Origin of the sequence: Massilia litorea, from assembly GCF_015101885.1 — a bacterium.
GTDB lineage: Bacteria > Pseudomonadota > Gammaproteobacteria > Burkholderiales > Burkholderiaceae_D > Telluria > Telluria litorea.
The window spans coordinates 2,849,121-2,905,878 of sequence record NZ_CP062941.1; the positions used below are offsets into that span (position 1 = coordinate 2,849,121).

At 65.4% G+C, this 56,758-nt stretch carries 51 protein-coding genes and 3 tRNA genes (2 of these 54 only partly in view); 40 read left to right on the forward strand and 14 right to left on the reverse strand.

The genetic code is table 11. From position 1 onward, the window contains the following. The 5 genes from surE to rlmD all read left to right on the forward strand — a co-directional run. Window positions 1–350 carry the 3' end of a 5'/3'-nucleotidase SurE gene (gene surE, locus LPB04_RS12695; protein WP_193684939.1) on the forward strand. The gene continues 388 nt to the left of window position 1, outside the view, so 350 of the gene's 738 nt are visible here — the last part of the coding sequence; the start codon falls outside the window, past its left edge; its stop codon occupies window positions 348–350. Continuing rightward, window positions 347–1,225, forward strand: a complete 879-nt coding sequence (locus tag LPB04_RS12700) for a protein-L-isoaspartate(D-aspartate) O-methyltransferase (RefSeq protein ID WP_193684940.1) — start codon at window positions 347–349, stop codon at window positions 1,223–1,225. Before surE ends, LPB04_RS12700 begins: the two co-directional genes overlap by 4 nt. A 40-nt stretch (window positions 1,226–1,265) precedes the next feature. Continuing rightward, the gene (locus tag LPB04_RS12705; RefSeq protein WP_193684941.1) at window positions 1,266–2,192 is read left to right on the forward strand and encodes a peptidoglycan DD-metalloendopeptidase family protein; all 927 of its coding nucleotides are present in this window, start codon (window positions 1,266–1,268) and stop codon (window positions 2,190–2,192) included. 54 nt (window positions 2,193–2,246) lie between these two features. Further along, window positions 2,247–3,272, forward strand: coding sequence for an RNA polymerase sigma factor RpoS (gene rpoS, locus LPB04_RS12710; protein WP_193684942.1), 1,026 nt, complete (start codon window positions 2,247–2,249; stop codon window positions 3,270–3,272). Between the two features lie 178 nt (window positions 3,273–3,450). Beyond that, on the forward strand, window positions 3,451–4,794 hold the full coding sequence (rlmD, locus tag LPB04_RS12715) for a 23S rRNA (uracil(1939)-C(5))-methyltransferase RlmD (RefSeq protein ID WP_193684943.1): 1,344 nt from the start codon (window positions 3,451–3,453) through the stop codon (window positions 4,792–4,794). Between the two features lie 162 nt (window positions 4,795–4,956). Here rlmD and LPB04_RS12720 read toward each other — a convergent pair whose 3' ends face one another. Beyond that, window positions 4,957–5,646 carry a Bax inhibitor-1/YccA family protein gene (locus LPB04_RS12720; protein WP_193684944.1) on the reverse strand — a complete coding sequence of 230 codons (690 nt, stop codon included), beginning with the start codon at window positions 5,644–5,646 and terminating at the stop codon, window positions 4,957–4,959. A gap of 255 nt (window positions 5,647–5,901) precedes the next feature. On the opposite strand from LPB04_RS12720, the gene ndk reads away from it, so the two are divergent. The 20 genes from ndk to LPB04_RS12820 all read left to right on the forward strand — a co-directional run bounded on the left by ndk (window position 5,902) and on the right by LPB04_RS12820 (window position 26,657). Beyond that, window positions 5,902–6,315: a nucleoside-diphosphate kinase gene (gene ndk, locus LPB04_RS12725; RefSeq protein ID WP_193684945.1), complete on the forward strand. Its 414-nt coding sequence runs from the start codon at window positions 5,902–5,904 to the stop codon at window positions 6,313–6,315. Window positions 6,316–6,400: 85 nt separating this feature from the next. Further along, window positions 6,401–7,570 (forward strand): 23S rRNA (adenine(2503)-C(2))-methyltransferase RlmN, encoded by a 1,170-nt coding sequence (gene rlmN, locus LPB04_RS12730; RefSeq protein ID WP_193684946.1) that lies wholly within the window; start codon window positions 6,401–6,403, stop codon window positions 7,568–7,570. Beyond that, window positions 7,567–8,388: a type IV pilus biogenesis/stability protein PilW gene (gene pilW, locus LPB04_RS12735; RefSeq protein ID WP_227496392.1), complete on the forward strand. Its 822-nt coding sequence runs from the start codon at window positions 7,567–7,569 to the stop codon at window positions 8,386–8,388. The genes rlmN and pilW overlap by 4 nt, the downstream gene beginning before the upstream one ends. Window positions 8,389–8,395: 7 nt before the next feature. Next, a complete protein-coding gene (locus LPB04_RS12740; protein WP_193684947.1) occupies window positions 8,396–9,403 on the forward strand; it encodes a RodZ domain-containing protein in 1,008 nt (335 codons plus the stop codon). Between the two features lie 85 nt (window positions 9,404–9,488). Next, window positions 9,489–10,751, forward strand: a complete 1,263-nt coding sequence (gene ispG, locus LPB04_RS12745) for a flavodoxin-dependent (E)-4-hydroxy-3-methylbut-2-enyl-diphosphate synthase (protein WP_193684948.1) — start codon at window positions 9,489–9,491, stop codon at window positions 10,749–10,751. Between the two features lie 109 nt (window positions 10,752–10,860). Then, complete coding sequence (gene hisS / locus LPB04_RS12750) at window positions 10,861–12,198, forward strand: histidine--tRNA ligase (RefSeq protein ID WP_193684949.1); 1,338 nt, start codon at window positions 10,861–10,863, stop codon at window positions 12,196–12,198. A 46-nt stretch (window positions 12,199–12,244) separates the two neighbouring features. Further along, the gene (locus LPB04_RS12755) at window positions 12,245–12,910 is read left to right on the forward strand and encodes a YfgM family protein (RefSeq protein WP_193684950.1); all 666 of its coding nucleotides are present in this window, start codon (window positions 12,245–12,247) and stop codon (window positions 12,908–12,910) included. 78 nt (window positions 12,911–12,988) lie between these two features. Continuing rightward, on the forward strand, window positions 12,989–14,143 hold the full coding sequence (gene bamB / locus LPB04_RS12760; RefSeq protein ID WP_193684951.1) for an outer membrane protein assembly factor BamB: 1,155 nt from the start codon (window positions 12,989–12,991) through the stop codon (window positions 14,141–14,143). Between the two features lie 9 nt (window positions 14,144–14,152). Continuing rightward, window positions 14,153–15,496: a ribosome biogenesis GTPase Der gene (gene der / locus LPB04_RS12765; protein WP_193684952.1), complete on the forward strand. Its 1,344-nt coding sequence runs from the start codon at window positions 14,153–14,155 to the stop codon at window positions 15,494–15,496. A gap of 186 nt (window positions 15,497–15,682) precedes the next feature. Continuing rightward, window positions 15,683–15,919: an RNA chaperone Hfq gene (hfq, locus tag LPB04_RS12770; RefSeq protein WP_019141241.1), complete on the forward strand. Its 237-nt coding sequence runs from the start codon at window positions 15,683–15,685 to the stop codon at window positions 15,917–15,919. A gap of 5 nt (window positions 15,920–15,924) precedes the next feature. Continuing rightward, window positions 15,925–17,154, forward strand: a complete 1,230-nt coding sequence (hflX, locus tag LPB04_RS12775) for a GTPase HflX (RefSeq protein ID WP_193684953.1) — start codon at window positions 15,925–15,927, stop codon at window positions 17,152–17,154. Window positions 17,155–17,160: 6 nt separating this feature from the next. Continuing rightward, window positions 17,161–18,468 (forward strand): FtsH protease activity modulator HflK, encoded by a 1,308-nt coding sequence (gene hflK / locus LPB04_RS12780; protein ID WP_193684954.1) that lies wholly within the window; start codon window positions 17,161–17,163, stop codon window positions 18,466–18,468. Then, entirely contained in the window at window positions 18,468–19,340 is an 873-nt protein-coding gene (gene hflC / locus LPB04_RS12785) for a protease modulator HflC (protein WP_193684955.1), read from the forward strand. The genes hflK and hflC overlap by 1 nt, the downstream gene beginning before the upstream one ends. Before the next feature lie 371 nt (window positions 19,341–19,711). Continuing rightward, window positions 19,712–20,866, forward strand: a complete 1,155-nt coding sequence (locus LPB04_RS12790; protein ID WP_193684956.1) for an ATP phosphoribosyltransferase regulatory subunit — start codon at window positions 19,712–19,714, stop codon at window positions 20,864–20,866. Between the two features lie 3 nt (window positions 20,867–20,869). Further along, a complete protein-coding gene (locus LPB04_RS12795) occupies window positions 20,870–22,186 on the forward strand; it encodes an adenylosuccinate synthase (protein ID WP_193684957.1) in 1,317 nt (438 codons plus the stop codon). Window positions 22,187–22,213: 27 nt separating this feature from the next. After that, window positions 22,214–22,753, forward strand: coding sequence for a phosphoribosyltransferase (locus tag LPB04_RS12800; RefSeq protein WP_193684958.1), 540 nt, complete (start codon window positions 22,214–22,216; stop codon window positions 22,751–22,753). Window positions 22,754–22,913: 160 nt separating this feature from the next. Further along, the gene (locus LPB04_RS12805; RefSeq protein WP_193684959.1) at window positions 22,914–23,510 is read left to right on the forward strand and encodes a MarC family protein; all 597 of its coding nucleotides are present in this window, start codon (window positions 22,914–22,916) and stop codon (window positions 23,508–23,510) included. A 1-nt stretch (window position 23,511) separates the two neighbouring features. Then, window positions 23,512–25,560 (forward strand): hybrid sensor histidine kinase/response regulator, encoded by a 2,049-nt coding sequence (locus tag LPB04_RS12810; protein WP_193684960.1) that lies wholly within the window; start codon window positions 23,512–23,514, stop codon window positions 25,558–25,560. Between the two features lie 74 nt (window positions 25,561–25,634). Then, a complete protein-coding gene (locus LPB04_RS12815) occupies window positions 25,635–26,072 on the forward strand; it encodes an FKBP-type peptidyl-prolyl cis-trans isomerase (protein ID WP_193684961.1) in 438 nt (145 codons plus the stop codon). A gap of 123 nt (window positions 26,073–26,195) precedes the next feature. Further along, window positions 26,196–26,657, forward strand: a complete 462-nt coding sequence (locus LPB04_RS12820; RefSeq protein WP_193684962.1) for an RES family NAD+ phosphorylase — start codon at window positions 26,196–26,198, stop codon at window positions 26,655–26,657. A 192-nt stretch (window positions 26,658–26,849) separates the two neighbouring features. Here the strand turns inward: LPB04_RS12820 and uvrB are convergent, their stop codons facing one another. Next, window positions 26,850–28,955: an excinuclease ABC subunit UvrB gene (gene uvrB, locus LPB04_RS12825; protein ID WP_227496393.1), complete on the reverse strand. Its 2,106-nt coding sequence runs from the start codon at window positions 28,953–28,955 to the stop codon at window positions 26,850–26,852. A gap of 115 nt (window positions 28,956–29,070) precedes the next feature. On the opposite strand from uvrB, the gene LPB04_RS12830 reads away from it, so the two are divergent. The 3 genes from LPB04_RS12830 (at window position 29,071) to LPB04_RS12840 (ending at window position 31,558) form a co-directional block, all read left to right on the forward strand. Beyond that, a complete protein-coding gene (locus LPB04_RS12830; protein WP_193684963.1) occupies window positions 29,071–30,282 on the forward strand; it encodes an amino acid aminotransferase in 1,212 nt (403 codons plus the stop codon). A gap of 53 nt (window positions 30,283–30,335) precedes the next feature. Continuing rightward, window positions 30,336–30,411 (forward strand) — tRNA-Asn (locus tag LPB04_RS12835). A 61-nt stretch (window positions 30,412–30,472) separates the two neighbouring features. Further along, complete coding sequence (locus tag LPB04_RS12840; protein ID WP_193684964.1) at window positions 30,473–31,558, forward strand: acyl-CoA dehydrogenase family protein; 1,086 nt, start codon at window positions 30,473–30,475, stop codon at window positions 31,556–31,558. A 6-nt stretch (window positions 31,559–31,564) separates the two neighbouring features. Here LPB04_RS12840 and ygiD read toward each other — a convergent pair whose 3' ends face one another. Together ygiD and LPB04_RS12850 are read right to left on the reverse strand one after the other, a co-directional pair. Continuing rightward, entirely contained in the window at window positions 31,565–32,434 is an 870-nt protein-coding gene (gene ygiD, locus LPB04_RS12845) for a 4,5-DOPA-extradiol-dioxygenase (protein ID WP_227496394.1), read from the reverse strand. Between the two features lie 99 nt (window positions 32,435–32,533). Beyond that, window positions 32,534–33,442 carry a LysR family transcriptional regulator gene (locus LPB04_RS12850; protein ID WP_193684965.1) on the reverse strand — a complete coding sequence of 303 codons (909 nt, stop codon included), beginning with the start codon at window positions 33,440–33,442 and terminating at the stop codon, window positions 32,534–32,536. 154 nt (window positions 33,443–33,596) lie between these two features. Between LPB04_RS12850 and LPB04_RS12855 the strand changes: the two genes are divergently transcribed. The 3 genes from LPB04_RS12855 (at window position 33,597) to LPB04_RS12865 (ending at window position 35,727) form a co-directional block, all read left to right on the forward strand. Next, a complete protein-coding gene (locus LPB04_RS12855) occupies window positions 33,597–34,130 on the forward strand; it encodes a 2,4'-dihydroxyacetophenone dioxygenase family protein (protein WP_193684966.1) in 534 nt (177 codons plus the stop codon). Between the two features lie 89 nt (window positions 34,131–34,219). Further along, a complete protein-coding gene (locus LPB04_RS12860) occupies window positions 34,220–35,566 on the forward strand; it encodes an MFS transporter (RefSeq protein WP_193684967.1) in 1,347 nt (448 codons plus the stop codon). Between the two features lie 85 nt (window positions 35,567–35,651). Continuing rightward, a tRNA-Asn gene (locus tag LPB04_RS12865) sits at window positions 35,652–35,727 on the forward strand. Window positions 35,728–35,768: 41 nt separating this feature from the next. Here LPB04_RS12865 and purT read toward each other — a convergent pair. Next, on the reverse strand, window positions 35,769–36,980 hold the full coding sequence (purT, locus tag LPB04_RS12870; RefSeq protein WP_193684968.1) for a formate-dependent phosphoribosylglycinamide formyltransferase: 1,212 nt from the start codon (window positions 36,978–36,980) through the stop codon (window positions 35,769–35,771). A gap of 125 nt (window positions 36,981–37,105) precedes the next feature. Between purT and LPB04_RS12875 the strand changes: the two genes are divergently transcribed. Next, window positions 37,106–37,181 (forward strand) — tRNA-Asn (locus LPB04_RS12875). A gap of 135 nt (window positions 37,182–37,316) precedes the next feature. Here the strand turns inward: LPB04_RS12875 and LPB04_RS12880 are convergent. Together LPB04_RS12880 and LPB04_RS12885 are read right to left on the reverse strand one after the other, a co-directional pair. Beyond that, on the reverse strand, window positions 37,317–38,846 hold the full coding sequence (locus LPB04_RS12880; RefSeq protein ID WP_193684969.1) for an amidase: 1,530 nt from the start codon (window positions 38,844–38,846) through the stop codon (window positions 37,317–37,319). A 72-nt stretch (window positions 38,847–38,918) separates the two neighbouring features. Next, a complete protein-coding gene (locus LPB04_RS12885) occupies window positions 38,919–39,212 on the reverse strand; it encodes a hypothetical protein (RefSeq protein WP_193684970.1) in 294 nt (97 codons plus the stop codon). A gap of 170 nt (window positions 39,213–39,382) precedes the next feature. On the opposite strand from LPB04_RS12885, the gene LPB04_RS12890 reads away from it, so the two are divergent. Continuing rightward, on the forward strand, window positions 39,383–41,056 hold the full coding sequence (locus LPB04_RS12890; RefSeq protein ID WP_193684971.1) for a response regulator: 1,674 nt from the start codon (window positions 39,383–39,385) through the stop codon (window positions 41,054–41,056). Between the two features lie 20 nt (window positions 41,057–41,076). On the opposite strand, the gene LPB04_RS12895 is transcribed toward LPB04_RS12890, so the two are convergent. Both LPB04_RS12895 and LPB04_RS12900 read right to left on the reverse strand, forming a co-directional pair. Next, a complete protein-coding gene (locus tag LPB04_RS12895) occupies window positions 41,077–41,532 on the reverse strand; it encodes a response regulator (protein ID WP_193684972.1) in 456 nt (151 codons plus the stop codon). 19 nt (window positions 41,533–41,551) lie between these two features. Beyond that, window positions 41,552–43,819, reverse strand: coding sequence for an ATP-binding protein (locus LPB04_RS12900; protein ID WP_193684973.1), 2,268 nt, complete (start codon window positions 43,817–43,819; stop codon window positions 41,552–41,554). 246 nt (window positions 43,820–44,065) lie between these two features. On the opposite strand from LPB04_RS12900, the gene LPB04_RS12905 reads away from it, so the two are divergent. Further along, complete coding sequence (locus LPB04_RS12905; RefSeq protein WP_193684974.1) at window positions 44,066–45,970, forward strand: hybrid sensor histidine kinase/response regulator; 1,905 nt, start codon at window positions 44,066–44,068, stop codon at window positions 45,968–45,970. Window positions 45,971–45,983: 13 nt separating this feature from the next. Continuing rightward, window positions 45,984–46,940, forward strand: coding sequence for a pyridoxal-phosphate dependent enzyme (locus LPB04_RS12910; RefSeq protein ID WP_193684975.1), 957 nt, complete (start codon window positions 45,984–45,986; stop codon window positions 46,938–46,940). Here the strand turns inward: LPB04_RS12910 and LPB04_RS12915 are convergent. Together LPB04_RS12915 and LPB04_RS12920 are read right to left on the reverse strand one after the other, a co-directional pair. Then, on the reverse strand, window positions 46,904–48,085 hold the full coding sequence (locus LPB04_RS12915) for an esterase/lipase family protein (protein WP_227496395.1): 1,182 nt from the start codon (window positions 48,083–48,085) through the stop codon (window positions 46,904–46,906). The two genes, LPB04_RS12910 and LPB04_RS12915, sit on opposite strands and share 37 nt — an antisense overlap. Window positions 48,086–48,217: 132 nt before the next feature. Further along, entirely contained in the window at window positions 48,218–49,486 is a 1,269-nt protein-coding gene (locus tag LPB04_RS12920; RefSeq protein ID WP_193684976.1) for a dienelactone hydrolase family protein, read from the reverse strand. Between the two features lie 51 nt (window positions 49,487–49,537). Between LPB04_RS12920 and LPB04_RS12925 the strand changes: the two genes are divergently transcribed. The 5 genes from LPB04_RS12925 to LPB04_RS12945 all read left to right on the forward strand — a co-directional run bounded on the left by LPB04_RS12925 (window position 49,538) and on the right by LPB04_RS12945 (window position 54,525). After that, window positions 49,538–49,777 (forward strand): hypothetical protein, encoded by a 240-nt coding sequence (locus tag LPB04_RS12925; RefSeq protein ID WP_193684977.1) that lies wholly within the window; start codon window positions 49,538–49,540, stop codon window positions 49,775–49,777. Then, a complete protein-coding gene (locus tag LPB04_RS12930; RefSeq protein WP_193684978.1) occupies window positions 49,777–51,990 on the forward strand; it encodes a hybrid sensor histidine kinase/response regulator in 2,214 nt (737 codons plus the stop codon). The genes LPB04_RS12925 and LPB04_RS12930 overlap by 1 nt, the downstream gene beginning before the upstream one ends. 81 nt (window positions 51,991–52,071) lie before the next feature. Then, entirely contained in the window at window positions 52,072–52,638 is a 567-nt protein-coding gene (locus tag LPB04_RS12935; RefSeq protein WP_193684979.1) for an NADPH-dependent FMN reductase, read from the forward strand. Between the two features lie 29 nt (window positions 52,639–52,667). Continuing rightward, entirely contained in the window at window positions 52,668–53,291 is a 624-nt protein-coding gene (locus tag LPB04_RS12940; RefSeq protein ID WP_193684980.1) for a tRNA-uridine aminocarboxypropyltransferase, read from the forward strand. Between the two features lie 106 nt (window positions 53,292–53,397). Further along, entirely contained in the window at window positions 53,398–54,525 is a 1,128-nt protein-coding gene (locus LPB04_RS12945) for a PA0069 family radical SAM protein (protein ID WP_193684981.1), read from the forward strand. 105 nt (window positions 54,526–54,630) lie between these two features. Here LPB04_RS12945 and LPB04_RS12950 read toward each other — a convergent pair whose 3' ends face one another. The 3 genes from LPB04_RS12950 to LPB04_RS12960 form a co-directional block, all read right to left on the reverse strand. Next, on the reverse strand, window positions 54,631–55,080 hold the full coding sequence (locus LPB04_RS12950; protein WP_193684982.1) for a hypothetical protein: 450 nt from the start codon (window positions 55,078–55,080) through the stop codon (window positions 54,631–54,633). Between the two features lie 156 nt (window positions 55,081–55,236). Then, window positions 55,237–55,806, reverse strand: a complete 570-nt coding sequence (locus tag LPB04_RS12955; RefSeq protein WP_193684983.1) for a gamma-glutamylcyclotransferase — start codon at window positions 55,804–55,806, stop codon at window positions 55,237–55,239. 89 nt (window positions 55,807–55,895) lie between these two features. Next, a protein-coding gene (locus tag LPB04_RS12960; protein ID WP_193684984.1) for a LysR family transcriptional regulator crosses the window boundary here: on the reverse strand, window positions 55,896–56,758 show its 3' portion. 58 nt of this gene lie beyond the right edge of the window; only the last 863 of its 921 coding nucleotides appear in the window; the start codon falls outside the window, past its right edge; it ends in the stop codon at window positions 55,896–55,898.

Genomic DNA, 56,758 nt, shown 5'->3' on the forward strand with positions numbered 1-56,758 from the left:
AACATCTCGATTCGGCCGCGCGCGTTGCGCGCGATGTGGTGCTGCGCAAGTTCGACATGCTGCCGTCGCCGTTCCTGCTGAATGTAAATATCCCGAACCTGCCCTACGAGGCGCTCGGCCCGCTCACCCCGACCCGCCTCGGGCGCCGCCACCAGGCCGAGCCCGTGATCCGCTCGCAGGATCCGCGCGGACGCGAGATCTTCTGGATCGGGGCGCCAGGCGCCTGCCGCGATGCGGGCGAGGGCACGGATTTCCACGCCACGTCGACCGGCCTGGTCTCGGTCACGCCGCTCCAGATCGACCTGACGCACCAATCCCAGCTCGCCTTGCTGAAACAGGGACTCGCATGAACGACCGCAGCAAAACCACGGGAGGCAGCACCTTTCCCTTGCCGCTGTCCTCGGTGACGGGCGGCGGCGCGCGCAAGCCGACGACGCCGGCGCCGGTGGCCACGCCCCAGACCGCGACCCAGAATGCGGCGCGCGCCGTCGGCGGCGCGCCGCTGCCGAAGGCGCCGCAACCGGGCCCGAAGCTGCCCGGTTATGCGCCGCCGGCTACCCGGAGCGCGCCCACCGCCCAGCGCTCGGACCTGATGGCCACCGAAGCGCTCCGCCGCGCCATGGTGGCGCGGGTCGCCGGGCAGGGCGTGCGCGACCAGCAGGTGCTGGCTGCCCTGGAGGCCGTGCCGCGCCACCTGTTCATCGAGCCGGCGCTCTCCAGCCAGGCGTATATCGACGCCTCGCTGCCGATCGGCCACCACCAGACGATTTCCCAGCCGTATATCGTGGCGCGCATGATCGAAGCCATGCGCGACGGTAAACAAATGAACCGCGTCCTCGAGATCGGCACCGGCTGCGGCTACCAGGCGGCGGTGCTGGCGCGGGTCGCCGGCGAGGTGTATTCGATCGAGCGCATCAAGCCTTTGCACGAGCTCGCCAAGGCCAATTTGCGCACCCTGCGCCTGTCCAATCTGCGCTTGCACTACGGAGATGGTATGCTCGGGCTCGCGCAAGTTGCGCCATTCGACGGTATCATCCTCGCCGCGGCCGGGATGGAAGTACCGCGCGCCCTGCTCGAACAGCTCGCCATCGGCGCGCGCCTGGTGGCCCCGGTCGGCGGCCAGGTTCAACACCTGCAGCGGATCACCCGTACCGGCAAGTCGGAGTGGACCAGCGAAACCCTGGAAGCCTGCCATTTCGTGCCGCTTCGCCCGGGCACCGCTTGATCGCCGCCGCTGCCACGTACGTAACAAATATTAGATGAGAATGAAACAAACACCCCGTTTAGTCCTGCTGACTCTCACGCTCGGCCTGGTTGCCGGCTGTACCACCACCTCGCGCCAGGCGCCGATCATCGAGCGTCCCGTCGGTTCCTCCACCGCCAAGCCGCGCCCGGCGCCGGTCCGCACCGAAGAAGCGCGCCCGGACGCGAAGGGCACCTATACCGTGCGCCGTGGCGACACGCTGCTGCGCATCGCCTTCGACCACGGCCAGAGCTACCGCGACCTGGTCACCTGGAACAACCTCAGCGACCCGGACGACATCAAGGTCGGGCAGGTGCTGCGTGTCGCGCCCGAGCGCCAGGCCAGCACGGCGGTCGTGACCCAGCCGGTGCCGATGCCGCCGGAAAGCCGTCCGGCGGTGCCGCGCAAGACCACGCCGCGCGCCGACAAGAAGGCGTATGAAGATACCGCCGAGGCGCCGCGCAGCGACAAGGCCGGCGAGCGCGCCGAGACCGTGGCCGCCGCCGCGGCTCCGTCGCCTGCCGCCGCCGCGGCCGTCACCGGTTCGCGCGTCGGCAGCACCGTCACCGCGACCGACGACGAGAAGCTGAGCTGGATGTGGCCGTCGGACGGCCGCATCATCGCCACCTTCGACGAAGGCAAGAGCAAGGGCATCGACATCGCGGGCCGCGCGGGACAGCAAGTCATGGCGGCGGGCGCCGGTAAAGTAATGTACGCTGGTAGCGGTATCCGAGGTTATGGTAACCTCGTCATCGTCAAACACAGCAACAGCTTGCTGTCGGCCTATGCCCATAACCGCGCCATCGTCGTGAAGGAAGGCGACAACGTGGCCAAGGGACAGGTAATCGCCGAGATGGGCGATTCAGACGCCGAGACGGTGAAGCTGCATTTCGAGATTCGCCAGCAGGGTAAACCGGTCGATCCGTCGAGGTTCCTGCCCAGCCGTTAGGGCGTGTGAAAAAAGCGCCAGGGCGATTTTTTCATATGCTCGTAGAGAGGGTTAATGACGCTGCCGCCGCACTCTCAGGAAAGAGACGCTTCAGACGAACTGCCTGACGAACTGGAGGGGGAGGGCGCGTCGAGTTTCGCTGCCGAAGCAGTCACTGACGGTGCCGATGCCGACGCACTGCTGCCCGGCGCGGCCGCCGAGGTCGACAGCGTCGACGAACTCAAGAAAGTGCTTGCGGCCGAGCTCTCGACCGACACCACCCAGCATTACCTGAACCAGATCGGTACCCGGCCGCTCCTGTCGGCCCAGCAGGAATCGCATTACGCGACCCTGGCCAAGGCGGGCGACTTCGAAGCCCGCCAGAAGATGATCGAGCATAACCTGCGGCTCGTCGTCTCGATCGCCAAGCACTACATCAACCGCGGCGTCGTCCTGCTCGACCTGATCGAGGAGGGCAACATCGGCTTGATGCGCGCCATCGACAAGTTCGAGCCCGAGCGCGGCTTCCGCTTCTCTACCTACGCCACCTGGTGGATCCGCCAGAGCATCGAACGCGCGATCATGAACCAGGCGCGCACGGTGCGCCTGCCGGTGCACATGGTGCGCGAACTGAACGGCGTGCTGCGCGCCAAATACCATCTGGAAGCCCAGCACCACGACGGCAAGGACGCCAGCATCGAGGACATCGCCAGCCTGGTCGGACGCCCCCCGGAAGAGGTGCAGGACATCCTGGCCCTGTCCGAGCATGCGGCCTCGCTCGACGCCCCGCTCGACAACGACCCGGGCTCGAGCCTGATGGACATGCTGCCGGGCGAGGCCGACGACGGCCCCGATACCCGCGCCGAGCAGCACGAGATGACCGAACTGGTGCGTGACTGGCTGACGCGCCTGCCGGAAAAGCAGCGCCTGGTCGTGATGCGTCGTTTCGGCCTGGATAACGACGACCCGGCCACGCTCGAGACCCTGGCCGAGGAGATGGGCGTGACGCGCGAGCGGGTGCGCCAGATCCAGCAGGAAGCCCTGGTCAAGCTGAAGCGGGCGATGGCGGCCCGTGGCGTCGTGCGCGATTCCTTGTTATGATGCCGCCGGTCTTGTGAGCTGGATATTACCGCCGTTGGGTCCTGCGCGACGGTAGCAGGCCGAATTCCGGCGCCTGGCTCATTCCTGGATCCGCCTTCCACTGTTCATGCGTCCGCGTGGGCACGGGGCGCCCACCCTACATTCACGATTCTGCGTGGGCCATGCGCCCCCATACCCAATGCAAGAAACTTTCATCGAAATCAAATCCCTCGACGCGGATGCGCGCGGCGTCGGCCACCTCGAGAACGAGGACGGCTCCCAGGGCAAGGTGGTCTTTGTCGAAGACGCACTGCCGGGCGAGCGCGTCAGCTACGAGGTCAAGAAAAAGAAGAAGAACTGGGAAGCGGGCAGCATGGTCACGCTGCAGCGCGCTTCCTCGATGCGGGTGGAGCCGCGCTGCGAGCACTTCGGCTATTGCGGCGGCTGCTCGATGCAGCACCTGGAGCCGACGGCGCAGGTGGCGATGAAACAGCGCACGCTCGAGGACAACCTGTGGCACCTGTCGAAGGTAAAAGCCGAAAACATCATGCGTCCGATGTATGGCCCGACCTGGGGCTACCGCTTCCGCGCGCGCCTGTCCGTGCGCCACGTGGCGAAGAAGGGCACGGTGCTGGTCGGCTTCCACGAGCGCGCCTCGGCCTTTGTCGCGGACATCAAGTTCTGCCACATCCTGCCGCCGCACCTGGGCGCCATGCTGATGCCGCTGCGCGAGCTGATCGGTTCGCTGTCGATCTACAACGGGGTACCGCAGATCGAAGTGGCGGTCGGCGAGGAAACGACGGTGCTGGTGCTGCGCATCATGGCGCCGCTCAGCAACAAGGATGAGGAGCTGCTCAAGGCCTTTGCCGACCAATGGGGCATCCAGTGGTGGCTGCAGACCAAGGGGCCGGAAACGGTCGCGCCGTTCTACCCACTGGGCAAGGAGCTGTATTACACGCTGCCCGAGTTCGGCGTGCGCATGCCCTTCAAGCCGACCGATTTCACCCAGGTCAACCACCAGATCAACCGCGCCCTGGTGCACAAGGCGCTGACGCTGCTGGAAGTGCAGCCGAACGACCGCGTGGCCGACCTGTTCTGCGGCCTCGGCAATTTCACGCTGCCGCTGGCGACGCAGGCGCGCGAAGTGGTCGGCATCGAGGGCAGCGCGATCCTGAGCGAGCGCGCCCTGGAAAACGCGAAAGCGAACGGCCTGTCGGAAAAGACGACCTTTTATACGCGTAACCTGTTCGAGGCGACGGCGGAGGACCTCGTCGCCCTGGGTCGTTTCGACCGCATGCTGATCGATCCGCCGCGCGACGGCGCGATCGCGCTGGTGACTGCCCTGGCCGAGCTGCGCGAAGGCGGCCACGCCGAATTCCTGCCGCAGCGCATCGTCTACGTCTCGTGCGGCCCCTCGACCCTGGCGCGCGACGCCGGCATCCTGGTGCACCGGGCAGGCTATGTGATGAAGAAGGCGGGCGTCGTGAACATGTTCCCGCACACCTCGCACGTCGAGTCGATCGGCGTGTTCGAGCTGGCGTAATCGTAGGGTGGGCTCCGCCCACGCGGTGATACGCGCCGATTCCGTTATCGTGCTCGACGATCTCGCCGCCGCGTATCACCGCGTGGGCACAGAGTGCCCACCCTACGAAAAGCGCAAAAAAAGCCGACCCTCGGGTCGGCTTTTTTATTCAGGCAAACTCGCTCAGTCGCGGCTGCCGCCCGCAAAGCCCAGCAGGGCCAGCAGGTTGCTGAAGATGTTGTACACGTCGAGGTAGATCGCCAGCGTCGCCGAGATGTAGTTGGTCTCGCCGCCGTTCACGATGCGCTGCACGTCGTACAGGATGAAGGCCGAGAAGATGCCGATGGCCAGCACCGAGAACACGATGGACAGGGCCGACATCTGCAGGAAGATGTTGGCGACGCCCGCCAGCAGCAGCACGATCACGCCGGCGAACAGCCAGCTGCCCATGCCCGAGAAGTCGCGCTTGGTGGTGGTGGCGATGCTGGCCATCACGGCGAAGACGACCGCGGTACCGCCGAATGCCGTCATGATCAGCTGGCCGCCGTTGGTGTAGCCGAGCGTGTGGCGCAGCAGGGGCGTGAGCATCAGGCCCATGAAGAAGGTGAAGCCGAGCAGCACGAACACGCCGACCGCCGATTCCTTGGTCTTTTCGATCGCGAACATGAAGCCGAAGGCGATCAGCATGAAGATGACGAAGCCCATGCCGCCGCTCAGCATCGGCAGGCGCATGCTGACGCCGATGTAGGCGCCGAGCACCGTCGGCAGCATCGACAGCGCGAGCAGCCAGAAGGTGTTGCGCAGGACTTTGTTGCGCGTGACCTGGCCTACGGCCACGTCGTAAGCGGGTTGCTTTTGCAGGATGGGATTCATGTTGCCTCCGGTTGATAAAGATGTATTGCCACTCAAGCATAGCATGGCGCCGCGCGCGTATTGCCATCCTTAAGCGATCCCTAAGGAGACCGCCGGCGGCTGGTCACGTTGACAAGGCGGTTTTTCGCCGCCACTCTACCACTTCGGCCTCCACCGCCGCAATATCGGCTATATGGGGCGAGGTATGGTAAAATCAAAGGTTGATTGAGTTCTCTTCTTCTCGATTTAAACCTTTCTTTTTATTGGAGTTTTTACATGGCAATCGAACGCACCCTGTCGATCATCAAACCAGACGCAGTTGCAAAAAACGTGATCGGCCAGATCTACACCCGCTTCGAGCAAGCTGGCCTGAAGATCGTCGCGGCCCGTATGACCCAGCTGTCGCGCGAGCAGGCTGAAGGTTTCTACGCTGCCCACAAAGAGCGCGGCTTCTTCAAAGACCTGGTCGACTTCATGGTGTCGGGTCCTGTCATGATCCAGACCCTGGAAGGCGAGAACGCCGTCCTGAAGCACCGCGACCTGATGGGCGCGACCGATCCGAAGAAAGCTGAAAAAGGCACGATCCGCGCCGATTTCGCCGATTCGATCGATGCCAACGCCGTGCACGGTTCGGACGCTGTCGAAGCTGCCAAAGTCGAAATCGCCTACTTCTTCCCAGAACTGAAGTAATCGATTTTCTGTAGTACGCACCGCTCGCCTGATGCCCCAGGCCCGGCGAGCGGGGTTGCATCACTTTTTAGTATTTAGGAACAACATGACGACTCTCACCAACCTGCTGGACTTCGATCCCGCGCAACTCGTCGCTTACTGCGCCGAATTGGGTGAGAAGCCGTTTCGCGCTAAGCAGCTGCAGCGCTGGATCCACCAGTTCGGAGCCGCCAGCTTCGACGACATGACCGATCTGGCCAAGTCGCTGCGCGAAAAACTGAAAACCCGTGCCGAGGTGCGCGCACCCGGCATCATCAGCGACAACACCTCGAGCGACGGCACCCGCAAATGGCTGGTCGACGTCGGCAACGGCAATGCGGTCGAAACCGTGTTCATCCCGGAAGAAAACCGCGGCACGCTGTGCATCTCGACCCAGGCCGGCTGCGCCGTCAATTGCCGCTTCTGCTCGACCGGCAAGCAGGGTTTCAACCGCAACCTGACGGTGGCCGAGATCATCGGCCAGCTGTGGATGGCCGAGTTCGAACTGCGCCGTACCAAGGGCATCGAGCCGGGCCCGAAGGGCGAACGCCAGATCACCAACGTCGTGATGATGGGCATGGGCGAGCCGCTGCTGAACTACGAGCCGACCGTTACCGCCTTGAAGCTGATGCTCGACGATAACGCCTACGGCCTGTCGCGCCGCCGCGTGACCCTGTCGACCTCGGGCGTGGTGCCGAACATCGACAAGCTGTCCCAGGATTGCCCGGTGGCGCTGGCCGTCTCGCTGCACGCCTCGAACGATGCGCTGCGCGACATCCTGGTGCCGCTGAATAAAAAATATCCGCTGCGCGAACTGCTGGCGGCCTGCAAGCGCTATCTCGAATTCGCGCCGCGCGACTTCATCACCTTCGAGTACTGCATGCTCGACGGCTTCAACGACAGCGACGAGCATGCGCGCGAACTGATCGCGCTGGTGAACGATCCGGTGGTCGGCATCAACTGCAAGTTCAACCTGATCCCGTTCAACCCGTTCCCGGAGTCGGGCCTGTTCCGCTCAAAAAATCCGCGCATCAAGGCCTTTGCCCAGGTGCTGATGGACGCCGGCATCGTGACCACCGTGCGCAAGACGCGCGGCGACGACATCGACGCCGCCTGCGGCCAGCTCGCCGGCGAAGTGCAGGACCGCACCAAGGTCGCCCAGCGCATGGAAAAGATGGCGGAATACCAGAAGAAATTCGGCGCCGACTTCGGGCGCATCGTGGAGATTCCTTCTTGAACCAGGCTGTGCCAGGCCGGACGATCGGACGCCACTTCGCCGCTGCATGCGCGTTGTGCCTGCTCGCGGCCTGCGCCGGCACTGGCGCCGGCAGCGGCGGCGGCGAACTGAAGACCGCCTCCGACCAGACTGCCACCGAGAAGCGCGCCAACATCCGCCTGCAGCTGGCGGTCGGCTACTACCAGCAGGGCAAGTACGACATCGCCCTCGACGAAATCAAGCAGGCGATCAATGCCGATCCCGGCTATGCCGACGCCTACGGCATGCGCGCCCTGATCTACACGGCCATGGGGCAGGTGCCGCTGGCCGACGACAATTACCAGCACGCGCTGCGCCTGGCGCCGGGCAACCCGGAACTGGCGAACAACTACGGCTCCTTCCTGTGTCAGACGGCCAACCGCCCGCAAGAGGCGATGCGCCAGTTCGACGCGGCGCTGAAGAACCCGACCTACAAGACGCCGGTGAGCGCGCTCGTGAACGCAGGCATGTGCAGCCTGAAAACACGCAAGCTGGACGCGGCCGAGCGCTACCTGCTCGACGCATTGCGCTACAACCCCGACCTGCCGGCCGTCTCGAGCGGCCTGGCGCGGGTCTACTTCGAGCGGCGCGACTATCAGCGCGCCGGTTTTTTCGTTAACCGCCTGACAGAGGTGTCGAAGCTCGACAACCTGTCCGCCGATGCACTGTGGCTCGCCTTGCGGGTACAGCGTAAACTGGGCGAACGCTCGATGGAGGCCAGCCTGGTGGCGCAGTTGCGGCGGCGCTTCCCGGGCTCGCCCGAATACCTGGCGTACGAGCGCGGGGCTTTTGATGAGTGAGACGACAATGACTTCAGAGCGCACGGAACAAAGCGCCACTTCGAACCAACACCACGGCCACCCGGGCGCGACCCTGGCCAGCCAGCGCGAAGCGATGGGCTGGACGGTCGAGCAGGTGGCCGAGCAGCTCAAGCTGGCGGTGCGCCAGGTGGTGGCGATCGAAGCGGGCGACTATGCGGCCCTGCCGAGTCCTGCCGTGACGCGCGGTTTCGTGCGCGCCTACGCCAAGATCCTGCGCCTCGATCCGGCCCCGCTCGTGGCGATGATCCCGATGGACAACCCGGTGCCCGAAGACACCGGCGCCGTGCGCAGCAATCGTCAAACGTCTTTCTCGCATTCGCGCTCGCGCTATCCGACCCATGGCAAGCGCTCCGGCCTGCCGCTGGCCTGGATCGCCGGCGTCGTGGTGGTCGCTGCCGCCGCGGGCGCGGCCTGGCATTTCGGCCTGGTCAAATTGCCGGGCAGCGAGACCGCGGCCAACAACGAAGCCGTCCTGCATGCGCCGGTCGAGACGACTACGGCCACGACGCCGGCCGCCGATACGGTGCAGAACCCGGCCGTGCCGCTGATCTCGGTGCCGGCTCCGGCCGACGCCAACCCGGCAGCGGGTGCTGCGACGGGCACGGCGGCTACGCAGTCCGCACCGGCTGCGGTCACGCCGCCGGCCGCGGCGACGTCGCCTGGCGCTGCCGCCGGCACCCCGGGAGCGACGACGACTCCGGCAGCGGGCACGACGCCGCCAGCCGCACCCGCCGCCACGGCGCCTGCCGCCACCGGTGCCAGCACCCTGGTGCTGAACGTGCGCGAGGATTCCTGGGTCGAAGTGCGTCCCAAGGGCGGCAAGGCCCTGATCTCGCGCCTGGTGCGCGCGGGCAGCACCGAAACGATCGAAGTACCGGGTACGGCGACCCTCGTCGTCGGCAACCCGGCCGGTGTCTCGGCGACGCTGGGCGGCGCCGCCGTTGCGCTGCCGCCGGTGCCGGGCAAGACGATCTCGCGCGTCACCCTGAAATAAGCATGTACGACAGGTCCCGGCCGCGCGCCGGGACGCCGGGCGGCCAGCTCCAGCGGCTCCCTGAAACAAGGACAACGAGCAAAGTATGACTTCTACGAACCTGCCAATTCCCTCCGGCCCGATGGCGCGCCGCGCCGCGCGCCGCGTGCTGGTCCAGCACGGCGCGCGCAAGGTCTGGATCGGCGGCGACGCCCCGGTCGTGGTGCAGTCGATGACCAATACGGACACCGCCGACGTGATCGGCACCGCCATCCAGATCAAGGAACTCGCGCGTGCCGGTTCCGAGATGGTGCGCCTCACCGTGGACAAGCCGGAAGCGGCGGCCGCCGTGCCGGCAATCCGCGAACAGCTCGACCGCATGGAAGTGGATGTGCCGCTGGTCGGCGACTTCCACTACAACGGACACATCCTGCTGCGCGACTACCCGGAGTGCGCCGCGGCGCTGTCGAAATACCGCATCAATCCGGGCAACGTGGGGCAGGGCGCCAAGCGCGACACCCAGTTCGCCCAGATGATCGAGATCGCCATCAAGCACGACAAGCCGGTGCGCATCGGCGTCAACTGGGGCAGCCTCGACCAGAGCCTGCTGGCGCGCATCATGGACGAGAACGCGGCCCGCGCGAACCCGCACAGCGCCCAGGCCGTGATGTACGAAGCCCTGATCACCTCGGCCATCGAGAACGCCGTACGCGCCGAAGAAGTCGGCCTGGCACGCGACAAGATCATCCTGTCGTGCAAGGTCTCGGCGGTGCAGGACCTGATCGCGGTCTATCGCGAACTGGCGCGCCGCTGCGACTACCCGCTGCACCTGGGCCTGACCGAAGCCGGCATGGGCAGCAAGGGCATCGTCGCCTCGACCGCGGCCTTGTCGGTGCTGCTGCAGGAAGGCATCGGCGACACCATCCGCGTCTCGCTGACCCCGGAACCGGGCGGCGACCGCACCAAGGAAGTCGTAGTCGCGCAGGAAATCCTGCAGACCATGGGCCTGCGCAAGTTCACGCCGATGGTCATTGCCTGCCCGGGCTGCGGCCGTACGACCTCGACCGTGTTCCAGGAACTGGCCGACAACATCCAGACCTTCCTGCGCGACTCGATGCCGGAATGGAAGAAAACCTACCCGGGCGTGGAAGCGATGAACGTGGCCGTGATGGGCTGCATCGTGAACGGTCCGGGCGAATCGAAGCACGCGAATATCGGCATCAGCCTGCCCGGTACGGGCGAATCGCCGGCGGCGCCGGTGTTCGTCGACGGGCAGAAGGTGGCGACCTTGCGTGGCGAGCGGATCGTCGACGAGTTCCAGAACATCGTTTTGGAATACGTGAAGAAGAATTACGGCCAACAAACGTAGGGTGGGCACTTGTGCCCACGCGGTCGTACCGAAGCGTACCGTACCGCTTGGGCATGAATGCCCACCCTACGAAAAGCAACCCCGCCACAATGCGGAGAGTAGAAGAAATATGTCCAAACCAGAAAAAATCGTCGCCATCAAAGGCATGAACGACATCCTCCCGGCCGACGCGCCGCTGTGGGAGCTGTTCGAAAACACCGCCGAAACGATCCTGAAAAGCTACGGCTACCAGAAGATCGTCACCCCCATCGTCGAGGAAACCGGCCTGTTCAAGCGTGCCATCGGCGCCGTCACCGACATCGTCGAGAAGGAAATGTATTCCTTCACCGATTCGATGAACGGCGACGAACTGACCCTGCGCCCTGAAGGCACGGCCGGCGTGGTGCGTGCGGTGATCGAGCACAACATGGTCTACGACGGTCCGAAGCGCCTCTGGTACAAGGGCCCGATGTTCCGCCACGAGCGTCCGCAGCGCGGCCGCTATCGCCAGTTCTTCCAGTTCGGCGCGGAAGCCGTCGGCTTCACCGGCCCGGACATCGACGCCGAGCTGATCATGCTGTGCCGCCGCCTGTGGGACGACCTCGGCCTGCAGAACGTGCGCCTGGAATTGAACTCGATCGGCAATGCCGAGGAGCGCCTGCGCCACCGTGCCGACCTGATCGCCTACTTCGAATCGCACGCCGACATCCTCGACGCCGAAGCCCAGCGCCGCCTGCACAGCAACCCGCTGCGCATCCTCGACACCAAGAACCCTGCCATGCAGGAGATGGTGAACGGCGCGCCGCAACTGCTGTCCTACCTGGGCGAGGAGTCCAGGGCCCACTTCGAGGGCGTCAAGCGCCTGCTCGACCGTAACAACGTGCAGTTCACCGTCAACCCGCGCCTGGTGCGCGGCCTCGATTACTACAACCGCACCGTGTTCGAATGGGTCACCGAGGAACTCGGCTCGCAGGGCACGATCTGCGCCGGCGGCCGCTACGATCCGCTGATCGAAACCTTCGGCGGCAAGGCCACGCCGGGCGTCGGCTTTGCGATGGGCATCGAGCGCATCATCGAGCTGATGAAGGGCCTGGGCGAGCCGGCCCAGCCGGGCCAGTGCGACGTCTACATGGTGCACCAGGGCGAAGAAGCGCAGGTGCAGGCCTTCATCCTGGCCGAGCGCCTGCGTGATGCCGGCCTCGATGTTGTGCTACATTGCGCAACGCCGACGGGTGCGGGCAGCTTCAAGAGCCAGATGAAGAAGGCCGACGGCAGCGGCGCGTCCTTCGCCGTGATCCTCGGCGAAGACGAAGTGGCGAACAATGTGGCGGCAGTGAAATCGCTGCGCGGCGAAAGCGGCGAGCAGCAGCAGGCCACCGTGGCCTTCGACGCCGTCGTCGACCACATCGTCGACGCGATCGTGGGTGGCCACGACCACGACCACGATCACGTGCACTACCATCCTTGAGCAGTACAGCAACCGACCGATCCACGATAACCATTAGACGAACGACATGGCATACGACCTCGAAGAACAAGAACAGATTGCTACCTTTAAAGCTTTCTGGGGCAGGTACGGCAACCTGATCACCTGGGTACTGATCCTCGCCCTCGGCTCCTTTGCTGCCTACAACTTCTGGAACTCGCATTCCCGCAAGCAGGCGGTCGAGGCTTCGGCGCTGTACGACGAGCAGACCGATGCGCTGACCGCCAAGGACAATGCCAAGAGCCAGCGCATCGCGTCGGACATTCAGTCGAAATTCAAGCGCACGGTCTACGCACAGATGAGCGCGCTGACCGCGGCCAAGACCGCCTTCGAGGCGAACGACCTGAAAACGGCGAAAACCCAGCTGCAATGGGTGATCGACAACGGCAACGACGAGTACAAGTCGGTGGCCCAGCTGCGCCTGGCCGGCGTGCTGCTCGACGAGAAGAATTTCGACGGTGCTTTAAAACTCCTCGACGGCAAGTTCCTGCCGCAGTTCGCCGCCGAAGTGGCCGACCGCAAGGGTGACGTGCTGGTTGCCCAGAACAAGATCGCCGATGCCCGCGCCGCCTACGTCGCCGCGCTCGCCGCCATGGGTCCGAAGCATCCGGGCAGCCAGCTGGTGCGCATCAAGCTCGAAGCCATCGGCGGTACCGCGCCCGCTGCAGCCGCCGCGCCGAAAGCCGCTGCTTAAATCTACGACCATGTAACGGCCCACGCTCGCTGCAAGGCGGCGTGGGCTTTGCCTCTCTACGAACAAGGTAAAAGAAAAATGCGTATTACCCGTAAGCTGGTTGGTGTCGGTGTCCTGGCCCTGATGACGGGCTGCTCGACTTTGAGCTCGCTCAATCCGTTCGGATCGAAATCGAAGGGCAACGAGCCCGCCAAGCTGGTCGAACTGAAGGGCACGATGGCCGTGCGCACCGCCTGGAAACTCGATATCGGCAAGGCGCGCGGTTACCAGTTCTCGCCTGCGCTGGCCGGCAATACCGTGATCGTCGCCGGCGCCGACGGCAACATCGCGCGCGTCGAAGCGGCGGACGGCCGCCAGGTCTGGCGCATCAAGGCCGGCAGCGACCTGACCGCAGGTGTGGGCACCGACGGCAACGTGATCGTCGTCGGCGCCGCCGACGGCGTCCTGATGGCCTTCGACATGGACGGCAAGGCGCTCTGGAAGAGCCAGCTGTCGAGCGAACTGCTCTCGGCCCCGGCCGTGGCGCAGGGCATCGTCGTCGCCCGTTCGATCGACAACCGCATCGTCGGCTTCGACGCCGCTACCGGCCAGAAGAAATGGACCGTGCAGCGTCCTTCCCCGGCCCTGACCCTGCGTACGGCGCCGGGCATGGCGGTCTACAACAGCGACGTGATCGTCGCCCAGCCGGCCGGCAAGCTCGGCTCCTTCCTGCTCGCTTCCGGCGCCCCGCGCTGGGAAGTCGAAGTGGGCGCGGCGCGCGGTGCTACCGAACTCGAGCGCGTCACCGACCTGGGCGGCATGCCGACGGTCTTCGAAAGCGACGTCTGTGCCGCCGCCTACCAGGGCCGTGTCGCCTGCTACGACGTGGCCAGCGGTTCGGCGCGCTGGACGCGCGACCTGTCCTCGCTCGTCGGCGTCGCCGTCGACCAGCGCTTCGTCTTCGCCGCCGACGACAAGGGCGCCCTGAACGCCTTCAACCGCGACGGCGGCGCCAGCGCCTGGAAGAACGATAAACTCGCCTTCCGCGGCCTGTCGACGCCGGTCTCCTACGGCCGTGCCGTGGCGGTTGGCGACTACCAGGGCTATGTCCACTTCCTGTCGCGCGAGGACGGTACGTTCCTCGCGCGCGCCGCGACCGATGGCAGCGCCATCAGCGGTACTCCTCTGGTTGCCGGATCGAACCTGATTTTTCAAACACAAAATGGAACTGTGACCGCCATCGCGGTCGAATAGAATAACTACATGAAGCCGGTAATTGCACTCGTTGGTCGCCCGAACGTCGGGAAGTCGACCCTATTCAACCGCCTGACCCGTTCGCGCGACGCGTTGGTGGCCGACCTCCCTGGCCTGACGCGCGACCGCCACTACGGCGAAGGGCGTATCGGCGAGCGGCCGTTCCTGGTGATCGACACGGGCGGCTTCGAACCGGTCGCGAAAGAGGGCATCATGTACGAGATGGCCCTGCAGACGAAGCAGGCCGTCGCCGAAGCCGACATCGTCGTCTTCATCGTCGACGGCCGCCAGGGCCTGACCCCGCACGACAAGACGATCACCGACTTCCTGCGCAAGTCCGGCCGTCAGGTCATGCTCGTCGTGAACAAGTCCGAGGGCATGAAGTACACCTCGGTCACCGCCGAGTTCTATGAGCTGGGCATGGGCGACCCCTATGTCATCTCCGCCGCCCACGGCGACGGCGTGACCGACCTCGTCAACGAAGCGCTGGACCAGGCCTTCGCTTCGCGTCCCGAGGCCGAGGAAGAGCTGGAAAGCCAGGACCACGGCGTGAAAATCGCCCTGGTCGGCCGCCCGAACGTCGGCAAGTCGACCCTGATCAACACCCTGGTCGGCGAGCAGCGCGTGATCGCCTTCGACATGCCGGGCACCACCCGCGACTCGATCGAAGTGCCCTTCGAGCGCGACGGCAAGCAGTACACGCTGATCGACACGGCCGGTATCCGCCGCCGCGGCAAGGTGTTCGAAGCGATCGAGAAGTTTTCGGTCGTGAAAACCCTGCAGTCGGTGTCGGAAGCGAACGTGGTCGTGCTGATGCTCGATGCCCAGCAGGATATTTCCGAGCAGGACGCCCACATCGCCGGCTTCATCCTGGAATCGGGCCGCGCCCTGGTCGTCGCCGTCAACAAGTGGGATGGCCTGACCAGCGACCAGCGCGACGAGGTCAAGAACACCATGGACCGCAAGCTCGACTTCCTGGGCTTCGCCGAAACGCGTTTCATCTCGGCGCTGAAGGGTACCGGCATCAAGCAGCTGATGGCCTCGGTCGACACGGCCTACGCCGCCGCCACCGCCAACCTGTCGACGCCGCGCCTGACGCGTGCGCTGCAGGAAGCGGTCGAGAAGCAGGAACCGAAGCGCAAGGGCACCTCGCGTCCGAAGATGCGCTATGCCCACCAGGGCGGCCAGAATCCGCCGATCATCGTCATCCACGGCAATGCGCTCGACGGCATCACCGAGCCGTACAAGCGCTACCTGGAAAAGCATTTCCGCGAAACCTTCAACCTGGTCGGTACGCCCCTGCGGATCGAACTGCGCAGCGGTAAAAATCCGTTCGCCCGGGAGCAGAATTAAACCGCTGGACGGCAGGCGGGCTCAGCGCGCTTAATGCTTTCTTAAGCATAGCAGTACGACAAAAAGTGGCAAAACAGGTTACAGTAACCGCAGGCCATCGTTCGCAAAGCTGAATCTTGCCCCGTGCACTTGAAATGGAGGCGCTTGCCTCCAACTTTTAAACTACAACAACATTACGGAGCTGTTATGAGCAACAAAGGGCAACTGTTACAAGACCCATTCCTCAATGCCTTGCGCAAAGAGCACGTCCCGGTCTCGATCTACCTCGTCAACGGGATCAAGCTGCAGGGCCATATCGAGTCCTTCGACCAATATGTGGTCCTGCTCCGCAATACCGTGACCCAGATGGTGTACAAGCATGCCATTTCCACCGTTGTCCCGGCTCGCGCCGTCAATCTCAACCTCGAATCCGAAGCTGAGTAAGGCCGATGGCTGACGCCCCCGGCAACAACAGCACGCGCGCCGTCCTGGTCGGCGTCGATTTTGGCGCGGTCGATTTCACGGCCAGCCTCGAAGAGCTGGCCTTGCTGGCCAGTTCTGCCGGCGCCGAGCCGATCGATACGATCACGGCCAAGCGCAATGCCCCCGATCCCGCCTACTTCGTCGGCAGCGGCAAGGCCGACGAAATCGGCGTCGCCGCCAAGGCCCTTGGCGCCGAACTGGTCATCTTCAACCATGCTTTATCCCCCGCGCAGCAGCGCAATCTCGAACGGCGCCTGGAACTGGGCATCATCGACCGCACCAGCCTGATCCTCGACATCTTCGCCCAGCGCGCCAAGAGCCACGAGGGCAAGCTGCAGGTCGAACTGGCCCAGCTGCAGCACCTGGCCACGCGCCTGATCCGCGGCTGGACCCACCTTGAACGCCAGAAGGGCGGTATCGGCCTGCGCGGTCCGGGTGAAACCCAGCTCGAGACCGACCGCCGGCTGATCGGCGAGCGGGTCAAAGCCTTGCGCACGCGCCTGGCCAAGCTGCGCAAGCAACACGAAACCCAGCGCCGCGCACGCGGGCGCAACAACACCTTCTCGGTGTCGCTGGTCGGCTATACCAATGCCGGCAAGTCGACCCTGTTCAACACGCTGACGAAGGCCGGCGTGTATGTCGCGAACCAGCTGTTCGCAACGCTCGACACCACCAGCCGCCGCCTGTATCTCGGCGACGAGACGGGCAGCGTCGTCATTTCCGATACCGTCGGGTTTGTCAGGGAGCTGCCGCACCAGCTGGTGGCCGCTTTCCGCGCCACGCTGGAAGAAACCATCCACGCGGACTTGCTGCTGCACGTGGTCGACGGTTCCTCGCCGACCCGCATGGAGCAGATCGAGCAGGTCAACGAGGTCCTGCGCGAAATCGGCGCCGACCACATTCCGCAGATCCTCGTGTGGAACAAGATTGATGCGGCCGACCTCCAGCCTGGGGTCGAACGTGATGAACATGATAAAATCAGCCGCGTTTTTATCAGCGCCAGGAGCGGCGCAGGCCTCGATCTGCTGCGCGACGCAATTGTCGAGGCAGCCAAGTCGGCAGCGAGCTACCCAGCCAATCCGGTGCCAGGCTTGAGCCCTGAAAACGAAGAGCAGGACGATGCAGCGCTGGAATCATCGATGCTCGATGATAACGGCGAAAGTAATCCAACCTCCACCCATGTCGGGCCCCAATAAAAGCCTATGCTTGTTTCCTTACTAAAACGTTTCGGCATTAAACTTTCGCTGAACGATCCGCGCTGGGGCAAAAATCCCGAGAGCGACCATAAAGCCCAGGAAGGGCGCCGTCCGGGTGAGGGTCCACCCGACCTCGATCAGATGTGGCGCGACTTCAATGCCCGCCTGAACCGCCTGTTCGGCAGCCGCGGCAACAACGGCGACGCCGGTGGCCCGTATCGCGGCGAAGGCCGCGGCGCGGGCATTACCGCGTCCGTGATCGGCTTCATCGTGCTCCTGATCTGGCTCGCCAGCGGCGCCTTCATCGTGCAGGAAGGGCAGGTCGGCGTGGTCACCACCTTCGGCCGCCTGTCCCACACGACCGGCGCCGGCTTCAACTGGCGCTGGCCGGCCCCGATCCAGGCCCACGAAACCGTCAACGTCTCGCAGGTCCGCACCGCCGAAATCGGCTACCGCGACAACGTACGCAACAAGCAGGGCGCCGAGTCGCTGATGCTGACCGATGACGAAAACATCATCGACATCCAGTTCGCGGTGCAGTACACGCTGAAGGACCCGGTCGCCTGGGTCTTCAACAACCGCGACCAGGATGCGACCGTGCACCAGGTGGCCGAGACGGCGATCCGCGAAGTGGTTGGCAAGAGCAAGATGGACTTCGTGCTGTACGAGGGCCGCGAGAAGGTCGCGCTCGACGTCCACCGCATCATCCAGCAGATCGTCGACCGCTACAAGCTGGGCGCCCTGATCACCAACGTGACCATGCAGAACGTGCAGCCGCCGGAGCAGGTGCAGAGCGCCTTCGACGACGCGGTCAAGGCCGGCCAGGACCGCGCCCGTGCCCGCAACGAAGGCGAGGCCTATGCCAACGACGTGATCCCGCGTGCCCGCGGCGCCGCCTTCCGCCTGCTGCAGGACGCCGAAGCCTACCGCTCGATGGTGGTCGAAAACGCCACCGGTAACGCCGCCCGCTTCAACCAGGTCGTCACCGAGTATGCGAAAGCGCCGGGCGTCACCCGCGACCGCATGTACATCGACACGATGCAGCAGATCTTCAGCAGCACCAGCAAGGTGATGGTCGACGCCAAGTCGGGGTCGAACATGCTGTACCTGCCGCTCGACAAGCTGATCGCGCAAGTGGCCGCCAACGACGCCGCCACGGGCAGTGCCCGATCGGGTCCGGTGCAACTGCAGCAACAGCCGAACCAGCAGGAGCAGGCGACCACGCCTGCGCAGGAAGTGCAGCAGACGATTGAACAGGTACGCCAGCGCGACAGCCGTTCGCGCGATTCCTCACGTGACAGGGAGAGCCGTTAATGAGCCGCCTCGTAACCATTTTCGTGGCGGGCTTCATTGCCCTGATGCTGCTGTCGTCGACCGTGTTCGTGGTCGACCAGCGCCGCTTCGCCATCGTCTTCGCACTCGGCGAGGTACGTGAGGTCATCTCCGAGCCGGGCCTGCACTTCAAACTGCCGCCGCCGTTCCAGAACATCGTCTATCTCGACAAGCGCGTCCTGACCCTGGATACGCCCGACGCCGACCGCTTCATCACGGCCGAGAAGAAGAACATCCTGGTCGACGCCTTCGTCAAATGGCGCATCGTCGAGCCGCGCCTGTACTACGTCAGCTTCAGCGGCGACGAGCGCGCCGCGACCAACCGCATGTCGCAGATCATCAAGGCGGCCCTGAACGACGAGATTACCAAGCGCACCGTGCGCCAGGTGATCTCCGGGGAACGCGGCGCCGTGATGCAGGCGGTGCAGAACAAGGTCGTGGCCGAAGCCAAGCAGATCGGCATCGGCATCGTCGACGTGCGCCTGAAGCGCGTGGACTACATCGAGCAGATCAACAATTCCGTCTACGACCGCATGCGCGCCGAGCGGGTTCGCGTAGCCAATGAATTGCGTTCGACCGGCTCCGCCGAAAGCGAAAAGATCCGCGCCGACGCCGACCGCCAGCGCACCGTGATCCTGGCCGAAGCCTTCCGCGAAGCCGAGAAGATCAAGGGCGAGGGCGATGGCAAGGCATCGGCGATCTATGCCGAGTCCTTCGGCAAGAACCCGGAGTTCTATAAATTCTATCGTTCGCTCGAAGCCTACCGCGCCAGCTTCAAGGCGCATGGGGACGTGATGGTGATCGATTCGAATTCGGAGTTCTTCAAGTATTTCAGGAGTCCGGGTACGAAATAAATCATCCGAAAACGCCGCGTCGATCGCGGCGTTTTTTTTTGCCATTCGAACGATCAAACGCCGTACCGCGTGGGCTCGAGAGCACACCCTACGGACGGCAGCACGGTAGGGTGGGCACTCCGTGCCCACGCGGACCTTCGATCAGTGTTGGCGGTGTCCCGGCGCACCGTTACAACGTGCGAAACGCCGCGACGTCGGCCCTGTTGTATAGCCCAGTTTCAGTGGCAACCCGGCAACTTCCGAGCCTTTCATCCATCATCCGCCCCCAGTGCCATCCCATTTTCGGGTAAAATTGCCGATTCGGCGCTGACTTCGTCTTGCACGGGCGCGCCTTGTTGCTTCATTTCTAACAATTCCCATAGCTGTTGCCCATGCCGAACTGGCTTTTGCCTGAGAATATCGCCGACGTATTGCCGTCGGAAGCGCGCAAGATCGAAGACCTGCGCCGCCAGATGCTCGACACCTTCCGCCTGTACGGCTACGAGCTGGTGATGCCGCCGCTGCTCGAATACGTCGAGTCGCTGCTGGCCGGCGCCGGGCAAGATACCGACCTGCGCACCTTCAAACTGGTCGACCAGCTATCCGGGCGCCTGCTTGGCCTGCGCGCCGACATGACGACGCAGGTCGCGCGCATCGACGCGCACCTGCTCAACCGCGATTCGATCACCCGCCTGTGCTATGCCGGCAGCGTGCTGCATACCCGTCCGTCGGGCCTGCACGCCACCCGCGAGCCGCTGCAGATCGGCGCCGAGATCTACGGCCACGCCGGCCTCGAGGCCGATGCCGAGATTCAGGAACTGGCGCTGGCCTCGGTCGCGCTGGCCGGTTTTACCGAAGTGCGCCTCGACATGGCCCACGTCGGCGTGCTGCGCGCACTGCTGGCCGAAGACGCCGCCGCGAAGAATGACGAAGCCCAGATCACCGCATTGCTGCGCGCGAAAGACACGCCCGGCCTGGACGAGATCACCCGCAGCTATGCACCCGCCACGCGCGCCGCGCTGATGGCGCTGCCGAACCTGTACGGCGACGTCGAGGTACTGGCGCGCGCGAAAGACGTGCTGCCGGCGCTGCCGGGCATCACGCGCGCACTGGCCGAACTGGCGGCACTGGCCGCCGGCGCCATCGGCCGCGCGCAGGTGGCGATCGACCTTGCCGACCTGCGCGGCTACCAGTACGAAAGCGGCGCCATGTTCGCGCTCTACGTTCCCGGCCTGCCGAACGCGGTGGCACGGGGCGGGCGCTACGACCACGTGGGCGAAGCCTTCGGGCGTGCGCGTCCGGCGACCGGCTTCTCGCTGGATCTGCGCGAGCTGGCGCGCCTGCTGCCGACGGCCGAGCGCAAGCATTCGGTCCGCGCCCCCTGGGGCAATGCGCCCGAGCTGCGCGAAAAAATCGCTGACCTGCGCAAGGCAGGCGAAGTCGTGATCCAGTCCATGCCGGGTCACGAAAATGTTCAGGACGAGTTCGAGTGCGACCGCGTACTCGTCCTCGAAGACGGAAATTGGATTCTCAAAAACTTAGGTTAAGTGATGTCAAATACAAACGTGGCAAAGAACGTCGTTGTCATCGGCACCCAGTGGGGCGATGAGGGCAAGGGTAAGATCGTCGACTGGCTGACCGATCACGCAGCGGGCGTCGTCCGTTTCCAGGGCGGCCATAACGCCGGCCATACGCTGGTCATCAACGGCCAGAAAACCGCCTTGCAGCTGATCCCTTCGGGCATCATGCGCGAAGGCGTGGCCTGCTACATCGGCAACGGCGTCGTCGTCTCGGTCCCGGACGTGATGCGCGAGATCGACAAGCTGGCCGCGGCCGGCGTCGAAGTCGTGTCGCGCCTGAAGATCTCGGAAGCCTGCCCGATCATCCTGCCTTACCACGTCGCCATCGACCAGGCCCGTGAAGCCAAGCGCGGCGTCAACAAGATCGGCACCACCGGCAAGGGCATCGGCCCGGCCTACGAAGACAAGGTCGCGCGCCGCGCGATCCGCATCGCCGACCTGCTCAACGAAGAGCGTTTCGCCGAGAAGCTCAAGGAAAACCTCGAGTACCACAACTTCGTCCTCGTGAACTACCTGGGCGGCGAAGCGATCGACTTCCAGAAGACCTTCGACGACGCAATGGCCCTGGTGCCGCGCCTGCGCCCGATGGTCGGCGACGTCTCGTCGGCTCTGTACGCCGCGCACAAGGCCGGCGGCAGCCTGCTGTTCGAAGGCGCGCAGGGTTCGCTGCTCGACGTCGACCACGGCACCTACCCGTTCGTCACCTCGTCGAACTGCGTGGCCGGCAACGCCGCCGCCGGCGCCGGCGTCGGCCCTGGCATGCTGCACTACATCATGGGCATCACCAAGGCCTACACGACCCGCGTCGGTTCGGGCCCGTTCCCATCCGAACTGCCGACCGATGCCGGCGTGGGCGAGCACCTGTCGCGCGTGGGCCACGAGTTCGGCACCGTGACCGGCCGCGCCCGCCGCTGCGGCTGGTTCGACGCCGCGCTGCTGCGCCGCTCGGTCCAGATCAACGGCGTGTCGGGCATGTGCCTGACCAAGCTCGACGTGCTGGACGGCATCGAGTCGCTGAAACTCTGCACCGGCTACAAGATCGACGGCCGCGACGTCGACATCTTCCCGGTCGGCGCCGAAGAGGCAGCCGCCTGCGTGCCTGTCTACGAAGAAATGCCGGGCTGGACCGAATCGACCGTCGGCGCCAAGACGATGGAAGAACTGCCGGCCAACGCCCGCGCCTACATCAAGCGTATCGAAGAACTGGTTGGTATTCCGGTCGACATGGTCTCGACCGGTCCGGACCGCGTGGAGACGATCGTCCTGCGCCACCCGTTTGCAGCTTGAACACCAATAATAAAAGGAATGCCTGAAATGAATACTCCTGTATCGACCGACAAGGACCTGTGGGTGTCGTGGGACGAGTACAACCGCCTGGTCGAGCGCCTCGCCCTGCAAGTCTATGAATCGAACTGGAAGTTCGACATGGTCCTGTGCCTGGCGCGCGGCGGCGTGCGTCCCGGCGACGTGATCTCGCGCATCTTCGACGTGCCGCTGGCGATCCTGTCGACCAGCTCCTACCGCGAAGAAGCCGGCACCAAGCAGGGCAACCTCGACATCGCCAAGTACATGACGATGACCAAGGGTCCGCTGGCCGGCCGCATCCTGCTGGTCGACGACCTGGCCGATTCCGGCGTGACCCTGCAGAAGGTGCGCGAGCACCTGACCGAGAACTACGCCGACGTCACCGAAGTCCGCTCGGCCGTGATCTGGGTGAAGGGCACCTCGGCCTTCAAGCCGGACTACCACCTGGAAGACCTGCCGCACAACCCGTGGATTCACCAGCCGTTCGAGGATTACGACGGCCTGCGTCCGCACCAGTTGTCGGCGTGGATGAAGAAGTTCGAGAAGTAATCGCGTCGCGGCAGACTTGCCGCAACACGCATGAAGGCCGGAGCGTCAACGCGCTCCGGCCTTTTTTCTTTCCAGTACCCATCGTGCAACGACGGCCGTGCGAATCGGTTAAGATTGCCGGGATCGCCGCGTTGCCGGGAAACTAACAACAAGAACACCCATGACCCAAAGTTTTTTCCAGACCTTTATCCTGCTCATCCTCGTCACTGACCCCTTCGGCAACGTTCCCTTGTTCGCCACCGCCCTGAAGGACACGCCCGTCCAGCGCCGTCCGCGCATCGTCGTGCGCGAGTGCGCGATTGCCTTCCTGTTGCTGCTGGTGTTCATGTTCTTCGGCCAGCATTTTCTCGCCGCCTTGCACCTGAGCCCGATCGCGCTGCGCATCGGCGGCGCCGTCATCCTGCTGATCATCGCGATCCGCATGATCTTCCCGCATCCCGACGGCGTGCTGGGCAAGAGCGAGCATGGCGAACCTTTTATTGTTCCGCTGGCGATTCCCGCATTGGCCGGTCCCTCGGCGCTGGCCACCGTGCTGCTGTTCAGCTCGAATACGATATCCGAGACCATGGTCCACGTGGCGGCGCTGGCCGCGGTCGGCGTGGTGTGGCTGATGGTGTTCCTGAGTGCGGAGCGCCTGCAGCAAAAGCTGGGGCCGCAGGTGATGACGGCCTTCGAGCGCCTGATGGGTTTGATCCTGACGGCGATGTCAGTCGAGATGCTGCTGGGCGGTATCCGGGAATTCGTGAAGACCCTGTGATATGAGCGATACGCGCGCCACCGCCCCACACCCGCAGGACGCCGCCCCCGGCGCGGCCTCGCCCGTCTTCCTCAGCGGCGGCGGCGAAGTCGGCGCCTTGATGCGTGCGCACGACTGGTCGCGCTCGCCCCTGGGTGACCCATCGACCTGGCCGCAGGCGCTGCGCACGGTGGTCTCGCTGATGCTCGGCTCGGCGTTTCCCATGTTTTGCGCATGGGGCAAGGACCAGGCCTTCCTGTACAACGAGGCGTATGTCCCCGTTCTGGGCGACAAGCATCCGGCGGCGATGGGCGCGCCTTTTCGCGAGATCTGGTCGGAGATCTGGGCCGATATCGGCCCGATCGGCGAGCGCGCCTTGCAGGGCGAGGGTACCTACTGGGAAAAGTTGCCGCTCCTGATGAACCGGCACGGCTATGACGAGCAGACCTGGTTCACGTTTTCCTACTCGCCCGTGCGCGACGACGACGGCGCGATCGCGGGCGTCTATTGCGCCTGCGTCGAGGTGACCGGACAGGTGCTGGCCGAGCGCTACCGCGACGAGGAAAACAAGCGCCTTGTGACCCTGTTCGAGCAGGCGCCCGGCATCATCGCCGTGCTGCGTGGTCCTCAACACATGTTTGAGATCACCAACAAGAGCTATATGGAGATGATCGGGCGCACCGACCTGGTCGGCAAGACGGCGCGCGAAGCCCTGCCGTATGTCGAGGGGCAGGGCTTCTTCGAGTTGCTCGACCAGGTGTACCAGAGCGGCACGCCCTTCGTCGGCCATGCCGTGCCCTTCGACGTTGCGCGCGAGCCCGGCATGCCGCTCACGCGCCGCTATCTCGACTTCATCTACCAGCCCATTCGCGACGCGGCCGGCGAGGTGGTCGGTATTTTTGTGGAGGGCAGCGACGTTACCGTGAGGAAGCAGGTCGAAGACGAGCTGCGCGCCGCCAACCGCCAGAAGGACCAGTTCCTGGCGATGCTGGCGCACGAGCTGCGCAACCCGCTGGCGCCGATCACGACCGCGGCCCAGCTGCTGAAAATGGGCACGCTCGACGCGAAAGCCGTGCGCAACGCGAGCGAGATCATCGCGCGCCAGGCCGAGCACATGACCGACCTGGTGAACGATCTGCTGGACGTCTCGCGCGTGACGCGCGGCCTGGTCACGCTGGAGAAGGAAGAGCTCGACCTCAACGCCGTGGTGGCCGGCGCGCTGGAGCAGGTGCGCCCGCTGATCGAATCGAAACGCCATTCGCTGACGATGCAGCTCTCGGGCGAGCCGGTGCACGTAATGGGCGACCGCACGCGCCTGGTGCAGGTGCTGTCGAACATCCTGAACAACGCCGCCAAGTACACGCCGACCGGCGGCCAGATCATGCTGCGCGTGACCGCGATGGATGACCGCGTGCTGGTGACCGTGACCGACAACGGGATCGGCATCGAGCCGGACGTGCTGCCGTATATCTTCGAGCTCTTCACCCAGGCCGAGCGCACGCCGGACCGTTCGCAAGGCGGCCTCGGCATCGGTCTCGCGTTGGTAAAAAGCCTGGTCGCGCTGCATGGCGGCAGCGTCGACGCGCGCAGCGAGGCGCCGGGACGCGGCAGCGAATTCGAGATCTGCCTGCCGCGCCTGGATGCGGCACACTCTGCGCCGGCTGCAACTGGCGGCGAGGCCCCGGCCGCACGCGCGCAGCCGCTACGGGTGATGGTCGTCGACGACAACCAGGACGCGGCGCAGATGCTGGCAACGCTGCTGGAAGTGCAGGGCCATGCGGTCTCGGTGGAGTACGACGGCCGCGGCGCCGTACTGCGTGCCCGCCTCGACCGGCCGCAGGTCATGCTGCTCGACATCGGCCTGCCCGACACCGACGGCTATGCGCTGGCGCGCCAGCTGCGCGCGATGCCCGAACTGCGCGGCGTGACCCTGGTTGCGCTGACGGGTTACGGCCAGAACGAGGACCGGAGACTGGCCGAAGAAGCGGGATTCGACCACCATCTGGTGAAGCCGGCGGACCTGGCGCAGGTCAGCAGCATCCTGGCATCGGTCCAGCGCAATCCGGCTTAAGTTTCCAGCGCTTGTGCGAAGCGCGCCATTCGGCAATACTTCCGTGCGCTTCTCTTCCATAAAAAGGTAAAACGATGAAACAAGCAATTTCGGCCCTCGGGCTCGTCCTGTTCCTGAGCGCTGCCGCCGCCGGCGCCGCCCCGGCCGCACCGAAGGCTCCCGCTGCCCAGGCGCAGGGGCTGCAAAAGATCGACACCGCCGTCGGCAAAGGCAAGGAAGCCGTTGCCGGCAAGACCGTCGTGGTCCACTACACCGGCTGGCTGTACGAGCCGAAAGCGGCCATGCAACGCGGGCAGAAGTTCGACAGCTCGGTCGGCGGCGAGCCGTTCAGCTTCCCGCTGGGCATGGGCGCGGTCATCAAGGGCTGGGACCAGGGCGTGGCCGGCATGAAGGTCGGCGGCAAGCGCACCCTGGTGATTCCGTCGGAACTCGGCTATGGCGCCCGCGGCGCCGGCCCGATCCCGCCGGGTGCGACGCTGCTGTTCGATGTCGAGCTGCTCGACGTGAAGTAATCCTTATCTGTCGCGACACGAAACGGCCTGCGGGCCGTTTTTTCGTTGGCGCGGCCGATCCGTGCGCGGCGGGCGGTGGGCTTCGTTGTATGCTGAGATCACCCGATTTCATGTTGTGGACCCATGAGAACCTGGAGAATTGCAATCGAAAAAGTGGCGCTCGACCGCAGCTGCGAGGGCGCCCGCAAGAGCGGCGGACACTGGCATAGCGAGGGCGTCCCGGCGCTGTACGCGGCGATGACGGTCGAGCTGGCCGTGCTGGAAAAATTCGTTCACACGGAGGAAGTCGACGAGGAGCCGCTGGTGCTGGTGGCGATCGACTTGCCGGACGATCCCGAACTCGGGCTGGACGTGGCGCGCGAGGATTTGCCGGAAGGCTGGGATTCACTCGATGACGGCGGCAGTGCCATGCTGTTCGGCACGGCCTTCCTGAAGAAGCGCGAACATCTTTATATGCGCGTGCCCTCGGTGATCGTGGGCGAGGGCGTGAATCTCGTGATCAATCCGGCACATCATGCGTATGAGCAGGTCAAATTGAGCATTGCGAGGAGCTTCAGTTTTGATCCGAGGATGTTCAAGCGTTAGGGGCAGGAATCGTTGCGCAGATCTTCATGGCGCGTACGCGTGGGCAATGCCCACCCTACGGTGCGCTACTGCCCGTAGCAAGTTCATGAAACAGTGGCGTAACGTAGGGTGGGCATGCCCACGCGGATCACCGTATGCGCTGCTGCGAACTTTCACACCGGCCAAAGAAAAACGGCGCCGAAGCGCCGTTCCTTACTTGCCCAACATCGACACCACGTTGTCCGCCCCCGGCGCCCCGAAGGCCTGCTGCTTGAGCACATGCAGCTGGTCGCGCATCTGCGCCGCCTTCTCGAACTCGAGGTTCTTGGCGTGGTCGACCATGAGCTTCTCGAGGCGCTTGATTTCCTTCGAAATCTGCTTCTCGCTCATCGCCTCGACCTTGGCCACCTGCGCAGCTTCTTCCAGTCCCAACGCGCCCTCGGCCATGGCCTTCTGCGCGGCATTGCTGTAGACGCCGTCGATCAGTTCCTTGATCTTCTTCTGCACGCCCACCGGGGTGATGCCGTTCGCCTCGTTGAAGGCGATCTGCTTGGCGCGACGGCGCTCGGTTTCGTCGATGGCGCGGCGCATCGAGTCGGTGATGCGGTCGGCGTACAGGATCGCCACGCCGTTCAGGTTACGCGCCGCACGGCCGATGGTCTGGATCAGCGAACGCTCGGAACGGAGAAAACCTTCCTTGTCCGCGTCCAGCACGGCCACCAGCGACACTTCCGGCAAGTCCAGGCCCTCGCGCAGCAGGTTAATACCGATCAGCACGTCGAAGGTGCCCAGGCGCAGGTCGCGCAGAATCTCGACGCGCTCGACCGTCTCGATGTCGCTGTGCAGGTAGCGCACCTTGATGCCGTGGTCGCTCAGGTATTCCGTCAGCTGCTCGGCCATGCGCTTGGTGAGCGTGGTGATCAGGACGCGCTCGTTCTTCTTGATGCGGTCGTTAATCTCGCTCATCACGTCGTCCACCTGCGACAGGGCAGGGCGCACGATGATCACCGGGTCGACCAGGCCGGTCGGACGCACCACCTGCTCGACCACGTTGTCGGCATGCGCATTCTCGTACTCTGCCGGGGTGGCGGACACGAAAATCGTCTGCCGCATCTTGCCTTCGAACTCTTCGAATTTCAGCGGCCGGTTGTCCAGCGCCGACGGCAGGCGGAAGCCGTAGTCGACCAGGTTCGTCTTGCGCGAACGGTCGCCGTTGTACATGGCCGAGAGCTGGCCGACGAGCACGTGCGACTCGTCCATGAACATCAGCGCGTCCTTCGGCAGGTAGTCGACCAGGGTGGGCGGCGGTTCGCCCGGCATCGCGCCCGACAGGTGGCGCGAATAGTTCTCGATGCCTTTCGTGAAGCCGATCTCGGCCATCATTTCGAGGTCGAAACGGGTACGCTGTTCCAGGCGCTGCTCTTCGATCAATTTATTTTGCTGGCGGAATTCTTCCAGCCGGTCCTTCAGCTCGGCCTTGATCGACTCGACGGCGCGCAGCACGGTCGAGCGCGGCGTGACGTAGTGCGAACCCGGGTACACCGTAAAACGCGGGATCTTCTGGCGCACGCGGCCGGTCAGCGGGTCGAACAATTGCAGCGATTCGATTTCATCGTCGAACATCTCGACGCGGATCGCGAGTTCCGCGTGCTCGGCCGGGAAGATGTCGATCGTGTCGCCGCGCACGCGGAAGGTGCCGCGTCCAAAGTCCATTTCGTTGCGCGAATACTGCATCTGGATCAGGCGCGCGATGATGTCGCGCTGGGCTACTTTATCCTTGTGGCGCAGCGTCAGGATCATCTTGTGATATTCGTTCGGATTACCGATACCGTAGATGGCCGAGACGGTGGCGACGATGACGACGTCGCGCCGCTCCATCAGGGATTTCGTGCACGACAGGCGCATCTGCTCGATGTGCTCGTTGATCGACGAGTCCTTTTCGATGAACAGGTCGCGCTGCGGCACATAGGCTTCCGGCTGGTAGTAATCGTAGTAGGACACGAAATACTCGACCGCGTTCTGCGGAAAGAATTCGCGCATTTCCGAATACAGCTGGGCGGCCAGGGTCTTGTTCGGCGCAAAGATGATGGCCGGACGGCCGGCGCGGGCAATCACGTTGGCCATCGTGTACGTCTTGCCGGAACCGGTCACGCCGAGCAGCGTCTGGTACATCAGGCCGTCTTCGATGCCCTCGACCAGTCCTTCGATCGCGGTCGGCTGGTCGCCGGCCGGCGGGAAAGGCTGGTGCAGCTTGAAGGGCGAGTTCGGGAAGGTGATCACAGTCGGTTCCGGACCGGTTGCGATAGATACATCAGCCATGTTTCGAGACCTTTGCTAGAATGGGAATCCGTTTGCGGCACCGCAGCAGAGATATCGCTGCGGCGTCGCTGTCTATACAACTGCTGCGATCCACCGACAAAATCAGTTTATCACGATGACTTCTACAGCCTCCGCCAGCCTCTTCGGCGCCATCGACATGGCCCCGCGCGACCCGATTCTGGGCATCACCGAAGCATTCAACGCCGATACGAACCCGGCCAAGATCAACCTGGGGGTCGGCGTTTATTACGACGATGGCGGCAAGGTGCCTCTGCTGCAATGCGTGCAGAAGGCGGAGGCGAAGTTGATCGAACAGCTGTCGCCACGCACCTACCTTCCGATCGAAGGCCTGGCTGCGTACGACAAAGCCGTGCAGGAGCTCGTATTTGGGGCCGGTAGCGCGGTAATTCAAGAGAAACGTGCAGTGACCGTGCAGGCCCTCGGCGGCACCGGCGCCCTCAAGATCGGCGCCGACTTCCTGAAGCGTTTTTCGCCGAACTCGGAAGTCTTCATCAGCGACCCGAGCTGGGAAAACCACCGCGCCCTGTTCGAGAGCGCCGGTTTCATCGTCAACAACTACACGTATTACGACGCGCAAACCCACGGCGTGAACTTCGAGGGCATGCTCGACTCGCTGCGCAAGATGGATGCCGGCTCGATCGTCCTGCTGCACGCCTGCTGCCATAACCCGACCGGCGCCGACCTCACGCAAGAGCAGTGGGGCCAGGTGATCGAGGCAGTGAAGCAGGGCGGCCTGATTCCCTTCCTCGACATGGCCTACCAGGGCTTCGGCGCGGGCATTGCGGAAGACGGCGCCGTGGTCGGCCGTTTCGTCGACGCCGGCGGCCCGCTGCTGGTCTCGAACTCGTTCTCGAAATCGTTCTCGCTGTACGGCGAGCGCGTCGGCGCCCTGTCGGTTGTGGCATCGAGCGCGGATGAAGCGGCGCGCCTGCTGTCGCAACTGAAGCGCGTCGTGCGCACCAACTACTCGTCCCCGCCGACCCACTCGGGCAAGGTCGTGGCGATGGTGCTGTCGACGCCGGAACTGCGCCAGCTGTGGGAAGACGAGCTGGCCGGCATGCGCGTGCGCATCAAGCAGATGCGCGAGGCGCTGGTCGAAAAGCTGGCGCAAAAAGCGCCGGGCCGCGACTTCGCCTTCGTGCGCGAGCAGGTCGGCATGTTCTCCTATTCGGGCCTGACGAAAGAGCAGGTCGGCAAGCTGCGCGAGGAGTCGATCTACGCCGTCGACACCGGCCGCATCTGTGTTGCCGCGCTGAATTCGAAGAACATCGATCTCGTCGTTGACGCAATCGCCAAAGTCCTCTAAAATCTTGGCTCTTCGCTGCTGAACTTTTGTTTGGTGGCAAAGAGCAAGACAATTCCCTGATAGCTCAGTCGGTAGAGCGACGGACTGTTAATCCGCAGGTCCCTGGTTCGAGTCCAGGTCGGGGAGCCAGAACACAGCAAGACCGAAAAGCCCGCTCAAGCGGGCTTTTTCGTTTCCAGGGCCTTTCCCCATGCTTCTCTTGTCCAGCCGTGATTCGCGCCGTATTGCCCGTCATGCCGCCGCAGCCGATGCCGCGCGCTGGCTGCATCCGGTCCAGCAGGCGCTGGCCCACCGGCGCGGCTGGCTGCGCATGCTGGCGCCGCGCGCGCTGGGCGGCCTCGAGCTGCCGCTGCCAGGGGTGGTGCGGCTGGAAGAGGCGATCGCCCGCCTCGATGGCAGCATGGGCTGGACCGTGACCCTGTGCGCCGGTGCCGGCTGGTTCGCCGGCTTCCTGGCGCCCGAACTGGCGCGCGAGATCCTGGCGACCCGGCGGGTCTGCCTGGCCGGCAGCGGCGCCCCGACCGGCGTTGCCGAGCGCGACGGCGAGGGCTGGCGCATCGACGGCCTGTGGGACTATGCCAGCGGGGCGCCGATGGCGACCCATTTCACCTTCAATGCGGTGCTGCATGAAGGCGGCCGGCCGCTGCTCGACGACGCCGGCCAGCCGCGCATATCAGCCTTCGTGGTGCCGGCCGCAATGGTCAACATCGTACCGAACTGGCGCACCATCGGTCTGCGCGCGACCGCCTCGCACGCCTACGAGGTGCGCAGCAGCTGGGTGCATGCGCGCCACGCCTTCGCGATCGATCCGGCCTGCGCGCGCGAACAGGGGCCGCTGTACCGCTTCCCCTTCATGGCCTTCGCCTTCGTCACCCTGGCCGCCAACCTGGCCGGCATGGGTGCCCATTTCGTCGAGCTGGCGCAGGAATCGATGGCGCACCGGCGTCACCGCTTCGGCAATGGCGAAGCGCTGCTGTCGGTGCCGGCCGTGCGCGCCGTGCTGGACGCAGCGCGCAGCGGACTGGACGAGGCGAGGGCGCAACTCTACCTGCAGCTCGACGCCACCTGGGAGCGGGTTGCAGGCGGCGCCCGGGTCGATGCCGAGGAGGCGGACCGGCTGCAAGCCCTGGCGATGGCCTGGGTGAACGCGGCGCGGCGTGCGGTCGATACCTTGTATCCCTACTGCGGCCTGTACGCGGCGCGCGAGGACAGCGAGATCAACCGGGTCTGGCGCGATTTTCATACGGCGTCGCAGCATGCGCTGCTGATGCCGTAAGCGCGCTCAGATATTCGTCTGGTCCGGTGGAATGCCTGCAGGAATCGACGCAGACGGGCTGCCGGCATCCGCCCCGCCACGGGCGAGCGCATCGCAACCAAGCACGAAACTTGTCATCGTGAGCGAACCCATCACGCCGCCGTCGACCAGCACCCTGGCCGGCGTCCGGTCGGCCAGCGCCAGCCCCGCGATATAGGCGAGCGGCAGAAAGTGCTCGGGCGTCGGCACCGCCAGCCGCCAGGCCGGGTGATCGGCCAGGCGCCCCAGCTGCGCCGGGTCGCCGGTCATGATGTCCCGGGCTTCGCGGTCGAAATCCTCGGCCCAGTCGAAGGCGGCATCGAGCATGTTGCGGTCCATGCGCCGCAGGTTGTGGACGACATTTCCGCTGCCGATGATCAGAATGCCGCTGTCGCGCAGCGGGGCGAGCCGCCGGCCCAGTTCGATGTGATACGCCAGGTGTTCGCCAGCGTGGATCGACAACTGCAGCACGGGAATATCGGCTTGCGGGAACACGTGGGCCAGCACCGACCAGGTGCCGTGGTCCAGTCCCCAGCTGTCGCGGTCGAGGGCGACGAAGCCCGGGCGCACGGCGGCCGCGATCTCCTCGGCAATCTCCGGCGCGCCTGGCGCCGGATAATCGAAGTCGAACAATGCCTGCGGGAAGCCGTAGAAGTCGTGGATCACGCGCGGTCTCGCCATGGCGGTCAGGGCGCTGCCGTGGATGAACCAGTGCGCGGAAATCACCAGGATCGCGCGCGGGCGCGGCAGGCTCTCGCCGAAGGCGCGCCAGGCCGCGGTATAGCGGTTCGATTCCAGGGTGTTCATGGGACTGCCGTGGCCGATGAAGGCGGCGGGCATGCGCTTGGTTTCTTGCATGGACATCCTCGCGATGGTCGGTTCTGCGCGCAGGTCAATTTAGCACGAAGCGTGGGCGTCGAGCGCCAGCTGCGCCGCTTCGTGCCGGCCGCGCGCGCTTCATGACCGGGCAGGCCGCCCGCGCTGCGCCGCAGCTGTCGTAAACCGTTCTCCCATGAATGCCAGGAAGGCCTGCACGCGCGGGGCCAGGTGCTTGCGGCTCTGGTAGACCAGGTACAGGGGCTCCGCAGGCGGCTGGTAGGACGTCATCACCGGCACCAGCCGCCCGCTACGCAAATCCTCGCCCACGTGAAACTCTGCCAGCCTTACCAGGCCCAGTCCCTGGCGCGCCAGCTGCAGCAGCATGTCGCCCTGGTTGGCGCCGACATTGCCCCTGGCCGCGACCGTCCGCGCTTCGCCTTTGTCCATGAGCGGCCACGCATTCCAATGCGTGCGGTGGCTGAAGTTGATGCAGTTGTGGCGGGCCAGGTCCTCCGGGGTCTGCGGCGTGCCGTGCCGGTCGAGATAGGCGGGCGCGGCGCAGATGATCCAGGGGCTGTCGAGCAGGCGCCGTGCCACCAGCGAGGAATCGGGCAGGGGACCGCCCTGGATCGAGACGTCGATGCGCTGCTCCACGAAATCGACCGGCTCGTTGCTGAGGTGGAATTCCACGCGCAGCTTCGGATAAGCCGCGAGAAAGTCGCCGATGACGGGCGCAAGCTGGTATTTCGCGAAGGTCACCATCGAATGCACGCGCAATGTGCCGCTGACCTCGCCCGAGCAGGTCTTGACCGCGTTCTCGGCGCTGCGCAAGGCGGCGAAGATGTCCTGGCCTTCGTCGTACAGGACCTGGCCAGCCTCGGTCGGCGTCAGCTTGCGCGCGCCGCGGTGGAACAGGCGCACGTTCAGGCTGTCTTCCAGGCGCGCGACGAGCTTGCTCACCGCCGAGGGCGTCAGGTCGAGCCGGCGTCCGGCCGCCGAAAAATTGCCGTCCTCGACGGCCGCCATGAACACCTCGAGTTCGCTCAAATGTATCGCCACCTGCGCCCCACCTGTGAAATTTCGTCATAGCCCATTGACGATTATCGCATTGTTCGCACGGGATGCGCAGCGCAAGATGGCCTCTTCCCGGTATTCCCGGCACCGCCCGCGCCACGGCGCAAACGAACAAGGAGATCCTATCGTGTCCAAGTCGACCGAACGTACCCACCCGAGCAGCCTGAAGGGCTTTTCCCAGCCAATTCCCCGCTTCGCCATCGCCGACCTGGTGGTGCCGGACGCCGTGCCGGAAGACGAGCGCGAATGGGTGCCGCAGGCGCCCAACGTCTGGTTCCGCCCGCTGATCCTGAATGTCACGCAAGGCTATTTCGTCAACGTGCTGCGCGTACGGAAAAGCGGCGTGCTCTCGCGTCACCGGCACGACGGCCCGGTCCACGCGCATGTGCTCAAGGGCCGCTGGTACTACCTCGAGCATGACTGGACCGCAACCGAGGGTTCGTATGCCCACGAAATTCCCGGCGAGATCCACACGCTGTACGTGCCCGAGGACGTCAGCGAAATGATGACGCTGTTCCATGTCACCGGCGCATATACCTATCTCGACGAGGAGGGTAAGCCGGTCGGCTACGAAGACGTGTTCACCAAGCTGGAAGCGGCGGTCAAGCATTATGAGACCGTGGGACTGGGCAGCGACTACGTGCGCCGCTTCATCCGCTAGCCCGCCGGTCCACGACGCTCGCCCGATAACAGGAGACAGATCCGCCGAAGCCGCGGGTTTCACATCAGATGAAAACAAGGAGCAGCAACATGAACACCGACACCGCCGGCATGGCGATTCCGCTTGCACCCGGCGCCGCCGCGCCCGATGAGCAGGCCAGGGTTTACCGCAGGGTCAACCTGCGATTGATCCCTTTCCTGTTCATCTGCTATGTCGCGGCCTATCTCGACCGCATCAATATCGGTTTCGCGCAGCTCCAGATGAAGGCCGACCTGGGTTTCAGCGATGCCGTCTACGGCCTTGGCGCCGGCATTTTCTTCTTCGGCTATGCGCTGTTCGAGGTGCCGAGCAATTTGCTCCTGGTACGCATCGGCGCACGCAAGACCCTGCTGCGCATCATGGTCCTGTGGGGCCTGACCTCGGCCGGCATGATGTTCGTGCGGACACCGACACAACTGTATATCGCGCGTTTCCTGTTGGGCCTGTTCGAAGCGGGTTTCTTCCCGGGCATCATCCTCTATTTCACCTATTGGTATCCCTCGAAAATGCGTGCCAGGATCATCGCGCTGTTCATGTCGGGCATGGCGGTGGCGGGCATCGTCGGCGGGCCGCTCTCGGGCTGGATCATGAACGACATGGCCGGCGTCAACGGCTGGGCCGGCTGGCAGTGGATGTTCCTGATCGAAGGCATCCCTGCCATTTTCCTGGGCCTGATGGCGTGGTTGATGCTGGCCGACCGCCCGGGCCAGGCCAGGTGGTTGTCGGCACGCGAAAAGGACATCATCGAGCAAACCCTGCAGCAGGACCGTCACGACCTGGGTCCTGCGCACCACAGCTCGCTGCGCCAGGCGCTGAGCGACCCGAAGATTTACATTCTCGCATTCAGCTACTTCACCTTCATTGCCGGCACCTATGTGATCACGTTCTGGCTGCCGACCATCATCAAGAGCTTCGGCATCGCCGACCCGCTGCGTATCGGCCTGTTGACGGCCATCCCCTACATCGTCGGCGCGATCGGCATGGTGCTCCTGAGCCGGCACTCGGACCGCACCCGCGAGCGCCGCTGGCATGCGGCCGGCGCCGCCTTCCTCGGCGGGGCAGGGCTGGTGGCGGCAAGCCTGCTGCCCGGCCACCTGGCGCTGGCGCTGGTGGCGCTATCGTTCGCAACGATCGGCATCCTGGCCACCATGCCGCTGTTCTGGGCGATGCCGACAGCTTACCTGTCGGGACCGGCCGCGGCGGGCGGAATTGCGCTGATCAATTCCCTGGGCCTGATCGGCGGTTTCGTCAGTCCCTTCGTGATCGGCTGGTTCAAGACCGCGACCGGTAGCGTCAACTACGGCTTGTACTTCGTGACGGCGCTGATGGTGCTGGGCGGGATTGCCTTGCTGGTCGGCGTGCCGGCGAAGGCGCTGCGCGAGAAACGCGTAGCTTGAGGTGAACGATACGCAAGTCCCGCAACAGGAAGTTTCGTGCAGGACTTGCGCAATGCCGCTGAGCAGTTATAATGCCAAGCTCAATTCCCTGATAGCTCAGTCGGTAGAGCGACGGACTGTTAATCCGCAGGTCCCTGGTTCGAGTCCAGGTCGGGGAGCCAGAATATGAAAGGCCGCATCGAAAGATGCGGCCTTTTTTGTTTTACGCGCCGCCCACCGGCTTGACCTTCGATGCCGCGAGCAGCGCCCGCTCGCGCGCCGTGTCCACATCGCCCGCCGTCGCCAGCGCCACGCCCATGCGCCGGCGCGCGAACGATTCCGGCTTGCCGAACAGGCGGATGTCGGTGTCCGGGACCGTCAAAGCCTCGGCCACGCCTTCGAAGGCGATCCCTTTCGCATCGAGCTGGCCGTAAATGACGGCCGAGGCACCCGGCGCGCGCAAGGCCGTGTTGACCGGCAGCCCAAGGACAGCCTTTGCGTGCAGCTCGAATTCGCTCTGCACCTGCGTCGCCATCGTCACCATGCCGGTGTCGTGCGGGCGTGGGCTCACTTCCGAGAACCAGACCATGTCGCCCTTCACGAACAGCTCGACGCCGAACACGCCCAGGCCGCCGAGGTTGCTTGTCACTTTTTCCGCGATGTCGCGCGAACGTGCCAGGGCCAGCGCGCTCATCGGATGCGGCTGCCAGGATTCCACGTAGTCGCCCTGCACCTGCTTGTGGCCGATCGGTTCGCAGAAACCCGTCTGCGTCGTGCCGTCGGCAGCGCGCGAGCGCACCGTCAGCAGCGTGATTTCGTAGTCGAAATCGATAAAGCCTTCGGCGATCACGCGGCCGGCATCGACGCGTCCGCCGGCGGCGGCGTAGTCCCAGGCGGCTTTCACGTCGGCCGCGCTGTCGAGTTTCGACTGGCCCTTGCCCGAGGACGACATCACCGGTTTCACCACGCAGGGGAAACCGACGAAAGCGCAGGCCTGTTCCAGTTCTTCCAGGCTGCTGGCGAAGCGGTAGGGAGACGTTGCCAGGCCCAGTTCCTCGGCGGCGAGGCGGCGGATGCCTTCGCGGTTCATCGTCAGCTGGGTGGCGCGCGCGGTCGGGATGCAGGTGATCGTGCCCGCCGCTTCCAGCTCGGCCAGGGTGTCGGTGGCGATCGCCTCGATCTCGGGGATCACGAGGTCGGGCTGCTCCTGCGCGATCAGGGCACGGAGCGCGGCGCCGTCGGTCATGTCGATGACATGGGCGCGGTGCGCGACCTGGTGGCCGGGCGCGTTCGGGTAGCGGTCGACGGCGATGACTTCGACGCCGAGGCGTTGCAGGGAAATGATGACTTCCTTGCCGAGTTCGCCGGAGCCGAGCAGCATCACGCGCGTGGCGGAAGGAGAGAGGGGAGTGCCGAAAATGCGGGGAGTGGTCATGGTGTCATGGAGTGGGATGGCAGGGTGCTGCGACTATAGCAAAGGCGCGCTTTGGGCGTGCAAGGACGAAAAATTTGTCCGGGACTCGCCAAACTCGGATTGGCCCGCTATAATGTTGCCTCAATTCCCTGATAGCTCAGTCGGTAGAGCGACGGACTGTTAATCCGCAGGTCCCTGGTTCGAGTCCAGGTCGGGGAGCCAGAATACGAAAGGCCGCGTCGAAAGATGCGGCCTTTTTTGTTTGTTGACGTGCGTCGATACGCACACGCTGCAACGCGTGGGCTCAAGAGCCCGGTGAAGCCGTCCTTGATGCCATTGGCCTCAAGGACCCCTAGGTCATGCAGGCACCAGGGTGCTTGTCGACTTCACTCCTTCCGTTGTCAGCGGCGCCAGCCGCTCGAACCACGGCGCCGCCTGTTCCAGCTGGTGCGCCAGCTGCAGCAGCTTGTCCTCGCTCCCGAAACGCCCGACGAACTGTACGCCCAGCGGCAGGCCGGCGGCCGTCCAGTGCAGCGGCACCGACATCGCCGGCGTCCCGGTCAGATTGGCCAGCTGGGTGAACGGCACGTAGCGCAGGCTGTCGCGCGCGATCTTGTTGACCGTGCCTTCCAATAAACCCAGGCGCGCCAGGATGCCGAGCAGGCCGCTGCGCTGGAGCAGGTCGAGCACGAATTGCTCGCCGCGCGGCGGGTCTCCTTCGCCGTGGCGGATCGGTGGATGGGCCAGCGTCGGCGTCAGCAGCATGTCGTAGCGTGCGTGGAAGCGCGCCAGCGCGCGCGAAAATTCGTTCCATTTGGCCAGCTGGGTCGTCAGGCGCCCGGCCGGGATGCTCGCGCCCAGCGTCCCCAGCAGCCGTGCCGTCAGCTCGACGTCGCCCGCGCCGGCGCCGAGCGCCTTGCCGCGCGCAAGCATTGCCGGCACCTGGCCGAAATACACGTGCAGGAAACTCTCCGCCAGTGCCGCGCCGTCGAGTTCGGGCGCGGCTTCCTCGACTTCATGGCCGAGCCCGCGCAGCAGTTGCACGGCACGCTGAACGGCGGCCACCGCTTCGGGGTGGACCTCGGTGCCGATCGGCGAGACGGTACTGAAGCCGATGCGCAGCTTGCCGGGATCGCGCCTGACGAGTTCGCGGTAGGGGGCGGCAGTCGGGGCGATGTCGAACGGGTCGCCCGGCTCGTGGCCGGCCAGGATGTCCAGCGCCAGGGCCGAATCGCGCACGCTGCGCGAGAGAACCCCTTCGCTCGAGGCGCCGAACCAGACTTCGCCGATGGCCGGCCCCGAAGACACCCGGCCGCGCGAGGCGCGCAAGCCGAACAGGCCGCAACAGGCGGCCGGGATGCGGATCGAGCCGCCGCCGTCATTGCCCGCCGCCATCGGCACGATGCCGGCCGCGACCGCGGCTGCCGCGCCGCCGCTCGAGCCGCCCGGCGTGTGCCCGAGGTTCCAGGGATTGCTGGCGCGCCCATACAGCACCGGGTCGGTGACGGCCTTCAGGGCAAACTCGGGGAGATTGGTCTTGCCGAAGATGACCAGGCCCGCTTCCAGGTAGCGCCGTACGACGGCCGCATGTTCGGTCGGCACGTAGCCGCGCATCGAGCGGCTGCCGAAGCTGGTCGGTACGCCTGCATAATCCTGCACGCCGTCCTTGATCAGGAAGGGCACGCCTGCCAGCGGTCCGGCGAGCGAACGGGCCAGCTGCGCACGCGCCTGCGGTTCGAGCAGCCGGCACACGGCATTGATGCGTCCGTGCACCTCGGCATTGCGGGCCAGGGCCAGGTCGAGCAGTTCAGAAGCTGTCACGTCGCCGTGCTTGACGAGGGCGGCGAGGGCGGTGGCGTCGTGTTGCAGGTAATCCGCGAAATCCATGAGGCATCCTGTGAACGGTATGCCAACATGAAATGGCTTTATCGCAATATTGTCAAGTTAAAATCAAATCCGTCATTTCCGGCGCTTCTTGTCGTTGGAGGTGTAGGTGCGCGTATAAAAGTCGGGCGGCTTCTTCGCCACCCACGCGATGAAGGCGCGGATCTCCTCGTGGCCGCGCAGGGCGTCCCAGGTGTGATAGCTGCGCAGCAGTTCGCGCTCGGTGAAGGCCGAGTGGATCTTGCGATGGCAGATCTTGTGGATCGGGAACTGTTCCTTGCCCTTGAAGGTCTTCGGTACCAGATGGTGGCGGTCGATGTTGACCGTGCCCAGTTCGCGACCGCACAAGGGGCAAATTGGATCGTGCATGCTTCCCCGTTCGGCAAAAAAACGCTGTCAATACAAGGTGGTGGCGAATCCCGGGGCGTCAAGCACGATAGTGAAATTGATGAACTCGCTTTTCACATTGGTGTAGAATCAACGCTTCACAAAATGCAACTTGGCCTCTGCGATGTCGGCAAAACGAGGTCTTGATACCGATGATCGAAGACGATTCGAATTCCTGTTCGATCCTGCTGATCGATGACGAGCCTTTTGCACAGCAAATCATCGAGCATGGGCTGAAAACCTGCGTCAAGCACGTACTGCGTTACGAGTCCAGCCCGGCGCGGGCCGCCGACCTGGCGCGCGAGCTGAACGTCACCGTCGTGCTGGTCGACCTGCGCATGCCCGACCTCGACGGCTTCGAAGTCACCCGCCGCCTGCGCGCCAATCCCGATACCGAACACATCCCCGTCATCATGCTGTCGTCCGAAGACGATCCGGAAGTCAAGGCGCAAGCCTTTGCCGCCGGCGCCAACGACTACATGGTGAAATGGCCCGATCCGCGCGAACTGGTGGCGCGCGTCCAGTACCACAGCGACGCCTGCGTCGCCCGGCGCGAACGCGATGCGGCCTTTGCCTCGCTGCGCGTGAGCCAGCAGCAATTGGCCGCCAGCGAATCGGCCCTGCACCAGGCGCAGAAGATGGAAGCCATCGGCCAGCTGACCGGCGGCGTGGCCCACGATTTCAATAACGTGCTGCAAATCATCGGCGGCAACCTGCAACTGCTGAAACTCGTCGGCGGCCTGAACGAAGCAGGACGCGCGCGTGTCGAGATGGCGCTGGCCGGCGTCGAGCGCGGCGCCAAGCTGTCCTCGCACCTGCTCGCCTTTGCACGGCGCCAGCCGCTGCAGGCGGTCGTCCTGAATCCCGGCCACCTGCTGCGCGACATGGACGACATGATGCGCCGCGTGCTCGGGCCGAATGCGCGCATCGTCACCGACATCGATCCTTCGCTGTGGAGCACGGTCGCCGATCCGAACCAGCTGAACAACGTATTACTGAACCTCGCCATCAACGCGCGCGACGCGATGGGCGGCAACGGCACCTTGCTGATCAGGGCCAGCAACGCGGGCGGCGACGCACCTGGCCCTGGTGCGATGCTGCCGCCCGGCGTTTCGCCCGGCGAATATGTCGTCATCGAAGTGGCCGATACCGGCAAGGGCATGCCGCCCGACGTCCTGCAGCGTGCCTTCGAACCCTTCTTCACCACCAAGCCGGTCGGGCAGGGCACGGGCCTGGGCCTGTCGATGGCCTATGGTTTCGTGAAGCAGTCGGGCGGAGAAATCGTGCTCAGCAGCGAAGTCGGACGCGGCACCAGCGTGCGCATCTTCCTGCCGCGCAGCGAAACCGAAGCGGCACAGCCGGAAGCCCATGTGGACGTGCCGCTGTTCGGCGGCCTGGAGACGATCCTGGTGGTGGAAGACGAGGAAGACGTGCGCAGCTCGACCTGCGCGATCCTGTCCGCGCTCGGCTACCAGGTGCTCGAAGCCTGCGACGCCGCCGGCGCGATTGCGCTGGTCGAGAGCGGGCGCCAGATCGACCTGGTGTTCACCGACGTCATCATGCCGGGGCCGGTGAGCAGCCTGCAACTCGGCGAAGCAGTGCGCGAGCATCTGCCGAATGCGCAGATTTTATATACCTCGGGTTATGCGGAAGGGGTATTGGCGCACGAGGGCAAGGTCAGCGCCTCGGTGCATTTGCTGCAGAAACCGTATCATCCGGATGCGCTCAGTGCGCGCATCCGTCATTTGCTGCGGCCCGGACGCAATGCCGGCGCGGCGGCCAACGCGCAATGCGCGGCCAACAGTGCGGGCGCCACGGCGGCCTGAGCCGCAGGCAACCCCGGCGATCAGTTGGGCGGAATATAGCGGAACGAACCCGGCGGCGGTTCGTTCAGCACTGCCCAGAAAATCCCCAGGTCGGCGATCGCGCGCACGAATTCCTTGAAATCGACCGGCTTCACCACATACGCATTCACGCCCAGCTCGTAGCTGCGGATCAGGTCCTGTTCTTCCTTCGACGAGGTCAGCATCACGACCGGCATGCTTTTCAGGCTGGCCGTCTTGCGGATCGTCGCCAGCACTTCCAGGCCGTCCACTTTCGGCAGCTTCAGGTCGAGCAGGGTGACGGCCGGGTTGCCTTCCGAGCGTTCCGCGAATTCGCCGCGGCGCAGCAGGTAGTCGAGCGCCTCGGCGCCGTCGCGTACGACGACGACTTCGTTGGCGAGCTGGCTGCGCGCCAGTGCCACCAGGGTCAGTTCGAGGTCGTTCGGGTTGTCTTCGACCAGCAGGATGGGTTTTAACATGGTTGGCTAGGTAGTGCGATTAGAGTGCGAGTTTGCGCGGAATACTGAATGAGAAGGTGGCGCCCTGGCCCTGCACGGAGTCGGCCCAGGCACGTCCGCCATGGCGCTCGACGATGCGGCGCACGTTGGCCAGGCCGATGCCGGTGCCCTGGAAGTCTTCCATGCGGTGCAGGCGCTGGAACACGCCGAACAGCTTGTGCACGTAATCCATGTTGAAGCCGGCGCCGTTGTCGGCGATGTGGAACACCGTTTCCTGCGCGTCCTGTTCGGACCAGATCCGGATCTGCGCCGGGTCGCGCTGGCCGCTGAATTTGATGGCGTTCGACAGCAGGTTCTGGACCGCCAGGTGCACGAAGGTCGGGTCGGCCGTGATGCGCGGCAGCGGCGCGATATCCCATTCGACATTGCGCTGGCCGATTTCGATGGCCAGCTTGTCGATGCAGGAGGCGACCAGCTTCGACATGTCGACTTCGACCGGACGCAAGGCCGCGCGGCCCATCTGCGAGAAGCTCAGCAGGTCGTCGACCAGCTTGCCGGCCAGGCGCGCCGATTCCTTGATGTTGGTGAGGAAGCGCTGGCGCATGGTCGTGTCTTCGCTGCCGGCGGACTCCAGCAGCAGGTCGGAGAAGCCGACGATGTGGCGCAGCGGCGCGCGCAGGTCGTGCGAGACCGAATACGAGAACGCTTCAAGTTCCTTGTTGGCGCGGCCGAGTTCCTCGGCCAGTTCGGCCATCTGCTCGGCGCGTTCGAGTGCGATGCCGAGCAGGGCGCTGCGGAACTCGCCCGTCAGTTCGATCTCGGCGACGTGCCAGGGCAGGCTGACGCCGTGGATGACCTCGCGCCATGTGGCAAAGCTGGTGCGCGGGGTCAGCGGCGCCGGAATGGACGCCATATCGGAAGCGCTGCCGGACGCCGTACCGGACGCCTCCTTCTCATGCGGGTTGCCCGCCCATTCGATCGTGTGCACGACCTCCGGACGGAACCACAGCAGGTAATGCTTGTGCAGGCGCGAGATCGGCATGGCCAGCAGGCCGCTGGCATTGCGCCGCAACGCAGCCGCGCCGGGATAGTCCTGCGAGAGCGCGTCGGTGTGATAGATCTCGCTGCCATGACCCTGCAATTCGAGCCAGGCCACCAGGTCTTCGATGGCCGCGGCGTCGGGCGTATCGCCATAGGTCAGCACCCGGTCGCCGGCCACGATGGCCACGCCGCCGGCGCGCGCGAAACGCAGCAGTTCGGGGAAGATGCCGCTCATGTTGTCGATGACGTCGGCGCCCTTGGTGAGATTGCCCAGCATCGCGACCATCATGCGCCGCACTTCCAGGCGGAACTGCAGTTCGCTGGCGTCCTCGCGCGATTCGATACACAGGGCGAGCACCTGGCCCAGCTGTTCGCAGGCCGTGCGCTTCTCGAAAGGCAGCGGGCAGGGCGTCTCGTTATGGCAGGAAATCAGGCCCCAGAGCTTGCCCTTGACCATCAGCGAGACCGACATCGAGGCCAGGGTGCCCATGTTGCGCATGTATTGCAGGTGCACCGGCGAGACGCTGCGCAGGGCGGCGAAAGACAGGTCGTTGCGCTGCCCGGTCACCGGGTTTTGCGGCGGCACCAGCGGCGCCGGGACGTAGTTCGCGTCCTGGATCAGGCGGATGCGCGAGAGCGCGTACAGGTCGCGCGCCTGGGACGGGATGTCCGAGGCCGGAAAGCGCTGGCCCATGTACGAGTGGTAGCCGTCTTCCTTCGACTCGGCCATCACGTGGCCGTGGCCGTCGCGGTCGAACTGGTAGACCATGACGCGCCCGAAACCGCTGACCATGCGCACGTGGTGGGCGGCCAGTTCGGCGAGCGACTCGACCGACTGCTTCTCGTTAACCTTCAGCAGGAAGTCGCCCAGCAGCGGATACAGGTGGCGGTAGTCCAGCGGTTCGGCGCGCAGGGCGGCTTCGAACTCGAGCAGGACCAGGCCGTCCCATACGTGGCCGAGCACGTCGAAGTGGCGCTCGTTGATGGCGGCAGTGCACAGGTAGAGCGGACGGTTGCCGAGCTTGTCGCCCGGCAGGTCCTGGCTCAGGCCTTCGGCGGCGGCGCCGATCACCTCGGCCAGCGGCCGCCCGCAAGCGGCCTGCGCCTCGACGCCGATCCAGTGCGCCAGGTTGGCGCTGGCCTGCAAGACCTTGCCCTCCTGCGAGAGCGTCAGCAGGAAGCCGTGTGGCTGGATGCTGCCGGGAGTACGGATCGGTTCCCGGTCACAGCCGGACAGGTCGAGCGGTGCGGAAGAGGGTGGAGTCATGAGGCGCGAGCGGGGCACGGCTGGGTTGCAAAAGCAGTATTCTAGCGTGAAAGGCAAGGGCTGGTACGGGGCAATTGTGGGCGTTTTCGTGCACCCGCAACGCTGAGACGAAAGGCGAGTTTTTTTGGGTGGATCGGGGCTTGACCTTTTTTCAGGAGAGTGGATCTTCTGGCAAGGTTTGCGTGGGCAGTGCGGACGGTTTGGGTTTATGATGACGCGTTATCCGCCACCGCAGCCCCTGCCCCAATGAACAATCGACCCGCCGCCAGGAAGCCGTTGACCGAAGAGCAGCGCTTCCAGTACCTGATTTCCGGCATCAGCGACTACGCGATCTACATGCTCGATACGGAAGGCCACGTCAGCAGCTGGAATGCGGGCGCGCAGCGCTTCAAGGGCTACCTGGCGCCCGAAATCCTGGGCGAGCACTTCTCGCGCTTCTACACCCCCGAGGACCGGGCAACGAACCTGCCGGAGCGCGCGCTGGCCGCGGCCTTGGCCGAGGGCAAGTACGAAGCCGAGGGCTGGCGCATGCGCCAGGACGGCACGCGCTTCTGGGCCAGCGTCGTGATCGACCCGATCTATGACGAGCATGGCACGCTGCTGGGCTACGCCAAGATCACGCGCGACATTACCGACAAGCGCCAGGCCGAACAGGCCCTGCGCGCCAGCGAAGAGCGCTTCCGCCTGCTGGTGCAGGGCGTGACCGATTATGCGATCTACATGCTCTCGCCCGAGGGCGAGGTGAGCAACTGGAACGTCGGCGCCGAACGCATCAAGGGCTACCAGGCCGACGAAATCGTGGGCCAGCATTTTTCGCGTTTCTATGCCGAGGAAGACCGCCTCGACGGCAAGCCGCAACGGGCGCTCGCCATTGCCTCGCGCGAAGGCCGCTACGAGGCCGAGGGCTGGCGCGTGCGCAAGGACGGCACCCGCTTCTGGGCGCACGTGGTGATCGACGCCATCCGCGACGACATGGGCGAACTGATCGGCTTTGCCAAGATCACGCGCGACCTCACCGAAAAGAAGAAGGCCGACGCCGCGCTGGCCGAGGCGAATGCGGCCCTGTTCCAGGCACAGAAGATGGAGTCGATCGGCCAGCTGACCGGCGGCATCGCGCACGATTTCAACAACCTGCTGTCGGTGCTGGCCAGCGGCCTCGAGGTACTGAGCCTGGGGCGCGGCGTCAGTGCCGACGCCAAGACCTTCGACAGCATGCGCCGCGCCGTCGAGCGCGGGGCCACGCTCACCCAGCAGCTGCTTGCCTTTGCGCGCCAGCAGCCCTTGCAGCCTGAAACGCGCAGCGTGAACCGCCTCATTTCCGGTTTCGAATCGGTGCTGCGGCGCGCGGTGAACGCCTCGATCGCGTTCACGGTCAAGCTCGAGCCGCAGGTGCGCACCACCGTCATCGACAGCGCGCGCTTCGAGTCGGCCATCCTGAACCTGGTCGTCAACGCGCGCGACGCCATGCCCGACGGCGGAGACCTGCAGATCGAGACGGCCAACGTCGACCTCGCCGAGCGCGAAGTAGGTGGACTGGCGCCGGGTCCCTATGTTCGGGTGACGGTGACCGATACCGGTACCGGCATGTCGCCCGAGACCGCAGCACGCGCCTTCGAACCCTTCTATACGACCAAGGAAGTGGGTAAAGGCACGGGCCTGGGCCTGTCGCAGGTCTACGGCTTCATCAAGCAGTCCGGCGGCGAAGTCGTGATCGGCAGCTCGCCCGGCGAAGGCACGGCGATCAGCATCTTCCTGCCTGCCGCGCCCGGGCAGGACGGCGGCACGCACCAGGATACGACCGAGCTGGTGCTGATCGTCGAGGACGAACCCGACCTGATGGACGTCGCTTCGGCGCTCTACATCAGCATGGGCTATGAAGTCGTCACCGCCTCGAATGCTTCGGAAGCCTTGAGCCTGCTGGCCAGCCGTAAGGTCGACATCCTGTTCACCGATGTCATCATGCCCGGCATGAACGGCATCGAGCTGGCGACCTACGCAAGCGAGCACTATCCTGAGGTGAAGATCATCCTCGCCTCCGGCTATCCGCTGCCGGCCCTGATCCTCGAGAACGCGAACCTGGATGACTTCGCCTTCGTCGGCAAGCCGTATCGTTTGTCGGACCTGGCGCGCGCCCTGCGCACGGCCGCCTGAGGCTGCGCTCGCCATGGCGTTGCACATCGCCACGCCGCTGCTGCCCTCGAACGCCTTCGACCCCGGGCCGGGGCAACAGGTCTGGCTGAAGATGGAGGCGCTGCAGCCGAGCGGCTCCTTCAAACTGCGCGGCATCGGCCACGCCTGTGAAGTGTATGCCGCACGCGGGGCAGGCCGCATCGTCGCCTCGTCCGGCGGGAATGCCGGCCTGGCGGCGGCCCATGCGGCGCGCCGGCTCGGCCTGCCGGCCCTGGTCGTGGTGCCGCAAACGACCAGCGGACGCGCCCGCGCCCTGCTGGCGCGGGAAGGCGCGCAGGTCTGCGTGCACGGCATCTCCTTTCAAGAGGCGAACGCGTACGCGCAGTCGCTGCTCGGCCCGCAGGACGCCTTCATTCACCCCTTCGACGATCCGCTGCTGTGGGAAGGCCACGCCGGCATGATCGACGAAGTGGCGGACGCCGGCCTGCGCCCGGATGCGGTCGTGCTCTCGGTCGGCGGGGGCGGGCTGCTCAGCGGCGTGGTGGCCGGCCTGCGGCGCCAGGGATGGAATGACCTGCCCGTGTTCGCGGTGGAGACCGCAGGTGCCGATTCCTATGCGCAGTCGCTGGCGGCGGGCGAACGCATCGAACTGCCGGCAATCAACAGCATCGCCACTTCGCTCGGCGCCCGTAAAGTGTCGGAGCATGCCTTCGCGCTGGCGCGCACGCACCCGATCACGCCGGTCGTGGTGACGGACGGGGAGGCGGTCGCGGCCTGCCTGCGCTTCATGGACGAGCACCGCGTCGTCGTCGAGCCGGCCTGCGGCGCCGCGCTGGCGCTGGCCTGGCGTCCCGGCGGCCCGCTGGCCGCGTTCGACAAGGTCCTCGTCATCGTCTGCGGCGGCGCGACCGCCACCGTGGCGCAGCTCCAGGCGTGGGGGGCGCAGCTGAACGTTCAGAGCGCAAACAGGATGTCGGAAACGCGCTCGTAGATCGGTTCCGCCGATGGTCCCTCGTGCGGCCAGTCCAGGACGTCGAAGTGGTCGTAGCCGCGGTAAGTCCCGAGGTAATTCCAGATGCCGGGCACCGGGGTGCCGTCGAAGTCGCGCACCGGGTGCCCGGCGGGGGCGCGCATGCTGCTGGTATTGACCACGCCGTCGTTGGCGAACCAGCTGCTGTCGATGCGCACCCGGCCCGGCCCATCCTGGGTATAGCCGCCCATCCCGTGCTGCAGCATCGAGGGCACGATCCATTCCCCGGCATAGGTTTTGTAATAGGCGAACATGTCGCTGCGCGGGTACTGGTAGCGGCGGTTCTGGAGCGGCGCGATGCGGCGGTCGGTGGCGTTGCAGCAGGGCGCGCCGGCTTCGGTCGCCTGGGTGCCGACCGAAAAATAATGCACCCGGGGCGAGGTGCGCGCCCAGGCATTGAAGCTGCGCGCGCCGTCCGGGGCCAGTTCCCAGTTGGCGAGATCGGCGAGCAGCCAGTCGCGCAGCGGCGAGCGCAGATCGGGCAGGATGTCGAGCACGGCGTCGCGCAGGGTGGTGCCGTTGTGCGGCGCCGAGATGGTGGTGACGCTGCGGATCCACCCGGGCTTGCCGCCCCGGTACAGTTCGCCGTCGCCGCCCTGCGGGTCGCCGTGCTCCAGCAGTTCGACCAGGGCGCGGATGGTGGTGCCGCCCTGGCTATGGCCGATCATGTGCAGCGGGTGCTGCGCGTCCCAGGGCGGATACAGCGCCGGCGGGTAACCCATCGGATTGTGCTGCGGGTCGGCCGCCCAGCAGGCGGGCGCTTTCCCGAGGCGGCCGGCCGCCGCGTGGCGCGCGCCGTAATCGGCGCAGCCCCCTTTGATCTGCGCATACAGTTCGGCCGCCCGTTCGCGGTTGCTGGCGATCGCGCCGACGACGGCGGTGAAGACCGTGTGCGGGCCCTTGTAGGTGCGCAGGTGGGCGGCGAGGTCGCCGTAGCCGCCCCAGTACAGGAAGCCGCTGCGCGGAAACCGGTCGGGACCGAAGCCGAGGAAACCGTGCACCAGCACGACCGGATCGTTGTTGGCGGCGCGGGCGCTGCCGTCCAGCAGGGCCAGCTGGGCCAGCACCATGAACAGCGTGGCGAACAGGATCCGGGACAGGCGCATGGAGCACTCCGAAGGGGCGATGGCCTCATTGTCGGAGTGGGCAGGGCTGCAGCGTTTGCGCCAGGTCGAGCCCGCGCAAGAAAGACGCCGGCGGCGCAACGGATGAGTGCGCCGCCAGCTTGACTAAAAGGCTTATTGTGCCGTCGGGGCCGCCTTGGCCGTCGGCACGGCGCTGCCACCCACCGCGCCCGGCGCGTTCGGATCGGCCGGCGCCGCGATCGAGGCCGTCATGCTGGCCTTCTCGGCGGCGTCGACGCGGTTGCCGTTCCAGACCACATAGTCGTCGATCGAATACAGTTTGCAGGGCTGGCTGCTCTTGGCCGAGCAGGTGGCCAGCGCGCGCGCGTCCGGCGCCTCGCCTTCCTCGGCCCAGGTCCAGGCGCCGGATGGCGACACGGCAAAGGCGCGCGGCGTCATCTTGGTCAGGTAGTCGGCATAGGCGCGGCGCCCGTTTTCCGAGAGAAAGGGCACGGCCTCGATATCGTCGATTTTCGCGAAATCGGTGCGCGGCGGGGTCGGCGGCGCGGGTACGTCGTACAGCACCTCGGTCGGCATGCCGACGCCCTTCAGGAAGCGCATCGTGTCGTCCAGCCAGATCTTTTCGCCGTCGCGGCTGGCGAGCATGCCGTGGGCGTCGCGCTTGAACGAAGGGAATTCGACCAGGCGCGCCTTGCCGCCGGCCTGGGCATATGCTTCGTGCAGGCGGTTTGCAAGGTCGGGCCCGAACAGCGAATCGTTTTCGCCATACATCCACAGGCTCGGCACCTTGCTGTTGGCGCCGTATTCGGCAAAGGCCGACACCAGCGCCGAGCGCCAGGCGCAGCGGTCGCTGTCGTCGCGCAGGCCGCCGGCAAAATTGATCAGGCCGCGCACGCCGGGCAGTTCCTGGGTGCCGAGCGCCATCGTCGCCAGGCCGCCATACGACTGGCCGGCCACGACGATGTGGGCGCCGTCGACCCAGGACTGGGCCCGTGCGAACTCGAGGGTCGAGCGGATGTCCTCGGCCTGCAGGTAGCCGTTGGTCTTCATGTCGCAGCCGCGGTCGCGGTAGCGCCCGGTCGAATTGGCGAAACCCTGGCGCATCGGCACCATCACCGCATAGCCGCGCTTCACGAACGCCGCGGCCATGTGATAAAAGCGGTCGCGCGGCTGGGCGCTCGGACGGCCCGGGTCCTTGCCGTGGTTGATGACCAGCAGCGGGAACGGTCCGGGACCGTTCGGGCGGAATACGGTCGTCTCCAGCATCGCGCGGTTTTCATCGCCGGCCGGCACCTGTACGATCTGCTCGTTCATCCGGTAGTCGAGCTTCAGTTCCTGCTCGATCGCGATCCCTGGCAACATGGCCATGGCGGCGAGCAGGGCGGCGGTGATCTTGCGAACGGTAGGGCGAACTCTAAACATGGGAGACTCTGGAATGCCTGCCGGTGTGACAGAATTGCTGATCGGAATGAATTGATTCTAGGCACCTCGACAGTCGAGGGCAATATCCGTTTCGGCAATTCCAGAGCTAAATTTTTGTGTGTGGTTAAGATGTTTATTTATGTCCATATTGAACAGGCTGAACGGGACCTCAAACGCCTGCAGGAGCATGATTTAAAAGGAAATATTGCAGATTTTTCAGCTGTCGCTCCGGCCGCTGCCGGAGCGCAAACGTGCGCCCCAGAACGCGCCCGTCGTCATAGGGAGATGTGATGCGATTCCGGAACCGGCTCCTGCTCCTCGTGGTCGCCATCCTGGTGCCGGCCTTCATCGGCGCGGCGCTGGCGGTGGCATATGTCTACGTGGAACAGCAAAAAGACCAGGAGCGCGGCGTGGCGGAAACCGGCCATGCGTTCGCGTTGCTCATTGACAACGAAATGCGGCACCAGGAGGGTATCCTGCGCACCCTGGCCGCGTCGCCCGCGCTGGCCGCCGGCGACATGGCCGAGTTCTATGCGCATGCGCAGCGGGCCGCCGAGGGCGTCGGCGCGGTGGCGATCCTGCTGGACCTGGACGGCAAGACCGTCCTCAACACCCGGCGCCCGTTCGGCAGCGTAGTGCCCGGGCGCAACCCATCGAACCTGCCGGCGCTGGTGGAGCGCTTCGGCGCGGCCGGCACCCTGGTCTCCGATGTTTTTTATGCGCCGCCGGTGCGCCGCCACGACTTCATGATGCAGGTGCCGGTCCGCATCGACGGCCAGGTGCGCTACTACCTGCTGCTGGGCCTGCACGTCGGCATCGTCCAGCAATTGCTGGTGCGCCAGCATTTCCCGGGCACCTGGATCGCCTCCGTGGCCGACCGCAACGGCCGCATCGTGGCGCGCTCGCGCGACCCCGGCCGGTATGTCGGCACGCTGCTGCGTGAAGACACGCGCAGGCGCATCGCCGCTGGCGACGGCGCCCTGATGTTCGACGGCGAGACGCTCGAAGGCATCCCGGTGCGCGCCCTGGCCAGCACGGTGCCGAACACGGGCTGGAAGGTGTTGATCAGCATTCCCACGGCCGAGATCCGCCAGGTACCGATCAGGGCCGCCGCTTTCCTGGCCGCGATCATGGCCGTGCTGCTGGTGCTGGCCCTGGCGGCCGGCCGCTGGTTCGCGAACCGGGCAACGGCGCCGATCGAATACCTGGGGCGCTGCGCCGACCGCCTCGGCAACGGCGAGGAGGTGACTTACCACCCGCACGGACTGGAAGAGATCGACAACGTGGCGCGCCGCATGACGGAAGCCAGTAAACAGATCCGGCGCTCGCAGCGCGAGCTCGAACAGCGGGTGAACGAGGCGATCCGCGCCACCGAACAGGCGCAGGGCGCCTTGCTCAAAAGCCAGCGCCTGGAATCGCTCGGACGCCTGACGGCCGGCATCGCCCACGAATTCAACAACCTGCTGCAAACCCTGACCACCGCTTTGCAGCTGGGCGCGATGCTGGCCAGGGATCCGAAGCTGCAAGGCCTGATCGACACCTGCAAGCGCACCGTCGGGCGCGCCACCAAGCTCACCGGCCAGCTCGGCTCCTTCGGCCGGGTGCAGGAAGGGCGGCTGCTGACGGTCGATCCGAAGCTGCAGCTGGAAAGCGCGCTGCAGCTGATCCGGGGCGGCGTGGGCGAGGCGGTCGCGGTCGACACCGATTTCGCGCCCGACCTGTGGCCGGTGACGGTCGAACCGCTGCAGTTCGACCTGGCGCTGCTGAACCTGGCAATCAATGCGCGCGACGCGATGGACGGCGGGGGCGTGCTGCGCATCATCGCGCGCAATGTCGCCCTGGACACGCCGCCGCAGGGCCTGGCGCCCGGCGACTACCTGCACCTGAGCGTGGTCGACGGCGGCGCCGGCATGTCGCCCGAGGTGCTGGCGCACGCGCTCGACCCCTTCTACACGACCAAGGCGCCGGGGCAGGGCACCGGGCTCGGCCTGCCGCAAGCCTATGCCTTCGCGGCCCAGGCCGGTGGGCTCCTCACGCTCGACAGCGCCCTGGGGCGCGGCACGCGGGTGCACATCTACCTGCCGCGTGCGGATGCGGCGCCGGCCCCGGCCCCGGCTGTCCCGGAGGCGCCGGCGGTATTGCGGCAGGAGAGCGGCAGCGTGCTCTTCGTCGAAGACGACCCGCTGGTGCGCGAAGCCGTCGCCGGCGGCCTGCGCCAGGCCGGCTTTACGGTGCGCATGGCCGAGAGCGGCGACGCCGCCCTGGCGCTGCTCGACGCCGGACTGCAGGTCGATGTCGTGTTTTCCGATGTCGTCATGCCGGGCAGCCTGAGCGGCATCGACCTGGCGCGCGCCCTGCGCCGGCGCTGGCCCGAGCTGCCGGTGGTGCTGGCGACCGGCTATACCGAGCGCCAGGTGGCGCTGCCTGACGTGCCGATCCTGGCCAAGCCCTACGACATCGCCCAGGCCGTGCGCCTGCTGGGCGGCCTCGTCGCGCAGGAATAGTTGTATGGGGCAAAGCGGCGCCGGCCGCTGCGCGACCTGACTAGAATGAGCACGGGTTGTTCTTCACTTGAGGAGACGGACATGGTCAAGGTGGCGGTGATAGTCGGCAGTACCCGTCCGGGGCGCAAGGCGCTCGACGTGGCGCGCTGGGTAATGGACGCGGCGTCGCAGCGCAGCGATGCGAGCTTCGAGCTGGTCGATATCCAGGATTTCAAGCTGCCGCTGCTGGACGAGCCGGTGCCGCCCTCGATGGGCCAGTATTCGAAGCCGCACACGATCGCCTGGGCCGAAAAGATCGCGCAGTTCGACGGCTTCGTCTTCGTTACGCCCGAGTATAACCACGGCACCTCGGGCGCGCTGAAGAACGCCATCGACTTCCTCTATAAAGAGTGGAACAACAAGGCGGCCGGTTTCGTCGGCTACGGCAGCGCCGGCGGCGTGCGCGCCGTCGAAAGCCTGCGCCTGGTGATGGGCGAACTGATGGTGGCCGACGTGCGCGGGCAGGTGATGCTGTCGCTGTTCACTGACTTCGAGAATTTCGCCACCTTCAAGCCGGCCGCGCACCATGGTCAGTCCTTGACCGCCATGCTCGACCAGGTGGTGGCCTGGAGCGGGGCGCTGGCGCCGCTGCGCAAATCTGCCGGCTGATACAATCGGCGCCTTTTGCGCGCTGACCGATGACGCCCGATTCTCCTCCCCGCCGCGCCGGCTGCGCGGCCTGCCTGCGCGCGCAATCGGCCTGCATCTGCGCCTGGGTGCGGCCGGTGTCGCCCGCGGCCGGGCTCTTGATCCTGCAGCATCCGCTCGAAGTGGCGAACGCCAAGAACAGCGCGCGCCTGCTGCACCTGTGCGTTGCCGGCAGCCGGCTTGCGGTCGGCGAAGCCTTCGATCCGCTGGAGCTGGATGCGCTGTTGCATGCGGATGGCCGCCGGCCCGTGCTGCTGTATCCGGAGACGCCGGACGCGCCCGCGGCCCCGGCCACCAGCCTGCCCCCGCCCGGGGAACTGCGCCTGGTGGTGCTCGACGCCACCTGGCGCAAGAGCCGCAAGATGCTGCACCTGACCCCGGCCCTGCAGCGCCTGCCGCGCCTGGCCCTGAGCGAGATGCCGGCCTCGAACTACCGCATCCGCAAGGCGCACGCCCCGGACCAGCTCTCGACCCTCGAGGCCACCGCCTACGCGCTGGGCCAGGTCGGCGGCGACATGGCGCTCGTTGCGCCCTTATTGGAGGCGTTTGACGGTTTTGTGCAACAACAGGCCGCTTTCGTGCCCCTGGACGCGGCGCGCACACGGCACGCTTGAGTTCAGGCGCTGACGGGCGTACCATACTGTATAAACATACAGTATGAGGTGCACAGTGGAACTGCGCGAACGAACAATTGACCGGGAATACAGTGCCGAGCAGCCAATGTTGCCGCCGCGTCCGCTCGCGGTGTCGAAAGGGCGGGGCGCTGTATCCAACATGCAAGGCCGGTACGAGGTCAACGGCCGCGAGGGTTTCGACGACGGCTGGGACGCCGGGATCGAGCCCGGCGATGCGCCGCGCTTCAAGACTCAGGTGACGGACGAAGTCGCAAAGAGCATCCTCTCGCGCAACGCCTCGCCCGACATCCCGTTCAAGGTCTCGCTCAATCCCTATCGCGGATGCGAGCACGGCTGCATCTATTGTTTCGCCCGTCCCACGCACAGCTATCTCGGCCTCTCACCCGGGCTCGATTTCGAGACCAGGTTGTTCGCCAAGGTCAACGCTGCCGAGCTGCTACGGCGCGAGCTGGCGCATCCGGGGTACAAGCCCGAGCACATCGCCATCGGCGTGAATACCGACGCCTATCAACCCTGCGAGCGCGAGATGCGCCTGACGCGCCAGGTGCTCGAGGTGCTGAGCGAATGCCAGCATCCGGTCGGCATGATCACCAAGTCCTCGCTGATCGAGCGCGACATCGACCTGCTGGCCCCGATGGCGGCCAAGGGCCAGGCCTGTGCCGCGATCACGATCACCACGCTCGACTCGGAAATCTCGCGCACCCTGGAGCCGCGCGCCGCCGCCCCGGCGCGGCGCCTGCGCACGATCCGCACCCTGACCGAGGCCGGCATCCCGGTCAGCGTCAGCGTGGCGCCGATCATCCCTTTCGTCACCGAACCGGAAATCGAGCGCATCCTGGAAGCGGCGCGCGATGCCGGCGCCGTCAGCGCCCATTACGTCGTGCTGCGATTACCCTTCGAGGTCAATCCGCTGTTCCAGCAATGGCTCGAAGCCCATTTCCCGGAACGTGCCCAGCGCGTGATGAACCGCGTGCGCGAGATGCGCGGCGGGAAGGATTACGACAGCGACTGGGGCAAGCGCATGCAGGGCGAGGGCGTCTGGGCCGACCTGATCCGCCAGCGTTTTACGAAGACCGTCGAGCGGCTGGGCCTGGGGAAGCTGGGCAGCCGTTTCGAGCGGCTCGATACATCGCAATTCCGGCGGCCGCTGGTGGTGCCGGCGGCGACCGGCAAGGCGGGCGCGAAGGGGGCGGCGCAGCTGGATTTGTTTTGACGAGGGGGCGGCGGGCCATCGGACCCGCCGTGGCGCCCGCGTGTATCTGCGATGTGGGCGCCGCAAAGCGTCGAACCATGCGCAATAGCGGGTGCCGCTGCGGCTTCAGGGAGTGCCGGAATCGATCGCCTCGATGGAGCGCTCGATCGCCTTGTCGAACGATTCGCGCAGTGCGGGACTATCGATCTGGCTCGACGCCCAGGCAAGCCGGGAGGCAAAGCCGATGTGGAAGTCGGCATGCGATTCCTGACTCCACGGCTCCGGGTGCGGTCCCAGACCGCGATGTGGCCCCCACCATGGCGGCAGCCTGGGTGGCCTTGGACGGGTAGGGCACCAATCGTCGAGGTCCATGAATGCGATCGCGGGGTCGAGACCGAAGCGATCGGCCTGCCACGCGGTATGCGCAAACTCGGCGGCAATGGCAGCGCCCAGTTCGTGCGCTGGAAGGAGCTGCGCATTGAGTGCGGCGAGACTCAATGGGCCGCGGGGGATCAGGTCGAAGATCGCGGGAAGCCGCGCTCCGAGAATGGCGAGGATGCGACGGTCGATGGACATGGCCTCTCCTGGTGAACGTAATCGGACCGTCCTCTGGCGCGAGGACAGCTGTTCGAACGACCGATGTTCGACCCTGAAGGTTCAGGAAAGTGCCGGAAGAGTTGACGCCGCGAGGCTGCGGCGCCCTGGGCCGGGGTCACGACGCCGGCTGGAAACTCACGATCGGGCCGCGTCGATCAGGTGGCGCTCGATCTCGAACACGTGCGCGTCATGCTTGCCCAGCGCCCGCAGCGCCCGGGCCAGTTCCAGAAGGTATTCGCTGTTCGGGCCGCTCGGCCCGGCCGCACCGGCAATCTGCTGCGCAATCTCGTGCTCGGTCGCGGGGCCGAGAAACGCCGCGTTCTCGTGCGTCGCGATATACACCAGTCCCTCTTCGCTGCCGCCGTCATCGAACGCGATATCGATCGCCAGCCGCAGGTAACCGTTCTTCTCGCGGTGGTCGAGGTGGGCGAATTCCTCCGGCGTGACCAGGTAGGCCATGCCATGGCAGACGGCGCCTTCTTCCGGCACCAGCGTCACCACGCGGCCGGGCGCGGCCTCGGTGCCGCGGTGGTCGTGCGAACCCTGCCAGAAACGGCGGGTCCAGCCGCGGATGCTCGCCGGGCGGCGTTCGATGAAGGGGAAGTCGGCCTTGAAGATCAGCGAACCGTAGCCGAACAGCCAGACTTCATGGTGGCCGTCGAATTTGTCCATGCGCTGGTTGATCGCGATGGTGTTCAGGGACATCTGTGGCACTCCTGCTGAAACGATCTGCAATCCGTCGATTCTAGCCCAGCGCGGCGGCCGGCGCAGAGCCCCGGTTCACGCCTGCTGATTCATGCTTGCATCATGCGCGCCTCGCTGCGCTTTCCCTCCACATACGGAAACAGGAAATCGATGAAGCTCTGCGCCGCCGGCGACAGCGAGCGTCCGGCGCGCGTGTAGACGAAAAAGCGCCGCGTCAGCCTGGGCTCCTCGAGCGGGCGCATGTGCAGTTGGTAGAGCTGCACCAGCGGCTCGGCATACGGCAGGCAGACGGTGATGCCGAGCCCGGCGCTGACCATCGCCAGCGCCGTCGTCATGAAGGTGACTTCGTTGGCCGGTTTCAGGGGCACTTCGCGCAGCAGGGCTTGCATGTCGGCCAGCAGGCGCTCCGTGAATTGTCCCTGCAGGGCGATGAAGGGATAACGCGCGACGTCCTGCCAGGTGACGCGCGCGTTCGCCTCCAGGGGGTGTCCCTGCGGGAAGACGAGGGAGAAGGGCATCTCGAACAGCTCGCGCGCTTCCAGTTGCGGCGCCGGTTCGCGCTCGGGTCCGATGCCGAAATCGGATTCGCCCGAGAGCACGCGCGCGATCACGTTCTCGACCGGGCTGTCGGCGACCCGGACATCGATGTCCGGTTGCCCGCTGCGGTAGGCAGCCACGGCTGCGGGCACCAGGGTGCAGCACATCAGTTGTGGCGCGGCGATGCGCACCACGCCTTTTCGCAACTGCGTATGGTCCGCCACGTTCGCCAGCGCACCGTCGAGATCATCGATCATCTGGCTAAATAGCGGATACAGCTCGCGGCCGATGTCCGTCAATACGATGCGGCGCGTGGAACGGTCGACGACGCGTGCGCCGAGGGTCTGTTCGAGCTCCTTGATCAAGCCCGAAAGAGCCGATTGTGTCACGTGCATGGACGCTGCCGCCGACGTAA

Bases quoted from the DNA above. Each gene is read 5' to 3' on its own strand.
- LPB04_RS12815 (WP_193684961.1), top strand. From the start codon at position 25,635: ATGAAACAAGCAATTTCGGCCCTCGGGCTCGTCCTGTTCCTGAGCGCT.
- rlmD (WP_193684943.1), top strand. From the start codon at position 3,451: ATGCAAGAAACTTTCATCGAAATCAAATCCCTCGACGCGGATGCGCGC.
- LPB04_RS12920 (WP_193684976.1), bottom strand. From the start codon at position 49,486: ATGTTTAGAGTTCGCCCTACCGTTCGCAAGATCACCGCCGCCCTGCTC.
- LPB04_RS12910 (WP_193684975.1), top strand. From the start codon at position 45,984: ATGGCGTTGCACATCGCCACGCCGCTGCTGCCCTCGAACGCCTTCGAC.
- LPB04_RS12840 (WP_193684964.1), top strand. From the start codon at position 30,473: ATGCTTCTCTTGTCCAGCCGTGATTCGCGCCGTATTGCCCGTCATGCC.
- ispG (WP_193684948.1), top strand. From the start codon at position 9,489: ATGACTTCTACGAACCTGCCAATTCCCTCCGGCCCGATGGCGCGCCGC.
- LPB04_RS12950 (WP_193684982.1), bottom strand. From the start codon at position 55,080: ATGTCCATCGACCGTCGCATCCTCGCCATTCTCGGAGCGCGGCTTCCC.
- LPB04_RS12805 (WP_193684959.1), top strand. From the start codon at position 22,914: ATGACCCAAAGTTTTTTCCAGACCTTTATCCTGCTCATCCTCGTCACT.
- purT (WP_193684968.1), bottom strand. From the start codon at position 36,980: ATGACCACTCCCCGCATTTTCGGCACTCCCCTCTCTCCTTCCGCCACG.
- LPB04_RS12795 (WP_193684957.1), top strand. From the start codon at position 20,870: ATGTCAAATACAAACGTGGCAAAGAACGTCGTTGTCATCGGCACCCAG.
- rlmN (WP_193684946.1), top strand. From the start codon at position 6,401: ATGACGACTCTCACCAACCTGCTGGACTTCGATCCCGCGCAACTCGTC.
- LPB04_RS12930 (WP_193684978.1), top strand. From the start codon at position 49,777: ATGCGATTCCGGAACCGGCTCCTGCTCCTCGTGGTCGCCATCCTGGTG.
- LPB04_RS12790 (WP_193684956.1), top strand. From the start codon at position 19,712: ATGCCGAACTGGCTTTTGCCTGAGAATATCGCCGACGTATTGCCGTCG.
- ygiD (WP_227496394.1), bottom strand. From the start codon at position 32,434: ATGCAAGAAACCAAGCGCATGCCCGCCGCCTTCATCGGCCACGGCAGT.
- der (WP_193684952.1), top strand. From the start codon at position 14,153: ATGAAGCCGGTAATTGCACTCGTTGGTCGCCCGAACGTCGGGAAGTCG.
- LPB04_RS12705 (WP_193684941.1), top strand. From the start codon at position 1,266: ATGAAACAAACACCCCGTTTAGTCCTGCTGACTCTCACGCTCGGCCTG.
- LPB04_RS12830 (WP_193684963.1), top strand. From the start codon at position 29,071: ATGACTTCTACAGCCTCCGCCAGCCTCTTCGGCGCCATCGACATGGCC.
- LPB04_RS12755 (WP_193684950.1), top strand. From the start codon at position 12,245: ATGGCATACGACCTCGAAGAACAAGAACAGATTGCTACCTTTAAAGCT.
- LPB04_RS12905 (WP_193684974.1), top strand. From the start codon at position 44,066: ATGAACAATCGACCCGCCGCCAGGAAGCCGTTGACCGAAGAGCAGCGC.
- LPB04_RS12720 (WP_193684944.1), bottom strand. From the start codon at position 5,646: ATGAATCCCATCCTGCAAAAGCAACCCGCTTACGACGTGGCCGTAGGC.
- LPB04_RS12945 (WP_193684981.1), top strand. From the start codon at position 53,398: ATGTTGCCGCCGCGTCCGCTCGCGGTGTCGAAAGGGCGGGGCGCTGTA.
- LPB04_RS12895 (WP_193684972.1), bottom strand. From the start codon at position 41,532: ATGTTAAAACCCATCCTGCTGGTCGAAGACAACCCGAACGACCTCGAA.
- hflK (WP_193684954.1), top strand. From the start codon at position 17,161: ATGCTTGTTTCCTTACTAAAACGTTTCGGCATTAAACTTTCGCTGAAC.
- LPB04_RS12915 (WP_227496395.1), bottom strand. From the start codon at position 48,085: ATGCGCCTGTCCCGGATCCTGTTCGCCACGCTGTTCATGGTGCTGGCC.
- hfq (WP_019141241.1), top strand. From the start codon at position 15,683: ATGAGCAACAAAGGGCAACTGTTACAAGACCCATTCCTCAATGCCTTG.
- LPB04_RS12880 (WP_193684969.1), bottom strand. From the start codon at position 38,846: ATGGATTTCGCGGATTACCTGCAACACGACGCCACCGCCCTCGCCGCC.
- hflX (WP_193684953.1), top strand. From the start codon at position 15,925: ATGGCTGACGCCCCCGGCAACAACAGCACGCGCGCCGTCCTGGTCGGC.
- LPB04_RS12940 (WP_193684980.1), top strand. From the start codon at position 52,668: ATGACGCCCGATTCTCCTCCCCGCCGCGCCGGCTGCGCGGCCTGCCTG.
- LPB04_RS12800 (WP_193684958.1), top strand. From the start codon at position 22,214: ATGAATACTCCTGTATCGACCGACAAGGACCTGTGGGTGTCGTGGGAC.
- LPB04_RS12955 (WP_193684983.1), bottom strand. From the start codon at position 55,806: ATGTCCCTGAACACCATCGCGATCAACCAGCGCATGGACAAATTCGAC.
- LPB04_RS12860 (WP_193684967.1), top strand. From the start codon at position 34,220: ATGAACACCGACACCGCCGGCATGGCGATTCCGCTTGCACCCGGCGCC.
- uvrB (WP_227496393.1), bottom strand. From the start codon at position 28,955: ATGGCTGATGTATCTATCGCAACCGGTCCGGAACCGACTGTGATCACC.
- LPB04_RS12820 (WP_193684962.1), top strand. From the start codon at position 26,196: ATGAGAACCTGGAGAATTGCAATCGAAAAAGTGGCGCTCGACCGCAGC.
- hflC (WP_193684955.1), top strand. From the start codon at position 18,468: ATGAGCCGCCTCGTAACCATTTTCGTGGCGGGCTTCATTGCCCTGATG.
- LPB04_RS12890 (WP_193684971.1), top strand. From the start codon at position 39,383: ATGATCGAAGACGATTCGAATTCCTGTTCGATCCTGCTGATCGATGAC.
- ndk (WP_193684945.1), top strand. From the start codon at position 5,902: ATGGCAATCGAACGCACCCTGTCGATCATCAAACCAGACGCAGTTGCA.
- LPB04_RS12935 (WP_193684979.1), top strand. From the start codon at position 52,072: ATGGTCAAGGTGGCGGTGATAGTCGGCAGTACCCGTCCGGGGCGCAAG.
- rpoS (WP_193684942.1), top strand. From the start codon at position 2,247: ATGACGCTGCCGCCGCACTCTCAGGAAAGAGACGCTTCAGACGAACTG.
- LPB04_RS12740 (WP_193684947.1), top strand. From the start codon at position 8,396: ATGACTTCAGAGCGCACGGAACAAAGCGCCACTTCGAACCAACACCAC.
- LPB04_RS12900 (WP_193684973.1), bottom strand. From the start codon at position 43,819: ATGACTCCACCCTCTTCCGCACCGCTCGACCTGTCCGGCTGTGACCGG.
- LPB04_RS12885 (WP_193684970.1), bottom strand. From the start codon at position 39,212: ATGCACGATCCAATTTGCCCCTTGTGCGGTCGCGAACTGGGCACGGTC.
- LPB04_RS12810 (WP_193684960.1), top strand. From the start codon at position 23,512: ATGAGCGATACGCGCGCCACCGCCCCACACCCGCAGGACGCCGCCCCC.
- hisS (WP_193684949.1), top strand. From the start codon at position 10,861: ATGTCCAAACCAGAAAAAATCGTCGCCATCAAAGGCATGAACGACATC.
- bamB (WP_193684951.1), top strand. From the start codon at position 12,989: ATGCGTATTACCCGTAAGCTGGTTGGTGTCGGTGTCCTGGCCCTGATG.
- LPB04_RS12700 (WP_193684940.1), top strand. From the start codon at position 347: ATGAACGACCGCAGCAAAACCACGGGAGGCAGCACCTTTCCCTTGCCG.